This window comes from Pseudoalteromonas sp. SG41-2 (assembly GCF_014164535.1).
GTDB lineage: Bacteria > Pseudomonadota > Gammaproteobacteria > Enterobacterales > Alteromonadaceae > Pseudoalteromonas > Pseudoalteromonas rhizosphaerae.
This window is the reverse complement of the sequence record NZ_JACJFK010000030.1, coordinates 1-54,920: the sequence shown is the minus strand read 5'-3', so window position 1 is coordinate 54,920 and position 54,920 is coordinate 1. Positions and strand designations below refer to the sequence as shown.

The window sequence follows — 54,920 nt, the reverse complement described above, 5'->3', positions numbered from 1 at the left end:
CTAGCTAAATCAGACAGTAAACAGTTAAAGCAAGAAATAAAACAGCTGCAAAAAGAGCTTAATCGTAAAGATAAAGCCTTAGCTGAAACAGCGGCATTACTTGTTCTCAAAAAAAAAGCGGATGCCATTTGGGGTTTCAACGAGGACGATTAACGACGTCGACTGAGCGACATGAATTGATAAAGCTCATTACAGAAGCGCAGGATTCAGGGGCAAGGCAGAAGCCAGTGTGCGAATTACTTGGGCTAACGGCAAGAACGGTTCAGCGCTGGATGGCCGAAGATAAGATGGTAGACAAGCGAACTTGTACGGCAAAGCGGCCGCCCAATCAACTCACTGAGTTAGAGCGACAGCGTATTATCAAAACAGTCAATTCAGCTGAGTATGGGCATTTACCGCCGAGCAAAATAGTGCCCAAGTTGCTTGATAAAGGGGTATGGATAGCATCCGAGAGTTCGTTTTATCGGGTTATGAAACGTCACCACCTATTAACGCATAGAGAAAAAGTGAAGCCAAACAGGCAGGTAAAAAAACCAAAAGCACTCACAGCAACCAGTGTGAACGAAATTTACACATGGGATATTACATATTTGCCAACAACGGTTAAGGGCGAATTTTTATACTTGTATTTAGTGATGGATATTTTTAGTCGAAAAATTGTGGGATGGCAGGTTCACGATACACAGTTAAGTGCGCTAGCGGCTGATTTGATGACGGATATTTGCAGTCGAGAGCAAATAAAGCCAGAGCAAGTCACGTTACATTCGGATAATGGCAGCCCAATGAAAGGCGCTACATTATTGGCTACCTTGCAAGAATTAGGCATTGTACCGTCGTTTAGTCGCCCGTCAGTGAGTAATGATAATCCCTATTCGGAGTCATTATTTAAAACGTTAAAATATCGCTCAGACTACCCAGAAAAGCCATTTGCAGAAATAAGCACAGCAAGAAAATGGGTGGCAGGGTTTGTAGATTGGTACAATAACGAGCATTTGCACAGCGGTATAAAATTTGTCACGCCAAATCAGCGTCACTTAGGTTTAGATAAAGAAATATTAGCCAAGCGCCAGCAGGTAAACGATGCGGCTAGATTGAATAACCCTGGTCGTTGGTCAGGAAAATCACGCGATTGGTCAATAATTAAGGAAGTAAATTTAAATCCTGAGAAAAAAGAAGAAATGCGGGCGGCATAAAATTTAACTTGAGGCGACAACTAACTTGAAAAACTCCGGTAGTAATAACGAATTTCCTCTCTGTCAGCGTCGTTTTTAGCCATACCAGCCATAAGGTCAAGCGACCAGCGATCATTAAGTTGAATATCGCCAGATAATACATACTGGTCAAATATCGAATCGGACACCTGGTATCGGCTTTCGTACCATGAGGTGACATTTTCAAAACTGCCAGCAACAAGGACTTTACCCGACTCATCGACCGTAAACGAAACGGGGCTTTGACCTTGGAAATCACCCGGAGCACCACGATTAACTAGCCACTCCATAGAGTTGTAGTTTCTGCGATCATTTTCTAACTCAGAATGCAATATATCCAATGTGAATAACATGTCGTCATTAGGCTTATATTGCAAAGAACCGGTAACCCCAATACGTTTTTGCTCATTCCCGAAAAATCAGCCCGCGGTAACCGAGGTACCCATAAACAGGATATAGCTTCTTCAGCACCACAGTAATTACTAGGCGTTCCGTTGATGGTCGTCAGCCCAGAAGTGTCACCCCATGTGCCATTACCAATTCGATTTGTTGGCTCCCAGCGCATGCTGCCAAAGCCTTCTTGACGTACACTTCTATCTGATACTGCAACCGAAAAAAGTGTACCAAAGGTATTATCAGCAAATGTATTACTGGCTAAGAAAGCAAACCTAGGGTCAACTTCACTGGTTAAATCATTATAGCCACCTTTAAGTGACAGGGTCGAATTGAAGCCGGGGTTATAAAAAGGGCGTGCAGAGTACATATCGACTGTACCAGCAATACCACCTTCTTCAATCGAGGCTGTTTGCGTTTTTTGAATATCTATACGGTTGAAAAGCTCTGATGCAAATACATGGAAGTCAAAGGCTCGACTATTGTTAACAGTTACGCCGCCAGAATCGAGACCATCACTTCCTGCGGGTACTTCCATACCGTTAAGCGTAGTTCGGGTAAAACCCGGGCTAAAACCTCGTAGAACAATATTGCGACCTTCACCACCTTCGCGCGATATTGCCACTCCAGGAACTCGCTGAATGGCTTCTGCCACATTCAAGTCTGGAAACTTACCAATATCTTCAGCCATAATTGACTCACGAGTATTAGCTGCATCTCGTTTGGCTTCTAAGGCTTTAATTAAAGAACCACGAAAGCCTTTTACTTCAATGACCTCAACATCCTCAGATGCTGCTGGTTGAGATTCTTGAGCGTTACTAAAGAATGAACTTACGGTAAGGGCGGCAAGCACGTTAGTAGCAATTAAGCTTTTTATAAATGTGTGTGTGAGTTTCATTATTGCTCCCTTGGAACAAAGAAAGATTAAATTGCGCACTATTTGATAAAGTAGCGCGTTAAATAAAAAGTAGAGATGCTGTTAATTTGTTTACATAAGTTACCACTAATAAAATTTATTTTAATTAGGTTGCCACCGGTGGTAGTTTGGGTCAAGTGGTTTGTTAATATAATGTATCTTTAGATCTGCGAGCTTTACTTTTGTAAAAAATAACACGCTGATTTTTTTAGGGAATGATATTTAAATAAATTTGCCACCGGTAGCATAGTTTGTTAGAAATAAGTATTGAAGAAGATTTTTTGGATAAATACCAGTCCAATTAGTTGGAATTGCGCTACATGCTAACTTCGCTCACAGAAAATCAGCTATGTTGCAAACTGTGACTGCTATGTAGAAGTTATGGCTACAGGTGTTCAGTCATTGTCCCCATAAGATGAGAGCGATTGTGATATCAATAATAAAAGGGTGGTTACGACAGTGATTACACTAAACAAAAGAACAAGTCCTTTAGTGCTTTTAATTACATTGCTGCTTGTATTATTTGGGACGCGAGCGGTAGTGGCTCAAGAGTACGCCACAAACATGGTAGTCTCCAAAGATGGTACGGGCGATTTTACTTCCATTCAGGCAGCAATCAATGCAAGTAAAACTTACCCTTGGCATCACATAAGTATTTTCGTTAAAAATGGCGTTTATGCAGAAAAGGTAGAAGTTTACTCATGGAATACACGAATAAAACTAATAGGTGAAAGTAAAGAAAATACAATTATTACCTATGGCGACCATTTTAATAAGATAAATTTAGGTCGAAATAGTACCTTTCACACATATACATTAATGGTGCGAGGGAATGACTTTAGCGCCCAAAATTTGACTATTATTAATAGTGCAGGCTCGGTTGGGCAGGCTGTTGCTTTGCATATCGAGGCTGATCGAGTAAGCATAAATAACGTAGCTATCAAAGGCCATCAAGATTCCTTGTACCTAGCTGGCGAAGGGTTTCGCTCGTATTTCAAAGATTGTTATATCGAAGGCACCACAGACTTTATTTTTGGTGAAGGCACAGCAATGTTCGAAGACTGTGAAGTTAAGTCACTCAGTAACTCTTATATTACAGCGGCTTCTACCCCTAAAAATCAGGCATTTGGATTTGTGTTTAATCGTGTAAAGCTAACTGCCAGTGCTGCTGTTGATAAAGTTTATCTTGGCCGTCCTTGGAGACACCACGCTAAAACTGTGTTCATTAACTCTGATTTAGGTCAGCATATTGCTCCTGAAGGTTGGCAAAATTGGGGGGATGTTAGTAAAAAAGAAACCGTTTTTTATGCTGAGTTTAATAACTCAGGGCAGGGGGCCAATAGTAGTAAGCGAGTGGCTTGGGCGCATCAACTGAGTCAAGTCGAAGCGCAAGACTACACCATTAAAAACGTGATGCGTGGCTGGCAGCCAAATATAGTTAGTAAACAATGATCTTACTTACTCGCCACAGGCCTACTTTAAACATGCTATTTTTACTATGTAAGGAAAACTTCACATGCAGTTACATGGTCGGTTAAAAACAGTAAACGGTACTTTTCTGGGCTTATTATTTTTCTTTGGACTTACGTGTCAAAGCTTATCTGCGAATGAACTCGTATCACCACGAGTTGATGCAATTGTTGATAAAAACAATGAACACGCTTTTGCCACCATTGCACAAGCTATTGAGCAAGCACCTAATAATTTATCTCAGCCCTATATCATTAAAATAGCCCCAGGTGACTATTATGAAAAACTCGTTATTAACAAACCTTTTATTACGTTATCAGGTGTAGGGGCTGATACTACTCGATTATATTTTGATGATTATTCAGGCAAAGTAACAGAAAATGGTGGTAATCTAGGAACATCAAATTCAGCCACGTTAACTATTAAATCGCCTAATTTTAGTGTTGAAAACTTGCATATTGAAAATAGCTTTGATTTTCCATATTACGATGCAATGAGTAAAGATGATCCGAAACGCGTATCAGGTTTACAAGCCGTGGCCGTATTGACCGACTATGGTAGTGATAAAGCATTGTTTAATCATGTAAAAATCAGTGGATATCAAGATACTCTTTACACGAAAGCAGGGAGATCTTTATTTCTCAATAATACTATAAGTGGTCATGTTGACTTTATTTTTGGGGGCGGAGCCGCCGTTTTTTATAAGTCGAACATAGTGACCCGCAATAGACCTAACAAACAGTTACCCATAGGTTTTATTACTGCACCAAGTACTAATATTGAGCAAGCATTTGGTCTGGTTTTTATTGATTGTGCACTTAGCGCAGAGGAAGGAGTGCAAGACAATAGTATGGGGTTAGGAAGACCTTGGCATCCAACTACTACTTTCCCTGATGGAAGGTATGCAGATCCTAATGCAATAGGACAAACAGTATTTATAGATACTTGGATGGGAGCGCATATTCAACAACAAGCGTGGCACCCAATGGGGGGGACGGCCAGAACCGGCGGTAAAAAGGTGTTTCGAGCAGAAGATGCTCGCTTTTTTGAGTACAATTCTTCCGGTCCGGGGGCGTTTGTAACAACGAATAGAAGACAGCTAAATGACAGTAAAGCAGCATCTTTTACTTGGGAAAATATCTTGGGTGAATGGTATCAATCTCCACGTATTCAACAAGCAATACAGCTGGTATTTACGCGTGAGGTGGTCAATTCACTCAGTGGTGAAATGGCTGAGTACACCATTGAAAGTGAGTATCGAAAAAACAAGAAACAGTTTCCTTTTATTAGTCCGATCAACAAACCGGAAAATATCGAGCAAACAGCACAGTCCATCAGCGAACATTACAACTTAGCTTACAAAACGGTGGATGGCTCAACGCTGCACCTTGACTTATTTTATCCTAATAAAGCAGAGCAGGCGAAACCGTTGGTCGTAATGATCCATGGCGGCGGATGGAGGACTGGTAACAAGTCTCATCAAACGCCAACGGCACGCTGGTTAGCTGGCCAAGGTTTTGTGGCGGTAAGTGTCGAATATAGAACCTCTAAAACGGCGCTCTATCCAGCTGCAATGGCAGATATCAACGATGCGATTAAGTGGCTAAAACAACATCATAAATTATATATGATAGATACCAAAAAAATCGCGGTGTTAGGGGCGTCTTCTGGTGCTCATATGGCCACGTTATTCGGGGCTATGAGTACCAATCACGATACAAAATCGCCTTACGAAGCAGTGCAAGCAATCGTGAACATTGACGGCGTGGCTGATTTAACCTCAACAGCGGTTAGGATGTTTGAAGATAAACCTGGAAAGATTTCTTATGCAGCGCTTTGGTTAGGTGGGCGTTATGCACAAGAGCCAAAACGTTGGCATGCGGTTTCGCCGGTAGAATATTTAAGTAAACATACTCCAGCAACGTTATTTATTAACTCTTCCCATGACCGTTTTCATGTTGGCAGAGATGCTTTTGTAGCGCAGCTAATTAAAAACAACGTCCATCAACAAGTGTATACCATACCCGATACACCGCACACCTTTTGGTTGTTTCATCCTTGGGTAGACGAAATGCGCAGCGTACTTGCGTCGTTTCTCAATAAGGTTTTGGTAGAGGAAAACCCTAGCTAACGCCTCTATTGAGGCATTTAGTAATAGAGAAGTTTTTGACAGAGTTGTTGAAATATATACTTAAGAGTGAGCCGTTAAAGCAAATACAGTAAGATGTAACTTAAGTGAAGCTTGTTTAATACAGACAATAAAACTGGCAATATTTCATCGGCTAAGGTTGAAAAAACGTAGTATTCTTCATCCAAATAAAAGCCGTGCTTGATTTAACAAGCACGGCTTTTATTTTTTGACCGCTGACTGATATTAGTGAAGAATACGTGCTCTGATCGTGCCTTCTACTGCACTTAGTTCTTTTAGTGCTATTTCAGAGTGGTCGGTATCTACGTCTATTACTACATAACCAATCGCTTCGTCTGTTTGCAAGTATTGCGCGGCGATGTTGATGCCGTGCTGGGCAAACGCTTGGTTAATTTGGGTTAACACACCTGGGCGGTTGTGGTGTACGTGTAATAAACGGCTACGGTTAGCAAGCTCTGGCAGTGATACTTCAGGGAAATTAACAGCAGTAATAGTTGAGCCGTTATCTGAGTATTTTGCTAGTTTACCCGCTACTTCAATACCAATGTTTTCTTGCGCTTCTTGAGTTGAACCACCAATGTGTGGTGTTAAAATTACGTTGTCGAATTCGCGTAGTGGCGATACAAATTCTTCATCGTTTGATTTTGGCTCAACTGGGAATACGTCGATGGCAGCGCCGCTGATTTTTTTATCACGAAGTGCTTCTGCTAGGGCGTCAATATCAACTACAGTGCCGCGTGAGGCGTTGATCAAAATTGAACCTTGCTTCATCACTGAAATTTCCGCGCTACCAATCAGGTTTTTAGTCTGCGGTGTTTCAGGTACGTGTAAGCTAATAACATCAGCGCGTTGCAGTAGCTGCGTTAGGTTATGTACTTGTGTGGCATTACCTAGGGTTAGCTTGTCTTCAATATCGTAAAACTCAACGTTCATACCGATATTTTCAGCCATGATACCTAGCTGCGTACCAATGTGGCCATAACCAATAATACCTAGAGTTTTACCACGGGCTTCAAATGAGCCATTGGCGGTTTTTAACCAGCCGCCACGGTGAGCAATGGCATTACGCTCTGGAATACCACGGAACAATAGTAAAATTTCACCAAGTACTAACTCAGCAACAGAGCGGGTATTAGAAAACGGTGCGTTGAATACTGCAATACCGCGCTTGCGTGCGGCACTTAAATCAACTTGGTTAGTGCCGATACAAAAACAACCAACGGCAACCAGTTTTTCTGCCGCTTCAAGTACAGCTTCAGAAATATGAGTACGAGAACGAAGGCCTACAAAATGCACATCTTTAATGCGCTCAATTAGTTCGTCCTCAGGCAATGAGGTTTTTACATAATCGATATTGCTGTAGCCGTTACGTTTTAGCGTTTCTACAGCGCTTTGATGTACACCTTCAAGCAAAAGAATTTTAATTTTGTCTTTTGCTAACGATACCTTACTCATATCCTCATCCTATTTATCTAATTTGCGGCCCATTTTTGGTACCGATAATCACTTTATCTGCGCCACGGTGGGCAAATAAGCCGTTGGTTACTACGCCAACAATTTGGTTAATTGTCAGCTCTAAATCTTTTGCTTGGCTGATCGACAAGTTATGTACGTCTAAAATAACGTTACCATTATCTGTTACCACGCCATGGCGATAAACTGGATCGCCGCCTAGTTTAAGCAATTCACGAGCAACATAACTGCGTGCCATTGGAATAACTTCTACCGGCAGTGGAAATTCACCCAAGGTGTCCACTATTTTTGTTTCATCAACAATACATACAAATTGTTTTGCTACAGCTGCGACTATTTTTTCGCGGGTTAGTGCTGCGCCACCGCCTTTGATCATTTCGTTCAGCGCATTTATTTCATCTGCGCCATCAACGTACACGTCAAGGGCATCAACATCATTGAGTTCAAATACTTCAAGACCGAGTGCTTTTAGTTTTTCGGTTGAAGCGTCAGAACTTGATACCACACCGCGTATGGTGTCTTTTACTGAGCCTAATGCATCAATAAAATGGTTTACAGTTGAGCCTGTGCCAACACCCACAATGGTGTCTTTTTTTACAAATTCGAGTGCAGCCCAAGCAGCTGCTTTTTTTAATTCATCTTGTGTCATGATTATGTGCTCAATAGGTGAGAGGGATTGCCATTAGTATATAAATAAATTGCTTACCAATGGTAGATTTTCTGTGGTGTGATTATGTAATTTAATGGTACATCCCACGATTCAACCGGTAAACTTGGAACATGTTGGCATTGATGTGCAAGGCCAATCAGTTGTGGTTTATGCCAGTTTTCTTTTTCGTAGCGCGCCAAAGTTTTATCATAAAAGCCACCCCCCATCCCTAACCGGTTACCGTTATCATCAAATGCAACTAATGGCATTAGCAGATAATCAAGCTCAGCAAGTGGGCATATCTGACTACAATTTAACTTAGGCTCCAAGATACCATAGCGATTTGCCCTCATGGGTGAATTTTCTTCATAGCGCTGAAAGTATAAAGTAGTGCCGTTAAATGGGTGAATAACGGGTAGGTAAAGGGTGTGGTTTTTAGTCCAAAGGTCTTTTATTAACAATGAGGTATCTAGCTCTGCGTCATTGCTAAAATAAATGCCAATATGGGCGTTTTTAATAGTTTTTTGCTGTTTTAAGTGTTGAGTAAAATTCACTTTAAGCGATTCTGCGGCAATTTCTTGCTCAAATTTTGACAGTGAATTACGTGCTTTACGGATTTTTTGGCGGATCAGTGCTCTTTTTTCGCTCATATTTATTTTTGCTTTATCTGTTAATTATCCATAAAACTGAATAAATCAGGGAATGCAAACGACAATCCCAGTACTACAAGCAAGACAACAACCATAGCTATAAGTGAATACAGCAGCATGTTACTGCGTTTTTTGATCGGCGTTGTCAGCTCTTCATCTAGCAATAGGTCGTCAGTTTGCCACTCGTCGCCTTCATCAGGATCTGGTTGTTGGGTGGTGGCTGGTAAGCGTTGCTCTAGATCGTCGAGCTTTTCTTCGATGCGAATTAAACTACTGGTGATGTAATCAAGGGCGTTAAAAATACGCTCATCTCGCTGGCTGGTTGCATCGCTGCTACTTACCGCTGGTGCATTGTTTATTGGTTGCAGTTTACTTTTGATGCCTACGCTGGCAAGTAGCTTTGCTTGCTTGAGCGCTTTTTCTTTTTCACAAGGGGCAAATAGGGGGTTGTTTTCAAAAAATGCAGCTACTTTACTTTCAGGGGCTTTGAGCTTTACAGCCAGTTGTTTAATCGCATTCGATCGCTCAATATCTTGAGCTAGACCTGCATACATAACACGGAAGTTTTCAGTCATCTGTGTTTTCCAAAAACGTAAAATCAATAGTTTGAGTATATCCGAATTATCGATAAACAAAAGCCCGTAAAAACGGGCTTTTTTAATCCTGTGGTTTTAAGCGCTGTTTAATACTTCGCAGCTTCACCTTCTTTTGGTAGTGACTGTAAAATAAAATCACGTAAATCGTTATTTGATGTTTCTAAATCTGCATGGCGTAAATACATCATGTGGCCACTGCGGTAGCCTTTAAAGCTTAGGCGATCACGCATTTTACTACTTGGATCTAGTTGCCATAAAGTGTATTTAGCATCAAAGTAGTTAGTGGCACCATCATAGTAGCCTGATTGGATCATCACATTGAGGTATGGGTTTTGCGCCATTGCTAAACGCAGATTTTCACCGGTATTATTATTGCTGCGATCCCACGGGTGTACATTACCAAACAGGTTATATTTTACGTCAGTTTTATAGTTAAGCTCTTCACGCAAGTAGTGATTAATGGCTGGTGTAAATGAATGCAACCATGATGTTAGCTCAGCCCAGTAGTCTGGAGATTCGCCAGCGTCACGCTTGTCCATGCCTAAATAGCGCGAATCTAAACGGCCTAACGTTTGACCGCGCTCACGTAGTAGTTCTTTCCAAAAGAAGTTGGTAGGAATATCAAGGTTGTTTTGCGCAACAAACTTTTCAGATACACCGGCATACAGTGCCATTTGTTTAATGATAGCGCGTTTTTCTTGATCATTAATAAAGCCACCTTTAGCAAGTGCAGGAATTAGCTTGTTAACGGTAAAGTCTTCAACTTCTGGCAGTAATTCATCTAAATCTTTAGCTTGCAATGCTGGGCTTAAAGCTTTGTGATACCAAGCCGTTGCAGCAAAGTAAGGTAGACGGTTAGCCGCTTTTATTGGACCGTCGCGTTTAATACCAATGTCTGTTGGTGAAACCAGCACAACACCATTGATATACATCCATTGACTGTTTTGTAATTCATGGGCAAGGCCTGATACGCGGGTTGTGCCGTAGCTCTCACCAATTAAAAATTTAGGTGAGCGCCAGCGCTCTGTGCGATTTACAAAGGTGTTTAACCATTCTGCTAGGTATTTAATGTCGGCATTGACACCAAAAAACATGCTTTTTTGCGCCTCTTTACTTGGTAATTCACCTTTATCGTTTTCAAGAATACGCGAGTAGCCAGTGTTTACTGGGTTAACGTAAACGATATCAGCAACATCAAGCACTGAGTATGGGTTATCTTTGACGCCATACGGTTGAATAGGGTAGCCTTCGTCATCAATTTTTAATACCCGTGGTCCAGTATAGGCTAAGTGCATCCATACTGATGCAGAACCAGGTCCGCCATTAAATGAAATTAATAATGGGCGTTTAGTGCGATCGTCAACTTTATCGCGTTCATAATAAGTGTATTGCAATGTTGCAACGGCATCGCCTTTGTCATCCCATACCGGTTGTGTGCCTGTGGTTGCGGTATATGAAAAACGCTCGCCATTGATGCGCGCTTTATGTTCGGTGACAACTTTACTATCGACATCGATACGACGTTGATTTTCTGCATAACTGGCTGTGCTTACACTCAAAGTAAGTATGGCCACAGAGACACTAATGATACTGATAAGCTTCATGGTGGATCCTTTAAACAATAGTTAACCTATTAAAGATAATTTTTTTGTAAATAACAAAGGGAATGAGACTAGACGACGATATTAATCGGTGAGCATTAGACATAAATATTATCAGTAACGTAAATACTCTATTTTATGCGTATATATTCAGCAATATATTTTGCTCAAGCTGATAATAAAGTATATTACTGCTTATTATGACTTTTAGTTTTTACTCGTAAAAAGTTTACCCTCGCAATGTCCACCTGAAGTGTAGAGAAGATATATGCAAAGAGTTTTAGTTGTTGAAGATAGTAAAGTGGTCCAGCAGGTTTTGCGGCACTTATCAGCTCATTATCTTGATGTTGCTGTCGATTTTGCTTGGTCACTTGCAGAGACCAAAGAGTTCATTGCAAAACATCAGTATACGCTTGCTTTGGTCGATTTAACCCTGCCTGATGCGATGAATGGCGAAGTTGTTAAATATACTTTAGACCAAATGATCCCTACCGTAGTACTAACATCTACCATTGATGAATATAAACGCCAGCAAATATTAGAGCTTGGGGTAGTCGATTATGTAATAAAAGATAATCGTGATTCTTATCATTATGCGGTTAAATTAGTCGCTCAGCTATTACGTAACCAAGGTTGCAAAGCCTTAATTGCTGATGATTCTCGTTTAAGCCGTTCATTAATGAAACAAATGCTCGAAAAACAGCTATTTGATGTACAAGATGCGCATGATGGTGAGCAAGCTTTAAAAATACTGAAAAATGATCCAGAGATTAAATTATTACTAACTGATTATGCGATGCCGACAATGGATGGTTTTGAGCTTGTTAAAGCGGTGCGAAATTTTCGTGGTCGTGATGATTTAGCGATTATTGGCTTATCAGGTGCGGGTAAGCATGGTTTATCAGCACGGTTTATTAAATTCGGCGCGAATGATTTTTTAACCAAACCCTTTATGAATGAAGAGTTTCATTGTCGTGTATTACAGACTATGGAGCAGCTGTCACTGATCGCAGATATTAAAGAAAGTGCCTTTCGCGATGATTTAACCAACCTTTATAATCGCCGTTATTTTTATCAATTTGCTGAAAAACGGCTAAAAGAAACCTCGCGTAACAATAGTTTAGCATTACTTGATATTGATTTTTTCAAAGCAATCAATGATAAATTTGGCCATGAAGCTGGAGATCAGGCATTAAAGCAAGTGGCGTCTTTATTACGTAGTTCGTTTAAAGATTTTACCGTTGCACGCGTGGGGGGGGAAGAGTTTGCCATTGTATTAACTGATGTAGATTTAGATCAAGCTTACCAGTTACTTGAAGCGTTTAGAGTGCGGTTGTCTGAGTATGATTTTGTGATCAATGGTGATGCATTTACAATTACGGTGAGTATTGGTTTAACAAAATTTCAAAATGTTACGTTAACAAGTGCCATGCGCTTAGCTGATAAAGCTTTGTATCAAGCTAAAGAACAAAGTAGAGACTGTGTCGTCAGACAAAACTAGATTGCTGCACCAGTACAGTTAAGATGTTAAAAAAATGCACCTATATGGTGCATTTTTTATGCGGGTAATTTGTTTTTATTATGTAATTTGTTGTTTTTAAAACGTTAAAAATAGTGGCACAAAGGTTGGATTGTCTTAGCAAACAGGATAACAATAAGCGTCCGAAGGGGGCCACTATGAAAATGATTAGTGCAATAATAAAGCCATTCAAATTAGATGATGTGCGAGAAGCGCTAGCTGATTTAGGCATTGAGGGGATGACGGTTGTTGACGTCAAAGGTTTTGGTCGTCAACGCGGTCATACAGAGTTGTACCGTGGAGCTGAATATCAAGTTGATTTTATTCCTAAAATTAAACTGGAAATTGCTACTCGTACCGAAAATTGTCAACGGGTCGTTGAGACCATTACCAAAATTGCAGCAACAGGCAAAATTGGCGACGGCAAAATTTTCGTTTACGACTTAGATCAAATTGTCCGTATCCGTACGGGTGAATTAGATGAAGAAGCAATTTAAGGGGGCTTTATGGAAAACACGATCGTAGAACTCAAGTTTTCGTTAGATACATTTTATTTTTTAATGTCGGGTATTTTAGTAATGTGGATGGCAGCAGGTTTTGCCATGCTCGAAGCGGGCTTAGTGCGTTCAAAAAATACCACTGAAATTTTAACTAAGAACGTGGCGCTCTATGCCATCGCATGTACCATGTTCTTACTAGTTGGCTACAACATTATGTATGTAGACAACGCTGAAGGTGGCTTAATTCCATCTCTAGGTGGGCTTATTGGCACCCAAGCCGCTGATGCTAATCATTCTTTAGAATCTGACTTTTTCTTTCAAGTCGTATTTGTTGCAACCGCTATGTCGATTGTATCGGGTGCGGTTGCTGAACGCATGAAGTTGTGGGCTTTTCTAGCCTTTGCGGTAGTGTTAACTGGTTTTATCTACCCAGTTGAAGGTTACTGGACATGGGGTGGCGGTTTCTTATCTGAAATGGGTTTTGTTGATTTTGCAGGCTCAGCCATTGTTCACGGCACAGGTGCTGCTGCAGCACTTGCCGGTGTATTAATGCTCGGCGCTCGCAAAGGTAAATATGGTAAAAATGGTGAAATTTATCCAATTCCAGGCTCTAACTTACCATTGGCTACATTAGGTACATTTATTTTATGGATGGGTTGGTTTGGCTTTAATGGTGGTTCACAACTACTTATCTCTGATGCTGAAAACGCGACTGCAGTTGGTAAAATATTATTAAATACTAACGCTGCTGCGGCAACCGGTGCCATTGCTTCACTGTTTGTTTGTAAAGTGTTATGGGGTAAAGCAGATTTAACTATGGTACTTAATGGTGCGCTTGCTGGCTTGGTTGTTATCACCGCAGATCCATTATCACCGTCGCCTTTACTTGCTTGTTTACTGGGTATTTTAGGTGGTTCATTAGTGGTGTTCAGCATTGTAGCACTAGACAAAGTTAAAATTGATGACCCTGTAGGTGCTATCTCAGTGCACGGTGTGTGCGGTATCTTGGGTATTATCTTAGTGCCAGTATCAAATACTGATGCAACCCTAGTTAACCAGTTAATTGGCTTAGTATGTATCTTAGGTTTTGTATTTATTGCTTCACTTATTGTGTGGACAATACTGAAGAAAACCATGGGGATCCGGGTAACAGAGGAAGAAGAATTAAACGGTATGGATCAACACGATTGTGGCATTGATGCTTACCCTGAGTTTGTTTCGGTACGCAGTAACTAAGTAAAAGTAAAAAGTTTTAAAATCATTGTGTGTTCAAAGCAAAGCCCTAATTTAGATTAGGGCTTTTTTTGTATATACGCAGAGGCTAAATTTTTTTAATTAAAGTTTATTAAAACAGCAAAAATCACAATAAGTAACTATGCTTAAAAATTAGTCCAACTACAAATAAGGTTAAGCATGGATAACAAACTATTACTGATTATTTTGTCTATATTTTTACCACCTGTTGCTGTGTTTTTGAAAGCGGGTGTGGGTAAAGATTTGATTATTAATATTGTCTTGTGCTTTATATTTTTTATACCGGCAATGATCCACTCATTGTGGTTGTGTACACGCTAAAATGAAGCCACCGCAACTGAGGTTAAAAAATTTAATGCCCAAAGTTCGGGGCAAGTAGTTTCAGTCAAGGTTAATTTTGCAGGTGTTAGGCTATATGCTAAGCTCGCACCTGTAAATTAAACTCTGGAAATAAATAGCAACGTCAATGGCTGATAAAAAAGACTCCCGCTCCACTAAAACTCCATCAAAACGCCCGGCAAAGAAAGCACCAAGCACAGCGTCTAAGTCGGTGAAAAAAACTTCGACTAAAAATACGTCTGCAGCGAATATAAAAAAACGTGGAATTGGTCGCAAAGTCTGGTCTATTTTTTGGAAACTAAGCTTAGCTGGCATTGTTGCGATGGGCTTATATTTAATTTATCTGGACGCCAAAATTACGCGTCAATTTGAAGGCAATAAATGGCAATTACCAGCACAAGTTTATGCACGAGCAATGGGTTTTTACCCAGGACAATTCTTATCTAGCCAAGAAGTGGTGTGGGAGCTTGATAGGCTAAACTATTCATCGGTCAATCAGTTAAGTCGAACTGGTCAGTATGTAAAAGCGGGCGATAGTATTAAAATCTTCCGTCGTGAATTTGAATTTTATGATGGCTTAGAGCAAGCACAGGTTATTGAGTTACGCTTTGCAGGACAAAAACTCGCGAGTATTAAAGATAAGTTTGGCAGGCGTTTAAACAATGCTCGATTAGAGCCAGTACAAATTGCGCGCATAGGCAATGATTCAAAACAAGATCGAGAGTTTGTGCCGTTGGATAAATTTCCGCCGATGCTTACCGATACTTTGCTAGTGGTTGAAGATCAGAACTTTTATCAGCACCACGGTGTATCCGTGTTTTCGATTATGCGGGCTTTATACAGCAATATTAAAGCAGGGCGTACAGTTCAAGGCGGTAGTACGTTAACCCAGCAGCTGGCAAAAAATATTTATTTAACCCGTGATCGTACGCTGGTCCGTAAATTTAACGAAGCGTTGATCGCGTTAATTTTAGATTATCGCTATTCAAAAGATCAAATTTTAGAAGCTTATCTAAACGAAGTATACCTTGGTCAATCGTATAACCAAGGTGTGCATGGCATGGGCTTAGCTTCTGAGTTTTACTTCTCTAAGCCTGTTGATGAGCTTGAATTCGATCAAATTGCACTACTCGTTGCGATGGTGAAAGGCCCTTCATATTATAATCCACGCCGTTATCCTGAACGCACTATGGAACGTCGTGATTTAGTGCTACGTTTGATGGTTGATAATAAATTAATTGATACCCGCGAATACCGTGCTGCATTAAAGCGGCCAATTGATATTGCACCTATGAAAGACAGCTTGCCTAAATCGTATCCTGGTTATTTAGAGCTGGTGGATCGTGAGCTGAAAAAATTACTACCGGACCAAGAAGTACTCGATGCGGGCGTGCGTGTATTCACTTATTTTGATCTCCAAAAACAAGCGGCAATGGAAGAGGCAATTGAAAAAAGCCTACCTTACCTTGAAAAACGCGCCACGACAGAGCAGCTTGAAGCGGCGATGATCTCAGTGAATGTAGAGAAAGGCGGTATATCTGCTTTAGTTGCGGGACGCGATCCGCGCTTTTTAGGTTTTAACCGCGTACTTGATACTAAGCGCAACATAGGCTCGTTAGTTAAACCGGCTGTGTATTTGACAGCTTTGGGTTTACCGCATTATAACTTAGCTACTTTGTTAGATGACTCGCCAGTACAAGTGACTAATGAGCAAGGCAAAGTATGGCAACCAGAGAATTTTGATCATCAATATCGCGGTATGCTGCCACTATATAAAGCGTTTAGTCAAAGTATCAATATTCCTGCGGTCAACTTGGGACTTGATGTCGGGGTTGATAAAGTCGCGAATACACTTAATAAACTCGGCGCTAAAGAGCAAATATCACATTATCCATCATTACTGCTTGGTGCCGTTGAAATGTCGAGCTTTGAAGTCGCACAGCTTTATACCACGTTGGCGGCTGATGGCGAATACCGTCAATTAACATCTATTTCGGCATTAACCGACTCTGTTGGGCGGGTGCTTTATCAGCACCAAGTTAGTTCTGAACCGCGTTTTGATAAAGCCGCTGTTTATATGACTAAATACGCGATGAAGCGAGTCACTAAAGATGGCACTGCTAAACGTTTAAATGCCCATTTCCCATCAATTCAGCTGGCTGGTAAAACGGGCACCAGTAATGATCTACGTGATAGTTGGTATGCAGGGTTTGATCAAAATACAGTAACCGTTGCTTGGCTTGGTCGTGATGATAATAAAAGTACAGGCTTAACGGGCAGTGTTGGTGCATTAGAAACGTATATTCGTTATCTTAAGCCGCTCAACCCTGAGGCAATAGCAGATACTCGTCCGCCTTCAATTCGCTGGGCTTTTATTAATGAATTAACGGGTAAGCAAGCGCCACCGGGCTGCGGTAAAGTAATTCAACTGCCACTTAGAGCCAGTGAATTTGAGCCAAGGCCAAGCTGTAACTAAGCTGCTCTTGATTACGATATTTAGGTTGTTTTAAATACATAACAAAGCAGGTGTTAAAACTAATTTGATTCTACTAGCACTGCAAAATTGAGTATTGACTAGTTTACGCTTTAAAGATATGTTCCTTAAACCTACACCGTGTAGGAATAAAACTTTTAGGGAAAAAAGATGAAAACGAGTATTTTACTTATCTTAGTAGCGTTAATTGCAGCTTGTGGTAGCACACCAAATAAGGCAGATAGCCAAAGTGCGAAAGAGCAAGAAATAGCAAGTACGAACAGTTACAAGTGTGATATGGAAGCTATCGCAGGTTCAAAGCTTAAAAGAAAACGCTGCACTACTGCAGCGCAACGAAAAAGAGAAAAAGAGCGAGCAGATGAACTTTTAAGAACGTCTGCTGCATCAGCAACGGGAATGAAGCAGCAATAACTTTCGCAGCTATTATCTTGCTATGATTTTAAATAGTTCATTGTTTTGGTGAATGTTTCTGACATTTCTTGGAGCTGTTTGACATTAATTAATATTGATTGCGCTGAGTTTTATGCTTGTTCTGCAAAGAGATTTACTTCTTTTAAATCACTTTTCGCTTCAAGTATAGATCCAGACTGTTACTTTAAAAGCTATGCAATACTTGTCTTTGGTTTGTAATATTTCTCATATGTTACTCTGCACTTTTTAAGATAGTATTTATTTCATGGGGTATGCCATTTTTAAACACTTGATCGCATATTATGAACTTAGGTCAAGCTGTCAGTAAAGTAATTACTGGAGCAGGTGTTTATTTTAGACATAAAAAAAGCCCTTGCGGGCTTTTCTATGTTTAATAGTTTAAAGCTTAGCAAAAGCTCTTTTTGCTGCTGCAATTGTATCGGCAATTTCTTGCTCAGAGTGTTCAGAGCAAACAAAACCAGCTTCAAATGCTGATGGTGCTAAATACACGCCTTCTTCAAGCATCAAGTGAAAGAACTTTTTAAAGCGTTCTAAATCGCACTGAGTTGCTTGTTGGTAAGTGGTTACTTTCTCTTGTTCAGTAAAGAAGAAACCATACATACCACCGGCATAGTTAGTTGTTAGGGCGATGCCTGCAGCTTTTGCTGCGGCTTCAAAACCTTCACAGATTGCTTTACTTTTTGCTTCAAGATCAGCATGTAGTCCTTCAACGCACAGTAACTCAAGCGATTTTAGACCCGCAGCCATAGCAATTGGGTTACCTGATAAAGTGCCTGCTTGGTAAACTGGGCCAACAGGAGCGATGTAATCCATGATCTCAGTTTTACCGCCGAACGCGCCTACTGGCATGCCGCCGCCAATCACTTTACCTAAACAGGTTAAGTCTGGAATGATGTTGTAATAGGCTTGTGCACCACCTAGGGCTACGCGAAAGCCGGTCATTACTTCATCAAAAATAAGCACTGATTTATATTCATCACATACTGCACGCAGGCCTTCTAAAAAGCCCGGTACTGGTGGAATACAGTTCATGTTACCAGCAACTGGCTCTACGATAATACAGGCGATTTCGTCAGCGTATTTGGCAAAAATAGCTTTTACTTCATCAAGGTTATTAAACGAAACAGTTAATGTATGCTTGGCAAAATCTTCAGGGATACCTGGCGAGTTTGGTACGCCCATAGTCAATGCGCCAGAGCCAGCTTTCACTAATAATGAATCAGCATGTCCGTGGTAACAGCCTTCAAACTTTAAAATTTTATCGCGGCCAGTAAAGCCGCGAGCAAGGCGAATTGCACTCATGGTCGCTTCTGTGCCAGAACTTACCATACGAACTTTTTCGATTGATGGTACTAGCTCTTTTACTTTTTCAGCCATTAGAATTTCAGCTTCTGTTGGCGCACCGTAACTTAGGCCATTTTCTACCGCATCAAGCACTGCTTGTTTGATAGCTGGGTGATTATGACCCATGATCATCGGGCCCCATGAGCCAACATAATCAATATAACGGTTGCCGTCAGCATCAAATGTAAATGGGCCTTGGGCTTTGGTAATAAATAGCGGTGTGCCGCCAACGCCATTAAATGCACGTACTGGAGAGTTAACGCCACCGGGAATCGATTGTTGTGCGCGGGCAAATAAATCTTGGCTAATTGTCATAAAAAATCCTATTAGTTGTCACGTTAAAATTAACTATCGCGTTTACGGCTAAACCAAGGCACAGCAACTTCGTATTGCTCTACTTTATCGGCAACATCGAGTGTCAATGCAAACAGCGCCATGCGAATTAACACGCCATTTTGTACTTGGCGGAAAATAGCTAAATTGTCATTAAGGTTTAAATCGTTATCAAGCTCATTGGCTTCTATACGACTATCGCGTGGTAATGGGTGCATTAACACGGAGTTTGGTTTGCAGTGGGTGTTATAAATTGATTGGCTAATTCTAAAACCACCACGGTATTTATTGGCTTCTTCTTGCGATGGGAAGCGTTCTTCTTGGATACGGGTTTGATAGACGATATCGGCGGCTAAGTTACCTTCCATTTTATCGACGATTTCAATTTTATGGCCCGCATTATCGACGGCATCAAGAATATAGCTAGGCATTTGTAAGCCATCAGGTGCCACCATCGAAAATTTTATATCTTTATAATGACATAATAATTTTGATAATGAATGCACGGTACGACCGTATTTTAAATCACCAACAAGGGCGATATGCATACCATCTATTTTTTGATCGAAGCGATGTAGTTCACGCTCAATTGTCAATAAATCAAGTAATGCTTGAGTTGGGTGCTCGTTAGGGCCATCGCCACCATTGATCACCGGCACTGAGCAGCCAGTAGCAAATTCAGCCACTGAGCCTGCATCAGGATGGCGCATAGCGACCGCATCGGCGTAAGCTGAAATAACGCGCGCGGTATCGTATAAAGACTCGCCTTTGGCTAATGCAGAGCTTTGCATCCCCGTTGTTTCACGAACCAAACCACCTAATAAATTAAAGGCTGTACCAAAGCTTACGCGGGTACGGGTACTTGGCTCAAAGAATAAGTTTGCTAAGATTGCGCCTTCTAATACATTGGTGCGTTTTTGCTTTTTAGCATACGGCTCCATTTTTTTGGCTACTGCAAAAATACGTTCAATACAGTCGCGATCGAGCTGATTGACAGAAAGAATATTTTCACCTTGGAAACTTAACATGGGGGCTGTTCCTATCACATTCAAAAGGGGCGCGATTAACCATCTTCGATGGGCACGCAATCGCGCAATATTATACCCAAACCACCTCAAGAAGCGAGTTTCTGCATCTTGAAGTGGTTTGGTTATATAGCAAATTTTACAAGCTGGGTTTAGTTATAGCTAAAAATACGATGACTAATAGCACTAATACCGGTAGTTCGTTAAAAATACGATAAAAGCGGTGGCTGCGAGTATTACGGTCGTGTTTAAAATCCGCCAGTAATTTAAAACAATAGCCATGGTAAATGTATAGCACGATCACTAATACTAATTTGTAGTGCATCCACATGCTGTATTTAAACCAGTCGCGGCCATATTCAACAATTGTCAGCACGCCAAACACCGCCGTTAGTACTGCAAATGGCGTCACAAAATACAGTAACCGTCGCTCCATCACTTTGAGCATGGAGTTACAGGACTTTTCTTCGCTCATAGCGTGATAAACAAAGAGGCGGGGTAAGTAAAATATGCCAGCAAACCAGGCAATCATAAAAAATACATGTAAGGCTTTGTAGATCAGTAGCGCGCTCATAATGTTCTCTTATTGTTAGTTACAGTAAGCTATTACGTATGGTAAGAATGTGGCGGATCTGATCCCAGCGCATTATTCCCATAATTTGTTGATTATCGAGTAAGTTATAAATATACACAGCTCCGCTGCGCTTATCTTTTAATACATCAAACACATCGGCCAAAGTAGCTTGACTGCTGATCCCTTGCAAGCTGATGTAGTTGATCGAAATATTTTGATCTGACATTAAACTTAAATCATATTCTGCAAGGCGATAACCATTTTCAGGATCATAAACAATTAACGGGGTTTGGCTATCAACAGCATTTAAGGTGCTTTCTATTTGTTCTTTATCATCTGAATAGAGTAGTTTGAAGTTTTCATCCATCTCGTCCATTACCCCGACTTTTTGCAGTGCTTCGGTGGCAGGGGAGACATGATAGGCTAAACCTTGAAAGTCGAGCTGCTGTAAAAATATCGACCGATTGCCAAATACTTGTAATGCGGTGACGTATGCCGCTGAGATAACTAACATGGCCGGCACGATTATTTCAGGACTTGAGGTTAACTCCATTACCGTCGTTAAAGCAGCCAGTGGAGCATGTAAGGTGGCGGCTAATAAGCCTGCCATGCCTAAGACGCTATAAGTACCAGAGATATCAACGCCGGGACTAATAAATTGTGCAAAAAAGGCCATTAAAGTGCCCATCAGTACGCCTAAACCAATCACTGGGCCAATGATCCCGCCGGGAATACCCAAGCCAATTGCAAATAATGTCGCCAGTAATTTAGCAATTAAAATAGTGGTTAATAGTTGCACATCATCAGGGCTTTCTACGGCCAAAGTTATTGCACTCATACCAGAACCCATCGCTTGTGGCACCATATAAGCAATGCCGCCAGCAATCAGACCTGCCAGCAATAAACGTGGAAACATACTCAAAGGTTTGAAGGTACGAATGATCAACATTAGATTTTGGTTAAAAGCATAAGCAACCGCGCCCAAAGCCATACCAAACAGGATTAAAAATGGATAGTGCCAGCCACTTAATGCCGTCACTGTGATCAGTGCTAATTCTGATGCGTCACCAAATACAAACTGCGTCGCCAGTGCACCAGTGACTGCAGCGAGCATTATTGGCACAAATATATGTACTTTGTATTCCCTAAGCACCACTTCCATCACAAAAATAACAGCTGCAAGTGGTGTATTAAATGATGCGGCAATACCAGCTGCAACTCCACAACCGCTGAGTGTCCGCATGGCGTTATGAGGCAAATGTAATTTATCGGCCAGCAAACTTGCACCGGTTGCGCCCATATGTACAGATGGCCCTTCACGGCCAACCGAGAAACCACTGATCAATGCCAGTGCACCACCGACAAATTGATTTACCGTGTTGTATAACGGCATTTGCCCGTAATGGCGTTTAATACGGTGAATAACAAAGGGAATACCTAATCGATAATGTTTAAAACCAGTCAAAGCAGCAAATAGCGCAATTAAAAAGGCAGCAATAATAGGCATTAAAACCCGCTCAAGAGGCGGTAAGGTAGTAAAATCGTCAGGATTTTCAAGGAATAAACCTTGGAAAAATAGAATAGTTAAGCGAAATAGAATGATCAAAAACGCCGCAATGAGTCCGGCACTTACGCCGAGTAAGCACAATTGCACCGATGTTTTTGGCTTTGCCAAGCGACGCCTAAGCGTTTCAAGCCACATGCATATTTCCTCGCCACCTATTTCAGCGGGCAGTTTATCAAAATAGTTAATGGAAGTCCTTGAGATTTTTACTGGTATTTCACTTAAAGCAAATTGATATTTAGTAAGGCTTTGGGTAAGTTGCAAGCTCATAGAAACGGATATTCAATTTTGGAAGGGTTTTATGCACCTACTATTAAGTATTATAACTACATTTGCATTAATGGCTTGGCCTTTAATGGTGATGATGTCACCGATGATGCTTGCAGCTCCTGGAGCTGTGGATAATAAAGCGGCAGTTTTGAGTGTAATGTTATTTTTGCTTTTCCCAGTAGGCATCTTCATTTTATTTGGGTTGTTTGGTATTAATTATTTAGGCATTAACAGTTTTTTATTAGCTAAAATAAGTGCCGTCGTTGTTTGCATTGTTTTTGTAGTTTTTGGGTATTCAAGTTTGTTTATTAACATGATTAAAGGGGTGCCAAATAGTGGCTATGCTGTTGTTAATAATACAGTGTATTTTAGTGGTACAGTGATTTCAGGTGCAGACCCTGATAGCTTCATTACTTATGATAGCAAAGACTATGAAAATGAACATTCAACGTCACTATATGCCAGCGACAATCATAGTTTTTATTATTTTGGGAAGCGGGTTTCTGATGTTGACCCTCGTAATATTAAAGGGCAATTAATCAGTCACAAATTATATTGGCTTAATGACACTCAAGTGGTCTTGAGAAATCAAATTATAGAAGCTGCAAATCCCCGAACATTTTCAAATTTTGATGATGACTTCCCACAATGGAATTATTCAGAAACAGAAGGGAAATATACAGTTTACTATGATGATGAAATATTGAAAGCTGTTGATTTCGACTCTTTTACACCGTTATTTAGCGGTTATGCCAAAGATAAAAACCACATTTTTTATGGCGAAAATATTATTGTACCGGAGGCCGACTTGCAGACGTTTGAAATACTCACTACAAGCTATGAGTTCGCTCGCGATAAAAGTAATATTTATTATTTATCTGGAAATGAAACCAGCGCAATAAACGGGCTTGATCCTGACTCTTTCGAGGGAATTGAGCGAAATTATATTAAGGATAAAAGTGGTGTATATCATTATAGCCAGTCTGATGGTGTTCAGCGCATCCATGATGCAGATGTCGAGAGCTTTGCAGTAACTGATTATGATGAAAGTACAAATTCAGATGCGCTAGATAAAAAGCACTATTACATGCGAGGTGAAATTGTCAGCTCTAGAAGTGACTTTTGATCAAGCTTATTGAAGATGGATCGGTTTTCCTGATGACAACCTAGTTATAGAAGAAATTAGTAGTTGTTTACTATACTTGATTAAAACACTCGGGTATTAGATAATCAAAGCAATGTAGGTATAGAGGGTTATGGTATGTCAGAAGAATTACCCATTAAGTTCAGCGATGCAGCTGCTGTTCGTGTTAAACAGTTAATCGACGAAGAAGAAAATCCAGATCTAAAACTGCGTGTTTATGTAACAGGCGGAGGTTGTTCAGGTTTCCAATATGGTTTTACTTTTGATGAAAAAGCAAACCCAGGCGATTTAGAAATTGTAAAAAATGGCGTAACCTTAGTGGTTGACCCAATGAGTATTCAATATTTAGTTGATGGTGAGGTGGATTACACCGAAGGACTTGAAGGCGCACGCTTTTTTGTTTCCAATCCCAATGCAACTACCACCTGCGGGTGTGGCGCTAGTTTCAGCGTTTAAAGCAATTGATTAAAGCCGCAGCTAGCGGCTTTTTTATTACCTAAAAAATCTTCTTATCTAAAATTACTGCGTAGCTATTATTTCATTAACTGATGCTGTTGTTGCTGATCTGAGCTTTGTAACCTTGCTGACTTTAGCGCTTATTTTTTGTTTATAGATGCTAAGTGAACGTCAAATTGGCTTACTTTAGCTTAAGTCACTCATTTATGTAGGGTGAGTGACTTGGAGCATTAGAATAAAAAAACCTAACACTATTGCAGAAAACGCTAAAATATATATAAAGCCTTTCTTACCTTTTTTGATCGGTACGCCATTTGATTTAAGAAAAAAGTACCAAACTAAGCAGAGGATAATGGGTAGTAAAAACAATAATCTGAACATAAACGCTTGCTCCTAACAATAAAGGGACAGTTAATAATGTAACTATTTAATTTATAAGTCAAAAATAATTAATCATAAAAAAGGTTTATTTAAATTAATTATTTGTTACATTAAAAAGGAACTAATTATAGAACGTGCGTTTTGTTGTGACTTTAACAATAAAGCTGCTCATCTATAATAGCTGATTCCTTAAATGGGTACTCGGCTGAAATTAGTTATTTCACATGAGTCTGAATAGTATATAATGTATCCAAGAGCGAGACGGGCAAATTTCACTCTTAATTAATTAACTTTAAATCATCTAGTAGGAGATGTTTTTTATGATGGGTAAAACAGTTTCTTCTGAAGAAAACTCAAAACTAACCAAGTGGCTTAAAACTAAGCGTCACGAGAAAGGTCACACAATGCGAAGCCTTGCTCAAGTACTTGGTACACCACATTCATTTATTGGCAAAATTGAAAACCAAGAGCGCCGTTTAGACGTAATTGAATTTTTACGTTATTGTGATGCATTAGAAGTCGACCCGTATGAAGGTTTAGGCTTATTAAAAGAAGACTAATATTTAGTTTCTTTTTGTAAGCGCAGGGAAGCGCTCTCATTGATGTGAAATGATTTCTTTCCCTTATTAATTCCTACCGTGATAACTATTTTCTAATTCATACAATTTATGCCGAATAAGATATAAGAATATCAGTGATGGTATTACCATCAGGGCAGTCAAAATAAAAAATAACGACCAATTTCCACCTAACCAATCATCAATCACCACACCGCTATAACTTGAAAGTAAGGTTCGTCCTAAATTCCCCAATGACGCTAATAAAGCATAATGTGTTGCGCTAAAAGCGCGATCACATAGCATAGATATAAATGCTACCATAGCAACTAATGACCATGCTTGAGTAAAGCCATCTACGACAATTGCCATTGCGTACAAGTGTTCTTGCGGGCCTGCGAGAGCGATCCAAGAAAACATTAAGTTAGAAGCAGCCATTGCCACACCGCTAATAAACAAACCTTTAACGATGCCGTACTTGTGATTAAAAATACTGCCTAAAAATGCGAACACAATGGTGATAAGCCCCGTGCCGAGCTTTGAATAGTTTGCTATTTGAGTGTTCGAAAAGCCGACTTCTTTATAAAACACAATCGACATACGGGCCAGAAATGCTTCACCAATTTTAAATAAAAAGATAAAAGCGAGCAGCGCAAGTGCAGTCTTCACGCCATTACGAGCGAAGAATGTTTTAAAAGGATCAAGTACAGTAACAGCCAACCATGCTGCAACTTTAGTTAATTGTGTTTGCTTACCAAGCGCCAGCTTTTGCCGATAAATACGTTCTAGTTCTGCATGTACAACTTCGCGGTTAGATTCAGGTTCTTTTGCCCAAAATACACAACTCATAAGTAATAACATCACAATAGCTAAAAAGTAATACACTTGTGGCCAGTCAATACTTGGCATATCTGCCATATAAAACGGAATAGCACCTAGCAGAGCATAACCGCTCCACCAACCAGAAGTAGCCATCGCTGCTGCGGCGGTTGCTTTATGGCTTTCGTTTTCACTGAGGGTATCGATACGAAAAGCATCAATAGCAATATCTTGAGTCGCTGAGGCGATAGCAATTAATAAGCATAACGCAGCTGCGATGGCTAAATGCGCGGTGATATCTAATCCTGCCAGTAAAATAACTCCGAGCAAAATAAAGCATTGGCAAAATAGTATCCAACTACGGCGCTGGCCTAGCCAGTTATACAGCAACGGCAGCTGTATTCTATCGACTAAGGGTGACCATAAAAAATTAATGCTGTAAGCACCAAATACAATGCCAAATAAGCCAATCATGCTGCGACTGAGGCCTTCATCTTTTAGCCACGCAGACATCACGGAGCCTATGAGGACCCAAGGAAAACCGCTGCTCATACCAAAAATAAACACATTTATAAGTCGTTTATCTTTAAAGTACGAAAAATATTCTGATACCGACAAGCTTTTAGTCATAACGCCTTCATTGGCAATAGCGGTTTGGCCGCTATTTTTATTGTTATAGTGGGGTTGGCTCTAATACAGTTATATTTAAAATAACAACCGGGGTTTTTGGTACAAAGTCATAACCAATTTTTTCATTAAATCCCGTTTCAACTTGCATGATTTTATCAAGCGTTTCGTAGCCTTCCATTACCATACCGAACACGGCAAAGCCCCAGTCTTTACCAGGGTTTAGGTGGTCGTTATTGTCCATGTTAAAGAAAAACTGACGAGTACCAGAATGAGGTTGACGATCTTGATAGGCCATGGCAATACTGTACATATCGTTTTTTGAACCGTTACCGCTTTCATTAAAGATTGGATCGCCTTCATAAACGCCGTCGTAATTTCTATCGTAACCACCACCTTGAATGACAAAGTCTCGGTCGTTTTCTACATCACGTTCAACACGATGAAATACGGTGCCTTTATAGCTGCCATCCATCACGTAAGTTAAAAAATTATTGACGGTGATAGGGGCTTTTGAGCGATCCATCTCGACTATAATTTTCCCCATTGTGGTGGTTATTTCAACTCGTGGGAACATATTGTTTTTTTGCACAAAGCGTCCTTCGGTCGCTGCCATTACGGTTTGGCTAAGTTGCACTAATATAAATAATAAAAATAGACGTTTCATGGTTAACCTTCTAAAAATGCGAGTAATTCAGGATCTGATACCATGCGGGTAATTAACTGCTCAGTCAACTTATTGAGTTGTCCTTCAATTTTTGCTCTATCGTGACCTAGTGGTCCTTCAAGGCTTGCATTACCACGGTAAATTTTACTGAAGTTACTATCGCTGCGAATAACACGCACACCTAATTCAATCTTTGCATTGCTGGTATGCGACATCATTTTTTCAGTTACTACGGCTTGCAGTGTATGAATATCAACTTCAAAACGAGTAGTCGCAAGATTTGAAATGCTTGCACCGTTTCGGCTAAGAGCGCTATCAAGGGCACTTTTAATTGATTCAGTAAGGCCTTGGCTGGCAATTGTTTGGGTTTTGTCTGAGGTTATTAATTTTAATGTTGCTGGGTCACCTCTAAGATCAATAACACTGGTACTTAAACTTTGATTAATTGAGCTTAATTTGCCACCTTGATAGAGCGGATTTAAGATCAATTGATTAGGCTGACTACTGCAAGCCGACAGTGATAATAAAGCACAACAAGGTAAAACATATTTCATCATAGCTATAGCATTCCATTATTTTTAGTGGCACTTAATACTACAAACTTTTTATTTGAACCAAGTAATTCACAATTGCCAAACATACGTTTTAGTTTGTCATGGTAGTCCAGGTGGCGGTTACCAATAATACGTAATTCTCCGCCATTTTTTAATGTGTCTTTGGCTTGTTTAAACATTTGCCATGCAATGTGATCTGTCACGGCTTGTGCTTGGTGAAAAGGCGGATTACATAACACTACATCGACACTTTCACGTTCAAAGCCCGTTAAGCAATCATTTTCAATAAAGCGGCATTGCTCAAACTTATCTTCCATATTGAGCTCTACAGTTAATCGTGCTGATTCAACCGCCATATATGATTCGTCCACAAAGGTAACTTCAGCGTTAGGGCAGCGTGCGAGTGTCATCAAACCCACCACACCATTACCGCAACCTAGATCAATAATACTTTTTGCTTTATTGGTTTGTGGTAAAAAGTCAAAAAAGAACCGTGCACCAATGTCCAGAGAATCCCGCGAGAACACATTGGCGTGATTACTAATGGTAAAATCAGTGCCTTCAAGAGGCCAATTAACAGGAAAATCAGCAGCTTTATAACCACCTTCCGCTTGGCTAATAATTAGGCGAGATTTTTTCACTGCTAAACTAGTTTTAGTTTCACCAATAAATTGCTCGAATGCTTTAATTGTTGAATTATGTACATCTTTGGTTTTTGCTGCGCCAATAACCGGAGTGCCAGGTGCAAGTACTTCGCTGAGCTCAGATAATTGATATTGCAAGAAGCCCAATGTGCGTGGCACTTTTAAGATAACTAAATCAACGTGTTCAGGCAAAGCCGATAAGCTATCTAGCTGGCTAAATGCGGTGGTTGGTATTTTATTTTCTGCTAAGTTGTAAGCCGCCGCTTGGTGGCTAATATAAGAATCGTTTACTGAACAAACCGTTAATTGTTGTTTACTAAAATAACAAGACAAGGCTCCAAAACTATCATTTAAAATCAGCAAAGAGCGACAATCAGGATAATGTTCAGTAACATAGTCAATTAGGTACTCGTCTGCTGAATCCCAAGCTTGTAAGCTACGGTTTTTTTGATCCAATGGAAAACGTTCAAGAGTAAATGTTTTATCGCCGAACTGTGCTTGCGTGGTCATAATAGTTAGTGATCAGTAATCAAATGATAGGTAAATTCTAACATGCAACGGCAAAAGGCCAACCCCCATATGTTACCAAATGGCTTTTACTACCAAGCAAAAGCGTTAAGTGCGCAAAAAAGTCTCGATTTATTCTACTATTTACGCGACTTACTGACTTGGCAGCAACCAAAAACGACCGTGTTTGGGAAAACGAATCCCATTCCACGTATGCAATGTTTTATTGCTGATGCTGGTGTGCGTTACGGTTATTCTGGTTCGACATTAAATGTTGAACCATGGCCAGATGTATTAGATGCCATGCGACTACGATTAAATAAACAATTTGATGTTGGATTTAATGCCTTATTGGTTAACTTATACCGTGATGGGAATGATTGCATGGGCTGGCACGCCGATGATGAAGCAGAACTTGGCCATGAGCCTATTATTGTATCGATTTCATTAGGGGCTGAACGAGTATTTAAAATAAAACATAAAGTAACCAAGGAAGTCACTTCGCTTACGTTACACAGCGGGAGTTGCTTGGTTATGAATGGACTTAGCCAGCAACAATATCTACATGCGCTTCCTAAACAAACACGTTTGGCACACCCTCGAATCAACTTAACTTTTCGAACAATTTTTCAAAAATGAATATTTGTTGGCCTTTATAGTAGTGGCCTTGATATAGTAAGCACATAAATAACCAGTAAAATATGAGTGTTTTATGTCAATGCAACAACAGATTGAAAGCAAGTTAGCTGATGCGATTGCGTGTAAGCACCTTAATGTGGTGAACGAAAGCCATATGCATAGTCGTGGTAGCGATTCACACTTTAAAGTGATTGTAGTAAGTGAAGAGTTTAGCGGTAAACGTTTATTGCAACGCCATCGTCAAATTAATGAAGTGCTAAAAGATGAGTTAGCGAATCATATTCATGCATTGGCTATCCATACTTTTACTCCTGATGAATTTACAGAGCAAAGTGGTCAGGTTGCTGACTCACCGACTTGTTTAGGTGGCTCTAAATTAGATTAACGGCAAGGTCTGAGAGTACACAAAACTCATCAGACCTGTATTTTTACAATTAGCCTTTAAACTAGCGCTAATTTTTATTGAGATAAATATAGGATGATCAATGGTCATTAAGCCTAAAATTCGCGGTTTCATTTGTACTAACGCCCACCCAGTAGGTTGTGCAGAGCACGTACAAGAACAAATTAACTATGTAAAACAACAAGGCGCATTAAAAAATGCCCCTAAAAATGTATTAGTTATCGGTGCTTCAACTGGCTATGGCCTTGCATCTCGTATTACTGCTGCATTTGGTGGCGGTGCTAAAACTTTAGGTGTTTTCTTCGAAAAAGAAGGTACTGAGCGTAAAACCGGTTCTGCAGGTTGGTATAATACTGCTGCATTTCAAGCGGCCGCAGACGCTGAAGGTTTATGGTCAAAAAATATTAATGGCGATGCGTTCTCTAACGAAATCAAACAAAAAGCGATTGATACAATTAAAGCGGATCTAGGCAAAGTAGACCTAGTTATATATAGCCTTGCATCGCCGCGTCGAACTGATCCAAATACCGGCGAAGTTTACTCATCAACGCTTAAGCCAATTGGTAACTCAGTTACGACTAAAAACTTAAACACCTCAAAACGTGAAATTGATGCTATTACCGTAGAAGCTGCAAACCAAGATGATATTGATAACACTATTAAAGTGATGGGCGGCGAAGACTGGGAAATGTGGATTGATGCATTAAAAGAGGCTGATGTACTAGCTGATAACTTTAAAACCAGTGCTTATACTTATATCGGTAAAGAACTAACATGGCCAATTTACGGTCACGCGACTATTGGTAAAGCGAAAGAAGATTTAGATCGCGCAACCGTAGCAATCAAAGAATCAACTAAAGCATTAAACGGTGAAGCTTATGTATCATCATTAAATGCAGTGGTCACCCAAGCAAGTTCTGCAATTCCTATTATGCCGCTTTATATTTCAGCGCTATTTAAAGTAATGAAAGCGGATGGGACCTATGAAGGCACGATCGAGCAAATTCACGCGTTATTTACTGAGAACCTTTATGGAGACTCACCACGCTTTGATGACGGCGGTCATTTATTCCAAAACTACAAAGAGCTGGAAGATGATGTACAAGCGCGTATTCAAACTGTGTGGGACAGCGTAACCACAGAAACAATAGACGAATTAACTGATTACGTGGGTTACCACAATGAGTTTTTACGTTTATTTGGGTTTGGTATTGATGCTGTTGATTATGAACAAGATGTCGATCCAGTTGCCGCTATAGCTAACATGATTGATTAATTCAGCCATGTTTATTTGAAAAGTCGCTATGGCGACTTTTTTTATTGATAAATTTTACTTTATCGTTATTTAGCGGATTAATTTCCATCCCACCTCGCAAGCAATAGCACTTTGGTCTATATTGAATTTTATTCAAATGCGGCTAATAGGTTAAATAACTGCTCCTGTCGTATAAATTTCATAATTACACTCGCATAGTGACCCTGATTGATGTTAAAATTCGGGCAATATATGTGAGGAATTTTACTGCGTTGCTTGTTTTGTAATTTAAACAGGCGGTTCTTCGTTATCTTGAATTTGGCTTAGGGTTATCAAGAAAAGCGACGTGGTCGGTACGATTTTTCAGTTTCTTTCCGTTAATGTAGTGCAAGTGCGTATGATCAACATAAAAAAAGGTCTGGACTTACCCATAGAGGGCGCGCCTCAGCAAGTTATTCATGATGGTTCTACCGTCAAACGTGTAGCTGTGCTAGGTGAAGAGTTTATTGGTATGCGTCCAACCATGCATGTTCGTGTGGATGACCAAGTTAAAAAAGGCCAGGTACTTTTTGAAGACAAAAAGAACCCAGGTGTATTATTTACTGCTCCAGCTGCTGGTACAGTAAAAGAAATTAATCGTGGTGCAAAACGTGTGCTGCAATCTGTCGTTATTGAAATAAACGGCAGTGAGCAAATCACCTTTGACGCTTTCTCGACTGAGCAACTTTCGAGTCTCGATCGTGAAAAAGCCAAAGAAGTACTAATCCAGTCAGGTCAATGGACAGCATTACGTGCTCGCCCATTCAGCAAAGTAGCGGCTGTGGATGCAAATCCTAGTTCGATCTTTGTGACGGCTATCGACACTAACCCTCTTGCTGCAGATCCTGCAGTGATTATTGCTGAAAATGTACAAGCATTTGAAGCAGGTTTAGCTGTAGTATCACGTCTGACCGATGGTAAGGTATTTGTTTGTAAACAAGCAGGTAGCCAAGTACCTAGCTCATCAATTCCTCAAGTAGAAGTACATGAGTTTGGTGGCGTACATCCGGCTGGCCTTGTTGGCACACATATCCATCACTTAGATCCAGTATCGGTAAGCAAGCAAGTTTGGCATATCGGTTACCAAGACGTTATTGCCTTTGGTCACTTATTCCTAACTGGTGAAATTAGCACAGACCGTGTGATTTCTCTTGCTGGTCCGCGTGTTAAAAACCCACGTTTAGTGAAAACTCAACTGGGTGCTGCTTTAGATGATTTAGTTGCAGGCGAATTAGAAGACGGCGATAACCGTGTTATCTCTGGCTCTGTTTTAGCGGGCGCTACTTCACAAGGTCCTCAAGCATTCTTAGGTCGTTACCACATTCAAGTATCGGTATTACTTGAAGGTCGCGAAAAAGAGTTGTTTGGTTGGATTGCTCCAGGCACAGATAAATTCTCTGTAACACGTACTTTCTTATCACACCTAACACCGAGTCGTTTATTTAAAATGACAACGTCAACAGGTGGTTCAAAACGTGCCATGGTACCACTTGGTAGCTATGAGCGTGTTATGCCTTTAGATATTTTGCCAACGCCTTTATTACGTGACTTAATTGCCCGTGATTTGGATAGTGCAATTTCATTAGGGGCGCTTGAACTTGATGAAGAAGATTTAGCGTTATGTACCTTCGTTTGTCCAGGCAAATACGAGTATGGTTCAATCCTACGCGATTGCTTGACTACGATCGAGAAGGAAGGCTAGAGAGATGGGTTTAAAGAAATTTCTAGAAGATATCGAGCCGCATTTTGAAGCCGGTGGTAAACATGAAAAGTTTTATGCGCTGTATGAAGCAGCTGCAACTATTTTTTATACCCCTGGTCACGTAAATAAAGGCGCGACACACGTTCGTGATAACATCGACCTAAAACGCATGATGATTTTAGTGTGGATGGCGACGTTCCCTGCAATGTTTTTTGGTATGTTCAATATCGGTCATCAGGCCGCTGGTGCATTAGCACAAGGTTTTGAACTAGCAAATTCTTGGCAAGTTGGCCTGTTCCAGATATTTGGTGGTGAATTAACTGCTGAATCCGGCTGGGGCGCTAAAATGTTTTATGGCGCATGTTTCTTCCTACCTATTTACGCAGTTACATTTGCTGTAGGTGGTTTCTGGGAAGTTATATTTGCTTCAGTGCGTAAGCATGAAATTAACGAAGGTTTCTTCGTAACGTCTGTGTTATTCGCGCTTATCCTACCTGCAACCATTCCTTTATGGCAAGTTGCACTAGGTATTACATTCGGTGTAGTAATCGCTAAAGAAATCTTTGGTGGTACTGGTCGTAATTTCTTAAACCCTGCATTAGCGGGTCGTGCGTTTTTATTCTTCGCATACCCTGCACAAATTTCAGGTGACACAGTATGGACCGCAGTAGATTCATTCTCTGGTGCAACTATGCTAGGTCAAGCGTTTGTTGGTTCACTTGATTACAGCAACATGGCTCTTTGGTGGGATGCGTTTTATGGTTTCATTCAAGGTTCAGTAGGTGAGACATCTACACTTGCATTGCTAGTTGGTGGCTTATTCCTCATTTACGTACGTATTGCTTCATGGCGCATCGTGCTAGGTGTATTCTTGGGTATGGTGGCAACTGCATTCTTATTAAATGCAATTGGCTCAGATACTAACCCAGTATTTGCAATGCCTTGGCATTGGCACTTTGTACTTGGTGGTTTTGCTTTTGGTATGTTCTTTATGGCGACAGACCCTGTGTCTGCAGCATTTACTGACAAAGCAAAGTTCGCATATGGCGCACTAATTGGTGTGATGGTAGTAATGATCCGTGTAATTAACCCTGCATTCCCTGAGGGTATGATGCTAGCAATCTTATTTGCTAACTTATTTGCACCATTGTTCGATCACTTCGTAGTGCAAGCTAATATCAAGCGGAGGTTGGCACGTAATGTCTAGTAATAACGAATCAATCGGCAAAACGCTAAGCGTTGTTGTAGCACTATGTTTAGTGTGTGCAATCATCGTATCGTTTGCTTCAGTTCAGCTTCGCCCTTTACAGCAAGCTAACAAAACGCAAGATATTCAAAAAAATATCTTGGCAGCTGCGGGCATTGATGTGTCTGGTTCTGTATCAGAAACTTTTAAAGCTAAGATCGAAACTCGCCTAGTTAATATGGAAACAGGTGAGTCTCAAACTGGCGAAGCAGTTCAGGCTAAAATCGACGCTTTCGATTTTGAAAAAAGCAAGTTTGATCAAAAAATTAGCTTTGCATTAAAAGCAGAGGGCATTAAGGATATCGCTGGTATTCAGCGTATGACTCATGAGTCTCCTGCATATATCTCGAAAAAAGCAGACGGTTCTACAGATGCTATCATTTTACCAATCCAAGGTTATGGCCTTTGGGGTATTATGTATGGTTTCTTAGCGCTTGAAAGCGATGGCGAGACAATTAAAGATATTAACTTTTATAAGCACGGTGAAACACCAGGTCTAGGTGGGGAAATTCAAAATCCACAATGGACTGCTAAATGGGGTGGCAAAGAGCTACCTATTGATGTAGTAAAAAGCGGCGCTAAAAATGATCATCAAATTGATGGTTTATCTGGTGCAACTTTAACTTCAAATGGTGTTGATCACACAGTTGACTTTTGGACTGGCGAAAACGGCTTTGGTCCTTTCCTTGCGAGAGTACGTGAAGGAGCGTTGAAATAATGGCTGATACTAAAGAAATGAAGTCGGTCCTATTTGGTCCGGTACTGGCAAACAACCCAATCGCATTACAAGTACTTGGTATTTGTTCTGCGCTTGCGGTAACGTCGAGCTTAAAAAATGCTTTAATCATGTCAATCGCATTGACCTTGGTAACAGCGTTCTCAAGCTTCTTTATCTCAATTATTCGTAACCAGATCCCGTCATCTGTACGTATTATCGTGCAAATGACCATTATTGCATCATTGGTAATCGTTGTTGACCAAGTATTACAAGCCTTCTCTTATGCTACGGCGAAAGAGTTGTCTGTATTCGTTGGTCTAATCATTACTAACTGTATCGTAATGGGTCGTGCAGAAGCATACGCAATGAAGTCGCCGCCAGTAATGTCGTTCCTTGATGGTATCGGTAATGGCTTAGGTTACTCAGTAGTGTTACTGACTGTTGGCTTTATTCGTGAACTATTTGGTAAAGGGTCATTATTTGGTGTTGAAATCATCCCTCTTGTACAAGATGGTGGTTGGTATCAACCTATGGGTCTATTGATTTTACCGCCTAGTGCATTCTTCATCATTGGTTTATTCATTTGGGTACTTCGTACTTATAAGAAAGACCAAGTAGAAGCGAAAGGGTAAGGGGCAGACTGTGGAACATTATATTAGTTTATTCGTAAAAGCAGTTTTCATTGAAAACTTAGCTTTGGCCTTCTTCCTAGGTATGTGTACTTTCCTTGCAGTATCAAAGAAAGTTACAACGTCTATCGGTCTAGGTGTGGCAGTTATCGTGGTATTGGGTATCTCAGTACCAGTTAACAACTTGGTTTATCATGCGGTTCTTGCACCTGGTGCACTTGAGTGGCTTGGTTATCCTGACGCGGATCTTAGCTTTTTACGTTTCTTGACGTTTATCGGTGTTATTGCGGCACTTGTACAAATTCTTGAAATGGCATTAGATAAGTTCTTCCCAGCACTTTATAACGCGTTAGGTATCTTCCTACCATTGATCACAGTTAACTGTGCAATCTTTGGTGCGGTATCTTTCATGGTTGAACGTAACTATAACTTCACTGAATCAGTGGTTTATGGTATCGGTTCTGGTGTGGGTTGGGCGCTAGCAATTACTTTGCTTGCTGGTATCCGTGAGAAAATGAAATATTCAGACGTGCCAGACGGCTTACGTGGTTTAGGTATTACCTTTATCACTGTTGGCTTGATGGGTCTTGGCTTTATGTCATTCTCTGGCATTTCACTTTAATAGGTAGCGAGGATAAATCATGAGTTATGAGATTTTCTTAGGCGTTGGTGTTTTCATCGCTATCGTTGTACTGCTAGTTTTAGTCATCATTGGTGCTAAATCTCAGTTAGTTGCAAGCGGTGACATCATCATTGGCGTAAATGGCGATCCAGACAAAGCCATTACAACATCTGCTGGTACCAAGCTTTTAGGCGCGTTATCTGAGTCAGGTATTTTCGTATCATCTGCATGTGGTGGCGGTGGCTCTTGTGGTCAGTGTCGTGTACACATTCATTCTGGTGGCGGCGATATCTTACCAACTGAACTTGATCACATCTCTAAAGGTGAAGCCCGTGAAGGCTGTCGTTTAGCGTGTCAGGTAAATGTTAAAAATGACATGGAAATTGAACTTGAAGAGTCAATTTTCGGTGTTAAAAAATGGGATTGTGAAGTTATCTCTAACGATAACAAAGCAACCTTCATTAAAGAACTTAAACTACAGATCCCTGATGGCGAGTCAGTACCGTTTCGTGCCGGTGGTTATATTCAGATTGAAGCCCCTGCGCATCACGTTAAATATGCTGATTTCGATGTACCAGAAGAGTATCGTGGCGATTGGAACCATTTTGGTTTCTTCAAGCTGGAGTCAAAAGTAGACGAAGAAACAATTCGTGCTTACTCAATGGCTAACTACCCAGAAGAAGAAGGCATCATCATGCTTAACGTGCGTATAGCTGCGCCGCCGCCAAGAGATTTAAGCTTACCTTGTGGTAAAATGTCATCGTACATTTGGTCACTTAAAGAAGGTGATAAAGTAACTATCTCTGGTCCATTTGGTGAGTTCTTTGCAAAAGATACTGATGCTGAAATGGTATTTGTAGGTGGTGGTGCTGGTATGGCACCTATGCGTTCACACATCTTTGACCAACTTAAGCGTTTGAACTCTAAGCGTAAGATGAGTTTCTGGTATGGTGCACGTTCTAAGCGTGAAATGTTCTATGTTGAAGATTTTGACGGCCTAGCGGCTGAAAATGATAACTTCGTATGGCATACCGCGCTTTCAGATCCACAACCAGAAGATAACTGGGAAGGCTATACTGGCTTTATCCATAACGTGTTATTTGAGAACTATCTTAAAGATCACGAAGCGCCAGAAGATTGTGAGTTCTACATGTGTGGTCCTCCAATGATGAACGCCGCTGTTATCACTATGTTGAAAGACTTAGGTGTTGAAGACGAAAATATCTTACTAGATGATTTCGGTGGCTAACACCCGTATCAAAACAGTTTAATTTTGGTTAGAATATCAGCCTCGTAGCAATATATGTTACGGGGCTTTTTTATTTCCATTACTTAAGTAGGCTGCTATGAATAGAGTTTTTCACCGACAAGGCATGATTGCCATCTTTTTTCTTACCCTCACTTTACTCATTAGTGGCTGTGGCCAAAATGATGAGCCCCAAGAGTTATACCTTGAAGGTAAAACTATGGGTACTACTTACCATATTAAGGTCTTCGCCAAGCAACAAAAGCTGGATTCATTAAATTTATTACCAGAAGTAACTCTGTTGCTAAAAGATATAAATCAATCAATGTCGACTTATATTGATGATTCTGAAATCAACACTTTTAATCGTCTTCCCGCAGGTCAAGTTATGCCTATTAGCCGTGATTTTAGAGCAGTTGTAAGCGAGTCCATCCGCTTAGGAGAGTCTACTAAGACTCTTGATGTGACCATGGGACCACTGATTGATTTATGGGGTTTTGGTCCTGATAAAAAACCAACAAAACGTCCAACAGATGAAGAGCTCGCAGCCATGGTTGCACAAATTGGGGTTGATAAACTAATACTGACTGAGCAAGGCCTAGCGAAAACAGTAGCGGGTTTAGAATTATCATTTTCTTCTACTGCAAAGGGGTATGGGATAGATAAAGTAGCTGAATTATTAGAAAGCCATGACTTAACTGATTATATGGTTGAGATTGGTGGTGAGTTACGTGTATCAGGTAAAAAACCGAATGATCAAGATTGGCGTATCGCTATTGAGCAACCGGATGCTGAGCCTGGTGTGCGTAAAGTGCACCGTGTATTAGCGCCGGGTAATAACGGCATTGCGACATCGGGTGATTATCGCATTTACTATGAGATGGATGGTATTACCTATAGCCATTTAATTGATCCAGCAACCGGTATGCCAAGTCGTCATGATCTAGTATCGGTTACTGTATTGCATCCATCAGCGATGACAGCTGACGGCCTTGCAACAGCACTGACTGTGATGGGGATGGATAAAGCCAAAGCCTATGCTGAAAAAAATGATTTACCGGTTTATCTGATCGGCAAATCAAAAGATGGCTTAGTGACTTATTCGAGCCCTGCATTTAAACCCTATTTGTAGCGCGGTTTAAATCAGTTTATAATAGCAACAGCTTGGTGATTATCATCAAGCATTATTTTATTGCTGATCAATAGGGGCTAAGCAATGTCACTTTTTCTTCTTACGTTTGGTTTACTGCTTTTAATTGTCGCAGCGATGGCTGTGGGCATGATAGTGCAAAAGAAATCTATGGCCAGCAGCTGTGGTGGTTTAGGCTCTGTAGGCATTGATAAAGCTTGTGATTGTGATGACCCATGCGACAAACGCAAAAAGCGTATGGCAAAAGAGCAAGTTTGGAAAGAAAACCAAATATTATAAGCTCTTGATAGCTATCAAATATACATTAAAAAGCGCCTCTTTAATAACAGGCGCTTTTTTAATGCCCACTTACGGCTAAAATGTGTCAAGTAATCGACCACTGCGACAATATGTCACACCCAGTGAAGCTCGTATGGACTGTATAATATGATGTATTCCTAATCGTTTATTCACTGCAGGCATTGATTATCAATTAACAACTTAATTAACAACGCAATTAAACTTGGCTGCGAAACTGCGTGCGCTTTCTGATTACGAATTAGCACTAAGTAATAGCCAAGGACGATATGGTGACTTTACACAACTTAGGCTTAAAGCAACTTATGACGTTAATTCGGCACTGATGTTAAGCACGCAAGTTGATAATTTAACTGATGAGTATTATGAATATGTATAGTGGGATGACTCGTAAACTCTGCATAGCCCAGCACAAGGTCGTGCTATATCTGTTGCAATTAAGTTTAAGTATTAATGAGTAAGCAGTTACTCGCGTGGCGCAAGTTGGCAAGGCGACTCCATCTATGGTTGGGGTTAAGCCTTGGCATGTTTTTTGTGATCCTTTGCTTGTCAGGAGCTGCACTTGTTTATTATCCGCAAATAGATGCCTGGTTGCATCCGGAATTAGCAAATGCAGCGCAGCAACCGTGTGATTACAACACTGCATTAAAAACATTACGCATGCAGTATCCAGATAAGCTGGGACCGTGGCGGTTTGAAGTGACCCCTGAACAACAATTCATTCCGGCGCGCTATTATAACCCTCAAGAGACTCAAGGGCAGGATTTTGCACCTATGATGGTGTGGTTGTCATCTGATGGCAGCACCTTGCTCAGACAGTCATTTTGGGGCGATTACCTAGTAACTTGGCTGTATAACTTGCACTTTACTTTACTACTTGGCAGTACAGGGACAATTATTGTCGGTTACCTTGGAATTGGCAGCGCGCTCTTATTACTCACAGGTTTAGTTGCGTGGTGGCCTAAGTCAGGTTTTTGGTTGAGGCAATTGCGTTTTAAGCGCCGCGCTGCTTTATTAGGACACATGTACGATTGGCATAAAACAATCGGTTTAGTGATGTTGTTACCCTTGTTTATTCTTACTAGTACCGGTGCGATGCTAGCCTTGCCCAAAGAGACCAATGGCTTGCTTGGCTGGGCACTGGGTGAAGTCGAAAGTGCCGCAAGACCAGCACCACAGTTAACTTTTTCAAACCCGCAAATTAGTGTTACTCAGGCTGTGAAAATAGCACAAACACAACTGCCTAAAGCGCGACTTGCATGGATAGAAACTCCCAGCGTAAACCAAGGCTATTATCGACTGCGCATGCAGGTAAGTGATGATAAATCGACACGTTTTCCAAACAGTTATATTGATATTAATCCGCGCTCAGGTGAGGTAGTGAAGGTCTTCGATCTTAGGCAGCAAGGAACAAGTAACCAAATCAAAAACTGGCTACATCCACTGCATAATGGCAGTGTAGGTGGGCTAAGCCTTAAAGTGCTATGGATCATCGCCTCGTTGGCAAGTTTAGGGTTGGCTTGGCTAGGTTGGTATCGTTATTATCTACGTAAAAATATAGCCAAAAAAGATCGCAAAAAATAACAAGCCCTGAGAACAGGGCTAACGTACTTAAATTTAAAGTTTTATAAGTTGACTACCTAATACGGCGTATTCGATGTGTTTATCGTTGCGTAGTAAAAAGTGTGCTTTAGCTCCACGCTTTGGTATTGCACTGTGCTTATTACATGATGATATGGGCCAATCACTGTTGTTGGTTAGTTTTGCTAAATCCCCATTAAAACAGCTATAACCTTGTTTAAGCAGTGCTTTATATTGTTTGTTGGTGAGAGTTTTCATTTCACTGACGATGAAGCCTTTGCCGCTATCATACGATAATTTGCTGGCGTCAAGCTGAGTAAAACCTTGACGAATACTGCTAATATCCCCCAGCTCTTTAATATGGCCCTGTTGGTTTTTGTTATTTATTGATATATCAATATGGTAGCCGCCTTTTTCAGTATTTATTTTTACATCATCGATCAGTAAATCAACCCATGCATCTTTAGCATTAAATGGAATTGCTTGGTAAGTGGCGATTTCTTGTTGTTGCCAGTTACCAGATACCAATTCGTCAATCATTTGAACGTACAACATACGATTCATTTTGCGTGCTACTTGACGGTTGGGATCTGCGGGGTAGGCACCTGATTCTATTAAAATTGTACTGATCCCCATTTCTGAAAATGTATCACCAAAACTACGATAAGAGTAACTGTCGTTATATTTAGCTAAATGCCCCGGTATTGTTTGTTCTACGAGTTTACTTAGTTGTGCAATGAGCTTCATAGCATTACTACGGCTGTTGTTGATTTCACGTTGCGTATTATACGCTGGGGCTAATACTGAGATAGTTGCAGGCAGACCTTGTTCTCCTGCGCCATAATAAGCGTTTTGATCGTGCAGATTGAAGCCAAATTCGGGCTTAAATACCTTAGCTGCAGCCATTAACAACTGACCCTCAGGTGTTCGTAGTGCTTTAGCATCGCGGTTTAAATCTATTCCTTGCGCATTAAAACGGGTTTGCAGCTGTGCGCCATCGGGATTGACCATAGGAATGATCATCAGTGATAGTTTTTTTTGCCAATTTTCTCGCCATGCATCATTTTTTGTTTCGATTGCATAGCTTAAAAAATCCGTTAATGCGGCACTTGCCGTATTTTCATCACCATGCATTTGGCTCCACATCATAACTTTGATTGGCCCCGAGCCAATATAAAATGCATCAATTGATTTACCTAAGAATGATTGACCTAAATTTTTTCGCTCTATGCTGGGGTGAGCAGCTAACGTATCTAGTAAAGGAGCAAGATCAGCGTGTGTAATCGCTGCTTTGTTTAATCCTTTAATTTGGTGCATTGCGATTGGTGCGGCAGTTAAGCTAAATGAGTAACTAAGTAAGCTAACTAGTATGGTTTTGCGAATCATATTAATATCCTGTTATTCTTATTTTGCAATTTTTTAAGAATATAATATTAATATGGATCGGTCCAAAATTATCTTCACTTTAAGTGAAATCATTTCTCATAACTGTGATGCTTTACGGGCTTTATTTTCAATTGATTGTTTATTATAAAATAATATCTTTTGATAAAGTTTTTTGTGAACATTTAAGTTGATTTTATGGCTAAAATTTAGACTAAAGTCTATGGGTTAATTTTTTTCATCTATCAGATTTATTTTTATCAGTTGTAAGCTTTGAGCTATTACACTAAATTTAGTTTCAAGGAAGCGAAATGAACAAGCCGCTTACAAAGAATCTTTATAATTGTGTGTGAAGATGTTGTCAAAGGCGGTTCAAGTTTAGTACAAACTGGGCTTGAACTGTTTTTATTTTACTGCCACATGATTAGACTAACTGAAAGTTTGTCACTGAATTACAGTGTTTATGAACAACGCTAAAACTGAATCTTTATAATTGTGTGTGAAGATGTTGTCAAAAAGACAGTTCAAGTTTAGTTAACCTGAGCTTGAACTGCTTTTATTTACTGCCACGCGATTAAATGAACTTATTGTTCATCAGTGAATCTACAATACGTATTGAAAAATATTAGAACCGAATCTTTATAATTGTGTGTGAAGATGTTGTCAAAAAGACGACTCAAGTTAGGGGATAACTTGGCTTGAGTTGCTTTTTATTTTAACCGACATGCAGTTAGATGGCGAAGCAGCCAATACTAAATTCAATAGCGAATACGCTATTAAACGAATCTTTATAATTGTGTGTGAAGATGTTGTCAAAAAGACGACTCAAGTTAGGGGATAACTTAGCTTGAGTTGCTTTTTATTTTCTAAAAGCCGCCAATTATCATTTAAGTTATTTTTAAAGCGCCAGTATGGCGCTTTTTTTATAGCTGTAATTCAACATATTAATAAAAAGTTAGCCCGCTATGTTGTTTTATACTTGTAGCTTGTGTTGACTTTGTTATAATCCTCCCGAAATTTCAGTAATTACTGAAACTTTATTGATGAAGATCATAACAACGAAGTGGAAAATAGCGTAAAGCCAGTCGCTTTACTTCGTAATATATAACCAATAAGGCCATATACGTTTGAATTCGCAAAATTGTCCGCCAGCAAAAACGCACTCTACGCTTAGTAGATGGCAGTTGCGTGCGCGTGCACTTTTTGCCGGACGAGAGCTATTTTCTGTATTAGTTATTTTATTAATTAATTCAGCCATGCTGGTAAATGGTAGTATTGAAGATGCGACAGAGCTAAAAAGCTTATTAACTGAAGGGGCTGTATATGAGTCATCTTTAATTAATGTATTGGGCTTTTTGGCATATCCAGTTGTGTCGTGCCAGTTACTCATTGGTTTATGTTGGTTGATTTTTCACTTTTTCCCAGCGCGTCGTGCTGGGGTTATTTTACGCAAAGCAGCCTTTGCTTTTCGTCAAACAAAAACATCTTTAGTAGTACACAGCGCTCATGGTTGTCGTGCTCCACCTCTTGTTAATGGTTGAACGCTACTCGTTATAGATAGTTTGGCTTTTTAACTAATCTGCTGATTCTGTCCGCTGTAATAACGCTTAGCCGCAGTGTACCTGCGATTCAACCAACACCCTCAAATTCCTTTATTGCTTTTTTGATGCTTAGTATTTTTTATGGCGCTAAAAAGTTACCTGAGGAATATTCAAACCGTTGTTTTTACGCTTTTATTTAGAGTTGTAGGGGCAGCACATATCAAATTTTAGGTTGTAGGATAGTCCTTTGTTAATTCGAAACCTCTGTAATATTGCTCTGGGCACAACTGTGCTCGCACTGACTGGCTGTAAAGGCGGGGTGCTTGATCCAAAAGGGCAAGTTGGGATAGATGAAAAAAATCTGATCATCATTGCCACTGTGCTGATGTTAATTGTGGTTATTCCTGTGATTGTGATGACCTTGTACTTTGCGTGGAAATATCGTGATGGCCAAGAGCAGCAAATTTATGCGCCAAAATGGGCACACTCAGGAAAAATTGAAGCCGCAGTCTGGGCCATTCCTATTGTGATAGTGATTGTACTGGGTGTCATTACTTGGCAATCAACGCAACAGCTTGACCCTTATAAACCGCTTGAAGGTAAAGGCAAACACTTAACAGTTGAAGTGGTATCACTGAATTGGAAATGGCTGTTTATTTATCCTGAGCAAGGTATTGCTACGGTTAATGAATTGGTATTTCCAGCCAATGTACCAGTGGAATATAAAATCACCTCAGAAAGTACCATGAACTCATTTTTCATCCCACAACTAGGTAGTCAAATCTACTCGATGGCGGGCATGGAAACTAAGTTGCATTTAATTGCTAATGAACCGGGTACGTTTAAAGGCTTTTCTGCTAACTACAGCGGTGCAGGTTTTACTGGTATGAAATTTAATGCCATAGCTACGCCAACGCAAGCTGACTTTGATACGTGGGTAAACAAGGTGAAAAGCCAAGCTAATACGCTCACTAAAGCGAATTATGATGCACTGGCATTACCGAGTGAAAACAACCCAGTGACTTATTTTGCTGATGTTGATGATGGCTTGTTCCACACCATCATTATGAAATATATGCAAGCACATGGTGATATGAACAAGATGCACAGTGCAATGCCTGAGCACAGCGGTCATGAAAATCACACAATGCACAGCGAGGGCGAGGAATAATTATGTCGTTATTTGGAAAATTATCGTTAGATGCCATTCCGTTCCATGAACCTATTTTGATGGTGACAATGGCGGTAGTAGTGATTGCAGGGGCATTGATTGCAGCTTTAGTCACAAAATATAAAAAATGGGGGGTGTTATGGCACGACTGGATCACCTCAATCGATCATAAACGCTTAGGCGTGATGTACATTATCCTTGCCTTGATCATGCTGTTTCGTGGTTTCTCTGATGCCATTATGATGCGGGCACAATTGGCGCTTGCTACAGGTGGTGCTACAGGCTATTTACCGCCAGAGCATTATGACCAAATATTCACCGCGCATGGGGTGATCATGATCATCTTTATGGCGATGCCATTTATGATTGGTCTGATGAACATTGTATTGCCACTGCAAATTGGTGCGCGCGATGTAGCATTTCCGTTTTTAAATAATTTAAGTTTTTGGCTTACTGCCGGTGGTGCAATATTAATTAATATTTCATTGTTCTGTGGTGAATTTGCAAAAACTGGTTGGGTGGCTTATCCGCCGCTATCGGAGATGTCTTTTAGCCCTGGAGTCGGGGTCGATTATTATATTTGGGCACTGCAAATATCAGGTATTGGTACACTATTAACGGCAGTAAACTTTTTAGTAACAGTGTTTAAAATGCGTGCCCCTGGTATGCGTTTAATGCAAATGCCAATTTTTACCTGGACATGTACATGGGCAAATATCTTAATTGCTGCGTCATTCCCAATCTTAACTGCGGTGTTGACTATGTTAACGCTAGACCGTTATTTAGATTTCCACTTCTTTACTAATGAAGCTGGCGGTAACGCCATGATGTACATCAACCTGTTCTGGGCTTGGGGTCATCCTGAAGTGTATATTTTGATTTTACCTGCGTTTGGTATTTTCTCAGAAATTATTTCCACTTTTACCGGTAAACGTTTATTTGGTTATAAATCTATGGTTTATGCCAGCGGTGCAATTTCTATCTTAGGTTTTATTGTTTGGTTACACCATTTCTTCACTATGGGGTCCAGTGCTAATGTTAATGCCTTCTTTGGCGTAATGACCATGGTCATTGCGGTGCCCACCGGTGTGAAACTGTTCAACTGGCTATTTACTATTTATCGTGGTCGTTTACGCATTACAGTTCCTGTGCTTTGGACACTTGGCTTTATGGTGACCTTTACCATCGGCGGGATGACAGGGGTACTACTAGCAATCCCAGGTGCTGATTATGTATTACACAACAGCCTATTCCTGATTGCACATTTTCATAACACCATCATCGGTGGTGCGGTATTTGGATACTTGGCTGGTTTTGCATTTTGGTTCCCTAAAGCAATGGGCTTTAAACTTCATGAAGGTTGGGGCAAGGCGTCTTTCTGGTGTTGGTTAATTGGTTTCTTTGTTGCATTTATGCCGTTATACGTACTTGGTTTCTTAGGTATGACACGTCGCTTAAACCACACCAATAACCCAGATTGGAATATCTGGTTGTACATTGCCTTTGTCGGTGCGGTGATCATTATGTTTGGTATTTTGTTCCAAGTTGTACAGCTTATTGTGAGCTTTAAAAATCGCGAAGCATTAAAAGATACAACCGGCGATCCGTGGAATGGACACACACTTGAGTGGTCAACATCGTCACCACCACAGTATTACAACTTTGCTACTATCCCACATGTGCATGACATTGATACTTGGACTGATATGAAAGAAAAAGGCCAAGCGTATCAACAACAAGCAAGCTATGCACCTATTCATATGCCAAAAAATACTTCGGCAGGGGTGATGATGAGTGCGTGTTTTACCACATTCTGTTTTGCCATGATTTGGCATATTTGGTGGTTGGCAATTGTCGGTGTTATTGCTGGCATCACGGTATTCTTTAAGCGCTGTTACACCAGTGATGTTGATTACTACGTGCAACCAGAAGAAATTCTTGAAATTGAAAGTGCACATAATAAAAGTGCAACAACATTTAACCAAGGTAAGGAGTTCAGCGCATGAGTGCTACCTCTGCAGATATAAATATCATCAATCATGATGCCCATGCTCACGAGCATCATGATACTGGTGGCGATACGGTATTTGGTTTTTGGCTTTACTTAATGACCGACTGCTTATTGTTTGCCTCATTTTTTGCAACCTACGCTGTGCTTTATATGAATACAGCGGGTGGCGTATCTGGCAAAGATATTTTTGAACTGGACTTTGTAGCGGTTGAAACTGCTGCGTTACTACTAAGTAGTATCACTTTTGGTTTTGCGATGATCTCAGCTCATGCGCAAAAGAAGGCCGCTACATTAACGTGGCTGGCAATTACTTTTGCTTTTGGTGCTGTGTTTATCGGTATGGAAATTTACGAATTTCATCATTTAATTGCCCATGGTAATGGCCCGCAGCGCAGCGCATTTTTAACCTCGTTCTTCTCTTTAGTAGGCTTACACGGTATGCACGTAACTGCTGGTCTAATTTGGATGGCGACTATGATGTTCGAAGTGTCACGTCGTGGTTTAAACCCAGCAACCGTTACACGTTTAAGTTGCTTAAGTTTGTTTTGGCACTTTTTAGATGTGGTATGGATCTGCGTATTTACCGTTGTTTACTTAATGGGAGTGATGTAATGAGCCACAGTGAATCACATGTATTTAATGAGCTACATACACAAAGCCATAGTGATGCTTCACATGGCAGTGTTAAAGACTATTTAATAGGTTTTGTTTTATCAATCATTCTAACGGCCATTCCATTTTGGGCGGTGATGAGCGGTACATTGTCAAAACCAACCACATTTGCCTGTGTTGTCGTAATGGCCATTGTGCAAATTTGGGTGCATTTAAAATACTTCTTGCACCTGAACTTTACCACCGAAGACGGTAAAGCCAGTTCGTTATCGTTTATCTTCAGTGCGCTGATCATCGTCATGGTGGTTGGCCTGTCTGTATGGATCATCTACGAATCGAACGCCATGATGATGTACTAGCCCCAGCTAGTACGTTTTCGTAAAGCAAAGAATAGGGGAACTGCAGATGTTTCGTCGTTATTTAAAGGTCACTAAGCCCGGTATTATCATGGGTAATTTGATCTCGGTTGCGGGTGGGTTTTTACTCGCCTCGCGTGGTGATATTGATGGCTGGCTAATGCTTGCTACATTAGCTGGCTTATCGCTGGTGGTAGCCTCAGGTTGCGTGATCAATAATGTGATCGACCGTGATATTGATATTCGCATGGCGCGCACGCGAACACGGGTAACCGTTACCGGTGAAATGTCTGCAACCACGGCTTTGCTGCATGGCACAGTACTTGGCTTACTAGGCTTTGCTTTACTAATGGTTTTTACTAACTGGATTGCGGTATTTTTTGCTGTGTTTGGTTATGTCATATACGTGGGTGTTTACAGCTTATATATGAAGCGTCGCTCAGTGTATGGCACGTTTATCGGTAGTTTATCAGGAGCAGTACCACCAGTGGTAGGGTACTGCGCTGTTTCAGCACAGTTTGATGTTGGCGCGTTGATCTTATTAGTAATGTTTAGTTTGTGGCAGATGCCGCACTCTTATGCGATTGCTATTTTTCGTTATAAAGACTATCAAGCTGCGCGTATTCCGGTATTACCGGTAGCGCAAGGTATTGATAAAGCTAAACATCATATTGTGTTGTATATCGCGGTATATGCGTTAGTGGTAATGTTATTAACCATTGGCGGTTATACCGGTATGGCTTTTTTAGCTGTTGCTTGCACTACTAGTTTTTGGTGGTTATTAATGGCGCTGCGAGGTTATCGTCGTAATATTGATATTAGTGGTTGGGCACGCCAAGTATTTGCGTTTTCAATTGTGAATATCACTGCACTGAGTATCGCCATGGCAGTTGATTACCAAAGTCTTACACCACAATTACTTGCTATATACCCAAACAGCCTCTAGATGCAGAATTCAGCGTTTCACAGGTGCTAAATATCAAGGCGTTACTTTGCAAGAATGGCAGACCCTTTTAAGAAGTAACAACGATGAGAGTAAGTGCCTGTGAAACGCCCAACGGGTTGGTTTAAAAGCGATTTATACTGCGTTATTGATTTTAACAATAGAACCACTATTACTTGCAATCAATGCCTTGCCTAAATCGCTTTTTAATTCCAACTGAAACTCGCACCTTGAGGTGGTTTGGGTATAAATTAACCGAGTTTATTTCAAAGTTAACCAAAGGCTCTGAGATCTCCGAGGAGCCTTTTTTCATTTTTATAGCACCGCTAATTGATTAACTCAGCAATACTGAGTTTCCCCGCTAACATTAAACTTTGCTTTATGGCTGCACGTATTTCAGCTGGCTTGTTTTGACTAAGTTTAAAATTGCCCTGCCAATGAATGGTAATAAATTCAATAAAACTTAATTGTTGATACATTGCCTTGCGCTGCTGTACGGGTACCTCATTAATTTGCCATTTATCTGTAGCGTGCTCAGTAAAGTGTTGCTCAAAGTGATCGGTTAGTCGTTGCATGATCTGTTCTTTGTGCTGTTGGTCTTTAACAATACGCACTTTAGCTGTCACATAAACACTCGAATAAAGCCAACTAGGTAGGGTTTTATTGTGTGCGTAAGCGGGCGATAAATAGCAATCATCGCCACTAAATAATAGCTTCACTGATTGACCATCAAATGATGACAGGGGGTTATATTTGGCCACATGGCCGATAAAAACTTCGCGAGCTGGGTCATATAATAATGGCACGCGGCATATATCATTGAGTTGGTTTTGTGTATTAGGCATTAAAATGGTCGCCAGTGGATAGTTATTTACTAACTGTTGTAATTGCTTACTATCATGTTGTTGAAAATGGGCCGCTGGGTACATTATAGTTTTCCTTCTAACTGAGATTTTATTGTCGGCCATTGCTCGTCTATAATACTGAACTGAGCGGTGTTTCGGTATGAGCCATCGGCAAGTAACCTGTCTTTATAACTAATGCCTTCAAAGCGGGCGCCAAGGCGTGTTATAGCATTACGCGATTTTTGGTTTTGTTCATGGGTATTAAAAATAATACGCACTAGGCCTAATTCTTCGAACGCATATTGCAGTAGCAAGTATTTAGCGTGGGTATTTACAAAACTACGTTGCCACTTTTTAGCAATAAATGTGTGGCCAATCTCGGCGCTGTAATTTTGTTTATCTAACCTAAATAAACGTGTAGTACCAAGCACCTGCTTACTTACTTTATCAACTATGGCGTAGACTATTTGTTGTTCGGCATTAAACTGCGCTGTATTGATAAACCAATCATCGAGAATTGCACGGGTTTGGGTGTAATTCATTAAAACCCAACGCCATATTTGTGGATCTTGGCCTGCTTGATGCAGCTGCTCTAGATGGCTTTGTGTCAGTGGCTCTAGAGCCAACTTATTGGTTTGATGAATGTGTTTTGTAAACATGATAAAGCCTATACTTTGCTATTTATGAATAACAAAGGTACGCTGCTTTGGTTAGTAATAAACAATCAGTTTTAGCTTTTTAACTAGACCAGTTTAGAGTGTTTTTGGAGTCGTAATGCAGCCGTTAGTTATTGAATTTGATGAGTCAGAGCCTGCCAAATATTTGCAACTAGCCAGCGCGATACGCAGTGCCATAATGCAAGGCAAGCTTGCGCCAGGGGTAAAACTCAGCTCGGCGCGTGTCATGGCAAACACTTATCAGCTCAATCGCCATACAGTGATGAATGCATTGCAATTATTAGTAGCGGAAGGCTGGCTTGAATCTCGGCAGCGCTCAGGTTATCGGATCACCAAGTCATTGCCCATTCAAAGTAGTGTTAGTACCTCAAGTACTCCAATACTGAAAGCAAAACCTTATCAATTTGCTAAAACATTGGCTGTGCCCGCTGCTGGAATGGATTTAACTGCGTATAAATATAACTTTGCTGGTGGCTTGCCTGATCTTGCCAGTTTCCCACAAAAAGAATTTAAACGCTCCGTCAGCCATGTGTGTAATCACTTAGATATCAATCAACTGCATTATGGGCAGGTCAGTGGTAACGAGCAATTAAAAGCTCATATTTGTGATTACTTATACAAAGCGCGTAATTTAAACGTAAGCGACGTATTGATCTGCAATGGCTCGCAAGAAGCACTGTTCTTAATCGCAAAAGCGTTTATAAAAAAAGATGATTTTGTCGCAGTCGAAACGTTAGGTTATCCGCCAGCAAGGCAAGCATTTGCTGCTTGTGGCGCGCAATTAGTTGATATAAAACAAGACGATGAAGGCTTATGTGTTGATGATTTAAAAGCCCAGCTAGAATGTTATCCAATTAAAATGCTGTACTTAACGCCGCTGCACCAATATCCAACTACCGTGACCTTATCGCCAACGCGGCGCTTGCAAATTTATCAACTGTGTTATGCCCATAACGTTATGATCATCGAAGATGACTACGACCATGAATTTCATTATCGCTGTCAGCCATTACAACCCATGGCCGCCGATGACCCTGCGGGCATTGTTATTTATCTATCGACGTTTTCAAAGATTATGTTTTCAGCCGCACGTATCGGTTATATCTGCGCAGCGCCTGAAGTATTAGCGCAATTAACTGCGTGGAAGCAGCTGATTAACCATAAGAACGATGTGATCATGCAATTAGCTGTGGCGCACTGGATGAAAGAAGGTGGCTTTGAACGCCATTTAAAGCGTATGACCAAACTGTATAAACAGCGCTATGAAGCGATGGATGCCTATTTAATAGAGCTACAAGCACTTGGGCATCCTATAGAATATAAAAAGCCCGACGGCGGCATGGCGATGTGGGTCAACTTTAATAAAGACACTCAGCACTTAAAAGCGCAGTTAGCAAAGCAAGGTATATATTTACAAACCCAAGCCGAGTTTTACTTTACCAACTCAGTACGTAGCTTAAAACCCATAAACTATAGCTATGCTCGGCTTGGTTTTGCAGGACAATCGAGTGAGAACATGCAGCAAGGTTTACAGCTTGTAATGCAGGAGTTGTATGCCAGTGTACGAAAATAATATAGTAGAAAGTTAATCATAGATAACTTTATTGCTATTACTTTTGTTATGGCTTTAGTTATTAATTTTTCATAATCTGGATCTATATATAACTTTAAATATTTTATTAATCAGTCGGTTAATCATATAAGAATATGATTGAAAACTGAGCTAACATGTAGTGGGAGTAGGGGCTATGGACAACAAGTAAGACAGCTTACAGTTGAGTTGCATAAATTGAATTGGGGGGGACTTAAATTTACAATGAGATTTAGTGTTCAAATTGAGTACTTGCTTGATGCTATTTTAAGGAACCAGTTCATCTTAGCAACATCAATTATTTCAGTGGATTTAAACCAATTCAAATAAACTAATGAATAAACCTGCTTTATCGGGAATAAAAAATTAAGGGGGATGATTATAATAGCTTTAACGTGGTTTTTTCTTATAATCCAATTAGTGGTTTTATTGATGACGCTAAAGAGTCATTTTTATATTTATCTTCTACTTTTCATTATAAATACACTTTTTTTATTTTTTTATAGAAAACGTAAGTATGAAGATGACGTATTTTTGCCACTTAGAATTGCTTTTTATTTAGGTTTATCACTTTTAGTATTTGCAATTGCATTTAGAATTTTAATTTTTTTAGAAATTGTTGATTAGAAGAAAAATAAATCGTGTCAGGTCTTTCTTTTTGCCTGTCAACTTATTTGAACTTGAATTAGAGTAAATACCTGTACGTAGCGGTAGTTGGCGCACCTTTAGCTAAAACTTCCGTGGAAACATGACGTGAGGTGACGGCTTCACCAGCGCGAGCTATAACGCTATGGGTAAACCCACGTAAATATTAAAAGATGTGCAAACCCTCAACTTTACTTGTGGCCCGCAACATCAGCGTTTTATGTAAGTGAACGCCAATGACACCACGTATTACAGCGACAAACTTTACGAAGAAGAAATTGACTGCACAAAAACCACGAACAAATAGGGTTCAGATCACTTGCTTCATAATAGCTTGTCATAATTCCTCAGTGACGGTTTTTCGATGCTGGCATATAAGTAGTGTTATGAAGCAATAAAACTGAATCTGTAATTTCAAAGAGTATAGGTCGAGTGTAAAAAATGATTAATGTAATTTTTGTAATGATGGCAGCAATTACCTCAAATGAAGTCTTTATTAATAAAGCGCTGAATGGTTGTCCAAAAAAAGAAAATTTGATTGAACATGTTTATAAGTCAGAAACTATTTTCAACGATGCAACGCAGCTGTATGTTTTTTATCCTAAAGAATTTTCAGGCTTGAAGATTGAAAGTGTAATGTTTTTACTTAATAAAAAAGATAGTCGATTATCTTTATACTCTAAAATTGAAGAGTATAAAGAAAATAATAAATTCGTTGTCTCTGCAATTTGGTTTGATTCTAATTTATATTCTGAATTAATAGCTAATTTTTAATATCGTTCAAATGAAAGTGGTAATGGAGAAGTGTGCGTGCTTTCGGTAGATATTCCGTTTGAGAAGTTAGTTAAGAATTGGAGTGGGGGAAATTAGATTTTCATATTAATTTAAAATGGTAATTATATTATTTAGCTCGGTTTATAATAACGCTTTAAATGATAATTTGAGACAAGCTGGATGGTTTGGTTAAGTGAGTAGCTTAATCGGGTGGGAGTGTAACTTTAACGACAGATAGCTATTATGGGAAATCAAAAATATATGGCTGTCCCTTTTCTTCTGAACTAAGCCAAATTGAAGGACAAGTACAAAAAGTACAAGTAGCCCATACAGATATGCTTGGCTCTACGGTGCTTATTACAGATCAACAAGGTAAAGGCATTGGCCAATACATTTATGATCCGTGGGGCAAGCAGCAACAAGTTTATACAAGCCAAGCGCTCACCAGCAATGCGATGTTATTGTCGCAAATGCGCAGCTTCACCGGCCACGAACAAATGGATGAGCTGGAAGTCATCCACATGAATGGCCGTATTTATGATGCCAATATAGGTCGTTTTTTACAAGCGGATCCATTTGTCCAGTTCCCTAATTTAACGCAAAGTCTTAACCGCTATCGTTACGTGTTAAATAACCCGCTGACCTATAACGACCCCAGCGGTTATTTCTTGAAAAAGCTAATGAAAATAACGGGGCTTACATCAATACTCAAAGCCATTGCCAGTATTCTGATACTTGATGCGGCAGTAAGTATAGCAATAGGGATTTGGGCACCTTATGCATTACCGTTATATCAAGGCTTAAAAACCTATGCAGTCACAGGTAGTTTTGGTGCAGCTATAAAGTCTTATGTAATTGCTAGTTTAACCATGGCTGTTTCAGGGGAAATTGGTGCTAAATTAGACTTTGATGTTGGTGGGTGGACTGCTGTTCAAAATGTGGCATCGCATGCGATGGTAGGTGGCGTTTCTGCTGTCTTGCAAGGTGGTAAATTTGGTCATGGCTTTGTCAGTTATTTAGTCACCGCCAGTATGAAAGGATTTATGAATCCGAAAACCACTGAATTTGGTAATGCATATAGCCGTACCGCGATTGCAGGGTTTGTGGGCGGCACCGTGTCTAAACTTACGGGTGGAAAGTTTGCCAATGGCGCCGTCACCTCCGCAATGCAATGGTGGTATAATGCGGAAAAAGGGGGGCTAGTTGAAAAAGCAAAAGAAAATGATCGTGCTTTGAGAGAGCATCTAGCGGCACTTGACCAGTCAGATATAATCGATAGAGCTAGGGTTGCTGCACTTGCAAAAGCAACCGGCTTAATCAAAGGGAATGGAGCTCAGATTATTAGAGATTCTAAAAAGGCATCGTTGTATAGGAGAGCAATGTTTGATGGCCTTAATAGTGCCGCAGTGGAGGAGGCTATGCCATATGCGATGACTATAATTGAAGGTGGTATCACCCTAACTGGGGATCCATTAGGTACTATCGCAACCTCAGTCGGGCCTTCCGCGCCCCAAGCTGGGTGGTATGGTCAAGCTAGCGGCATAATGGGAGTTTGGAGCGCAACTTTAACGGCGGATCAGTATTATGAGAAATCGCAATCGTTCATGCATTCAATAAATGAAATTGAAAAGTCTTATATAAGGGACGTTGCACCAAAATGCGGGGATACAATGAGATGTTGGTAAGATTATTGATATTACTAATGATAAGTATTTCATCAGTGGCTTTTTCA

The 54,920-nt window shown here is 40.3% G+C and carries 51 protein-coding genes and 1 pseudogene; 34 read left to right on the top strand and 18 right to left on the bottom strand.

Translation table 11 applies throughout. The features are described from left to right. A pseudogene (locus H5186_RS19460) lies at positions 1-1,193 on the top strand (IS3 family transposase); the annotation flags it as partial. A 20-nt stretch (positions 1,194-1,213) separates the two neighbouring features. On the opposite strand, the gene H5186_RS23145 reads toward H5186_RS19460, so the two are convergent. Both H5186_RS23145 and H5186_RS19455 read right to left on the bottom strand, forming a co-directional pair. Further along, positions 1,214-1,564 (bottom strand): hypothetical protein, encoded by a 351-nt coding sequence (locus H5186_RS23145; protein ID WP_259400380.1) that lies wholly within the window; start codon positions 1,562-1,564, stop codon positions 1,214-1,216. Beyond that, positions 1,528-2,502, bottom strand: a complete 975-nt coding sequence (locus H5186_RS19455; RefSeq protein WP_259400379.1) for a TonB-dependent receptor plug domain-containing protein — start codon at positions 2,500-2,502, stop codon at positions 1,528-1,530. Before H5186_RS19455 ends, H5186_RS23145 begins: the two co-directional genes overlap by 37 nt. A 582-nt stretch (positions 2,503-3,084) precedes the next feature. On the opposite strand from H5186_RS19455, the gene H5186_RS19450 reads away from it, so the two are divergent. Both H5186_RS19450 and H5186_RS19445 read left to right on the top strand, forming a co-directional pair. Beyond that, the gene (locus tag H5186_RS19450) at positions 3,085-3,972 is read left to right on the top strand and encodes a pectinesterase family protein (protein WP_182785268.1); all 888 of its coding nucleotides are present in this window, start codon (positions 3,085-3,087) and stop codon (positions 3,970-3,972) included. A gap of 64 nt (positions 3,973-4,036) precedes the next feature. Then, positions 4,037-6,121: a pectinesterase family protein gene (locus H5186_RS19445; protein ID WP_182794818.1), complete on the top strand. Its 2,085-nt coding sequence runs from the start codon at positions 4,037-4,039 to the stop codon at positions 6,119-6,121. 243 nt (positions 6,122-6,364) lie between these two features. Here H5186_RS19445 and serA read toward each other — a convergent pair whose 3' ends face one another. The 5 genes from serA to H5186_RS19420 form a co-directional block, all read right to left on the bottom strand. Beyond that, a complete protein-coding gene (serA, locus tag H5186_RS19440; protein ID WP_145241268.1) occupies positions 6,365-7,594 on the bottom strand; it encodes a phosphoglycerate dehydrogenase in 1,230 nt (409 codons plus the stop codon). A 13-nt stretch (positions 7,595-7,607) separates the two neighbouring features. After that, the gene (rpiA, locus tag H5186_RS19435) at positions 7,608-8,261 is read right to left on the bottom strand and encodes a ribose-5-phosphate isomerase RpiA (RefSeq protein ID WP_145241270.1); all 654 of its coding nucleotides are present in this window, start codon (positions 8,259-8,261) and stop codon (positions 7,608-7,610) included. 53 nt (positions 8,262-8,314) lie between these two features. Continuing rightward, positions 8,315-8,911: a 5-formyltetrahydrofolate cyclo-ligase gene (locus H5186_RS19430; protein ID WP_182719125.1), complete on the bottom strand. Its 597-nt coding sequence runs from the start codon at positions 8,909-8,911 to the stop codon at positions 8,315-8,317. A 20-nt stretch (positions 8,912-8,931) separates the two neighbouring features. Then, entirely contained in the window at positions 8,932-9,486 is a 555-nt protein-coding gene (locus H5186_RS19425) for a hypothetical protein (protein ID WP_182740357.1), read from the bottom strand. A 107-nt stretch (positions 9,487-9,593) separates the two neighbouring features. Beyond that, positions 9,594-11,111 (bottom strand): S10 family peptidase, encoded by a 1,518-nt coding sequence (locus H5186_RS19420; RefSeq protein ID WP_149982056.1) that lies wholly within the window; start codon positions 11,109-11,111, stop codon positions 9,594-9,596. Positions 11,112-11,376: 265 nt separating this feature from the next. On the opposite strand from H5186_RS19420, the gene H5186_RS19415 reads away from it, so the two are divergent. The 6 genes from H5186_RS19415 (at position 11,377) to H5186_RS19390 (ending at position 17,625) form a co-directional block, all read left to right on the top strand. Further along, on the top strand, positions 11,377-12,609 hold the full coding sequence (locus H5186_RS19415) for a diguanylate cyclase (protein WP_149982055.1): 1,233 nt from the start codon (positions 11,377-11,379) through the stop codon (positions 12,607-12,609). A 176-nt stretch (positions 12,610-12,785) separates the two neighbouring features. Continuing rightward, positions 12,786-13,124 carry a P-II family nitrogen regulator gene (locus H5186_RS19410; protein ID WP_149982054.1) on the top strand — a complete coding sequence of 113 codons (339 nt, stop codon included), beginning with the start codon at positions 12,786-12,788 and terminating at the stop codon, positions 13,122-13,124. Positions 13,125-13,133: 9 nt separating this feature from the next. Further along, positions 13,134-14,363 (top strand): ammonium transporter, encoded by a 1,230-nt coding sequence (locus H5186_RS19405; protein WP_182719122.1) that lies wholly within the window; start codon positions 13,134-13,136, stop codon positions 14,361-14,363. Between the two features lie 177 nt (positions 14,364-14,540). Then, the gene (locus H5186_RS19400; RefSeq protein ID WP_145241282.1) at positions 14,541-14,702 is read left to right on the top strand and encodes a YqaE/Pmp3 family membrane protein; all 162 of its coding nucleotides are present in this window, start codon (positions 14,541-14,543) and stop codon (positions 14,700-14,702) included. A 145-nt stretch (positions 14,703-14,847) separates the two neighbouring features. Further along, complete coding sequence (mrcB, locus tag H5186_RS19395; protein WP_182719121.1) at positions 14,848-17,196, top strand: penicillin-binding protein 1B; 2,349 nt, start codon at positions 14,848-14,850, stop codon at positions 17,194-17,196. Positions 17,197-17,364: 168 nt separating this feature from the next. Further along, entirely contained in the window at positions 17,365-17,625 is a 261-nt protein-coding gene (locus tag H5186_RS19390) for a hypothetical protein (protein ID WP_182719120.1), read from the top strand. A gap of 399 nt (positions 17,626-18,024) precedes the next feature. On the opposite strand, the gene hemL is transcribed toward H5186_RS19390, so the two are convergent. From hemL to H5186_RS19370, 4 genes are all read right to left on the bottom strand, one after another. Then, entirely contained in the window at positions 18,025-19,305 is a 1,281-nt protein-coding gene (gene hemL, locus H5186_RS19385) for a glutamate-1-semialdehyde 2,1-aminomutase (protein WP_149982051.1), read from the bottom strand. A gap of 29 nt (positions 19,306-19,334) precedes the next feature. Next, the gene (locus H5186_RS19380; RefSeq protein WP_145241288.1) at positions 19,335-20,351 is read right to left on the bottom strand and encodes an aspartate carbamoyltransferase; all 1,017 of its coding nucleotides are present in this window, start codon (positions 20,349-20,351) and stop codon (positions 19,335-19,337) included. Between the two features lie 136 nt (positions 20,352-20,487). After that, positions 20,488-20,922 carry a CopD family protein gene (locus H5186_RS19375; RefSeq protein WP_145241290.1) on the bottom strand — a complete coding sequence of 145 codons (435 nt, stop codon included), beginning with the start codon at positions 20,920-20,922 and terminating at the stop codon, positions 20,488-20,490. A gap of 19 nt (positions 20,923-20,941) precedes the next feature. After that, positions 20,942-22,624: a chloride channel protein gene (locus H5186_RS19370; RefSeq protein ID WP_145241292.1), complete on the bottom strand. Its 1,683-nt coding sequence runs from the start codon at positions 22,622-22,624 to the stop codon at positions 20,942-20,944. A gap of 163 nt (positions 22,625-22,787) precedes the next feature. Here H5186_RS19370 and H5186_RS19365 point away from each other — a divergent pair, with 163 nt between their 5' ends. From H5186_RS19365 to H5186_RS19355, 3 genes are all read left to right on the top strand, one after another. Continuing rightward, positions 22,788-23,882: a DKNYY domain-containing protein gene (locus tag H5186_RS19365; RefSeq protein ID WP_182794817.1), complete on the top strand. Its 1,095-nt coding sequence runs from the start codon at positions 22,788-22,790 to the stop codon at positions 23,880-23,882. A 135-nt stretch (positions 23,883-24,017) separates the two neighbouring features. Beyond that, positions 24,018-24,356, top strand: a complete 339-nt coding sequence (gene erpA, locus H5186_RS19360; RefSeq protein ID WP_058560150.1) for an iron-sulfur cluster insertion protein ErpA — start codon at positions 24,018-24,020, stop codon at positions 24,354-24,356. A gap of 701 nt (positions 24,357-25,057) precedes the next feature. Continuing rightward, positions 25,058-25,297, top strand: coding sequence for a helix-turn-helix domain-containing protein (locus H5186_RS19355; protein ID WP_016708680.1), 240 nt, complete (start codon positions 25,058-25,060; stop codon positions 25,295-25,297). 66 nt (positions 25,298-25,363) lie between these two features. Here H5186_RS19355 and H5186_RS19350 read toward each other — a convergent pair whose 3' ends face one another. Genes H5186_RS19350 through H5186_RS19335 form a run of 4 tightly spaced genes read right to left on the bottom strand, consistent with a single transcriptional unit; the run spans position 25,364 to position 29,115 of the window. Beyond that, a complete protein-coding gene (locus H5186_RS19350) occupies positions 25,364-26,743 on the bottom strand; it encodes an AmpG family muropeptide MFS transporter (RefSeq protein WP_182768067.1) in 1,380 nt (459 codons plus the stop codon). 43 nt (positions 26,744-26,786) lie between these two features. After that, positions 26,787-27,407: a peptidylprolyl isomerase gene (locus H5186_RS19345; protein WP_182719117.1), complete on the bottom strand. Its 621-nt coding sequence runs from the start codon at positions 27,405-27,407 to the stop codon at positions 26,787-26,789. Between the two features lie 2 nt (positions 27,408-27,409). Then, positions 27,410-27,964 (bottom strand): YajG family lipoprotein, encoded by a 555-nt coding sequence (locus H5186_RS19340; protein WP_182731490.1) that lies wholly within the window; start codon positions 27,962-27,964, stop codon positions 27,410-27,412. A gap of 2 nt (positions 27,965-27,966) precedes the next feature. Next, positions 27,967-29,115 (bottom strand): methyltransferase, encoded by a 1,149-nt coding sequence (locus tag H5186_RS19335; RefSeq protein WP_145241311.1) that lies wholly within the window; start codon positions 29,113-29,115, stop codon positions 27,967-27,969. Positions 29,116-29,157: 42 nt separating this feature from the next. Between H5186_RS19335 and H5186_RS19330 the strand changes: the two genes are divergently transcribed. The 13 genes from H5186_RS19330 to H5186_RS19270 all read left to right on the top strand — a co-directional run bounded on the left by H5186_RS19330 (position 29,158) and on the right by H5186_RS19270 (position 40,642). Further along, positions 29,158-29,751, top strand: coding sequence for an alpha-ketoglutarate-dependent dioxygenase AlkB (locus tag H5186_RS19330; protein ID WP_182794816.1), 594 nt, complete (start codon positions 29,158-29,160; stop codon positions 29,749-29,751). A gap of 73 nt (positions 29,752-29,824) precedes the next feature. Continuing rightward, positions 29,825-30,136 carry a BolA family transcriptional regulator gene (locus H5186_RS19325; protein WP_145241315.1) on the top strand — a complete coding sequence of 104 codons (312 nt, stop codon included), beginning with the start codon at positions 29,825-29,827 and terminating at the stop codon, positions 30,134-30,136. Positions 30,137-30,236: 100 nt separating this feature from the next. Next, positions 30,237-31,430 (top strand): enoyl-ACP reductase FabV, encoded by a 1,194-nt coding sequence (gene fabV, locus H5186_RS19320; protein ID WP_182740360.1) that lies wholly within the window; start codon positions 30,237-30,239, stop codon positions 31,428-31,430. A 376-nt stretch (positions 31,431-31,806) separates the two neighbouring features. Next, on the top strand, positions 31,807-33,150 hold the full coding sequence (locus H5186_RS19315) for a Na(+)-translocating NADH-quinone reductase subunit A (RefSeq protein ID WP_145241319.1): 1,344 nt from the start codon (positions 31,807-31,809) through the stop codon (positions 33,148-33,150). A 4-nt stretch (positions 33,151-33,154) separates the two neighbouring features. Then, a complete protein-coding gene (locus tag H5186_RS19310; RefSeq protein WP_182740361.1) occupies positions 33,155-34,357 on the top strand; it encodes an NADH:ubiquinone reductase (Na(+)-transporting) subunit B in 1,203 nt (400 codons plus the stop codon). Further along, the gene (locus tag H5186_RS19305; RefSeq protein WP_145241323.1) at positions 34,350-35,114 is read left to right on the top strand and encodes a Na(+)-translocating NADH-quinone reductase subunit C; all 765 of its coding nucleotides are present in this window, start codon (positions 34,350-34,352) and stop codon (positions 35,112-35,114) included. Before H5186_RS19310 ends, H5186_RS19305 begins: the two co-directional genes overlap by 8 nt. After that, positions 35,114-35,746, top strand: coding sequence for an NADH:ubiquinone reductase (Na(+)-transporting) subunit D (locus tag H5186_RS19300; RefSeq protein WP_145241325.1), 633 nt, complete (start codon positions 35,114-35,116; stop codon positions 35,744-35,746). Before H5186_RS19305 ends, H5186_RS19300 begins: the two co-directional genes overlap by 1 nt. Before the next feature lie 10 nt (positions 35,747-35,756). Beyond that, the gene (nqrE, locus tag H5186_RS19295) at positions 35,757-36,365 is read left to right on the top strand and encodes an NADH:ubiquinone reductase (Na(+)-transporting) subunit E (protein ID WP_145241327.1); all 609 of its coding nucleotides are present in this window, start codon (positions 35,757-35,759) and stop codon (positions 36,363-36,365) included. 19 nt (positions 36,366-36,384) lie between these two features. Beyond that, entirely contained in the window at positions 36,385-37,614 is a 1,230-nt protein-coding gene (gene nqrF, locus H5186_RS19290) for an NADH:ubiquinone reductase (Na(+)-transporting) subunit F (protein ID WP_145241329.1), read from the top strand. Positions 37,615-37,711: 97 nt separating this feature from the next. Continuing rightward, the gene (locus H5186_RS19285; protein ID WP_149982043.1) at positions 37,712-38,743 is read left to right on the top strand and encodes an FAD:protein FMN transferase; all 1,032 of its coding nucleotides are present in this window, start codon (positions 37,712-37,714) and stop codon (positions 38,741-38,743) included. Between the two features lie 84 nt (positions 38,744-38,827). Then, the gene (gene nqrM, locus H5186_RS19280; protein ID WP_149982042.1) at positions 38,828-39,040 is read left to right on the top strand and encodes a (Na+)-NQR maturation NqrM; all 213 of its coding nucleotides are present in this window, start codon (positions 38,828-38,830) and stop codon (positions 39,038-39,040) included. Between the two features lie 223 nt (positions 39,041-39,263). After that, a complete protein-coding gene (locus H5186_RS19275; RefSeq protein ID WP_182794815.1) occupies positions 39,264-39,437 on the top strand; it encodes a TonB-dependent receptor in 174 nt (57 codons plus the stop codon). A 74-nt stretch (positions 39,438-39,511) separates the two neighbouring features. Then, positions 39,512-40,642, top strand: a complete 1,131-nt coding sequence (locus H5186_RS19270) for a PepSY domain-containing protein (RefSeq protein ID WP_182794814.1) — start codon at positions 39,512-39,514, stop codon at positions 40,640-40,642. A gap of 33 nt (positions 40,643-40,675) precedes the next feature. Here H5186_RS19270 and H5186_RS19265 read toward each other — a convergent pair whose 3' ends face one another. After that, positions 40,676-42,025, bottom strand: a complete 1,350-nt coding sequence (locus tag H5186_RS19265) for a M14 metallopeptidase family protein (protein ID WP_182794813.1) — start codon at positions 42,023-42,025, stop codon at positions 40,676-40,678. 1,124 nt (positions 42,026-43,149) lie between these two features. Here H5186_RS19265 and H5186_RS19260 point away from each other — a divergent pair. From H5186_RS19260 to cyoE, 6 genes are all read left to right on the top strand, one after another. After that, the gene (locus tag H5186_RS19260) at positions 43,150-43,563 is read left to right on the top strand and encodes a hypothetical protein (protein ID WP_145241341.1); all 414 of its coding nucleotides are present in this window, start codon (positions 43,150-43,152) and stop codon (positions 43,561-43,563) included. A 247-nt stretch (positions 43,564-43,810) separates the two neighbouring features. Beyond that, a complete protein-coding gene (cyoA, locus tag H5186_RS19255) occupies positions 43,811-44,734 on the top strand; it encodes a ubiquinol oxidase subunit II (RefSeq protein WP_145241343.1) in 924 nt (307 codons plus the stop codon). A gap of 2 nt (positions 44,735-44,736) precedes the next feature. After that, positions 44,737-46,740, top strand: coding sequence for a cytochrome o ubiquinol oxidase subunit I (gene cyoB / locus H5186_RS19250; protein WP_149982038.1), 2,004 nt, complete (start codon positions 44,737-44,739; stop codon positions 46,738-46,740). Further along, a complete protein-coding gene (gene cyoC / locus H5186_RS19245) occupies positions 46,737-47,357 on the top strand; it encodes a cytochrome o ubiquinol oxidase subunit III (protein WP_145241348.1) in 621 nt (206 codons plus the stop codon). The genes cyoB and cyoC overlap by 4 nt, the downstream gene beginning before the upstream one ends. Further along, on the top strand, positions 47,357-47,716 hold the full coding sequence (gene cyoD / locus H5186_RS19240; protein ID WP_145241350.1) for a cytochrome o ubiquinol oxidase subunit IV: 360 nt from the start codon (positions 47,357-47,359) through the stop codon (positions 47,714-47,716). Before cyoC ends, cyoD begins: the two co-directional genes overlap by 1 nt. Before the next feature lie 46 nt (positions 47,717-47,762). After that, a complete protein-coding gene (gene cyoE, locus H5186_RS19235) occupies positions 47,763-48,659 on the top strand; it encodes a heme o synthase (RefSeq protein WP_182794812.1) in 897 nt (298 codons plus the stop codon). Positions 48,660-48,982: 323 nt separating this feature from the next. Here cyoE and H5186_RS19230 read toward each other — a convergent pair whose 3' ends face one another. After that, positions 48,983-49,585 carry an FMN-binding negative transcriptional regulator gene (locus H5186_RS19230; protein ID WP_182719155.1) on the bottom strand — a complete coding sequence of 201 codons (603 nt, stop codon included), beginning with the start codon at positions 49,583-49,585 and terminating at the stop codon, positions 48,983-48,985. Further along, on the bottom strand, positions 49,585-50,160 hold the full coding sequence (locus H5186_RS19225; RefSeq protein ID WP_182794811.1) for a GNAT family N-acetyltransferase: 576 nt from the start codon (positions 50,158-50,160) through the stop codon (positions 49,585-49,587). Before H5186_RS19225 ends, H5186_RS19230 begins: the two co-directional genes overlap by 1 nt. 115 nt (positions 50,161-50,275) lie before the next feature. Here H5186_RS19225 and H5186_RS19220 point away from each other — a divergent pair, with 115 nt between their 5' ends. The 3 genes from H5186_RS19220 to H5186_RS19210 all read left to right on the top strand — a co-directional run bounded on the left by H5186_RS19220 (position 50,276) and on the right by H5186_RS19210 (position 54,873). Next, entirely contained in the window at positions 50,276-51,751 is a 1,476-nt protein-coding gene (locus H5186_RS19220; protein WP_182794810.1) for a PLP-dependent aminotransferase family protein, read from the top strand. Positions 51,752-52,855: 1,104 nt separating this feature from the next. Beyond that, positions 52,856-53,188 (top strand): hypothetical protein, encoded by a 333-nt coding sequence (locus tag H5186_RS19215; RefSeq protein ID WP_182794809.1) that lies wholly within the window; start codon positions 52,856-52,858, stop codon positions 53,186-53,188. A 335-nt stretch (positions 53,189-53,523) separates the two neighbouring features. Next, complete coding sequence (locus H5186_RS19210) at positions 53,524-54,873, top strand: RHS repeat domain-containing protein (RefSeq protein ID WP_182794808.1); 1,350 nt, start codon at positions 53,524-53,526, stop codon at positions 54,871-54,873. The last annotated feature ends 47 nt before the right edge of the window (positions 54,874-54,920 follow it).

Bases quoted from the DNA above. Each gene is read 5' to 3' on its own strand.
- H5186_RS23145 (WP_259400380.1), bottom strand. From the start codon at position 1,564: ATGTTATTCACATTGGATATATTGCATTCTGAGTTAGAAAATGATCGC.
- H5186_RS19455 (WP_259400379.1), bottom strand. From the start codon at position 2,502: ATGAAACTCACACACACATTTATAAAAAGCTTAATTGCTACTAACGTG.
- H5186_RS19450 (WP_182785268.1), top strand. From the start codon at position 3,085: ATGGTAGTCTCCAAAGATGGTACGGGCGATTTTACTTCCATTCAGGCA.
- H5186_RS19445 (WP_182794818.1), top strand. From the start codon at position 4,037: ATGCAGTTACATGGTCGGTTAAAAACAGTAAACGGTACTTTTCTGGGC.
- serA (WP_145241268.1), bottom strand. From the start codon at position 7,594: ATGAGTAAGGTATCGTTAGCAAAAGACAAAATTAAAATTCTTTTGCTT.
- rpiA (WP_145241270.1), bottom strand. From the start codon at position 8,261: ATGACACAAGATGAATTAAAAAAAGCAGCTGCTTGGGCTGCACTCGAA.
- H5186_RS19430 (WP_182719125.1), bottom strand. From the start codon at position 8,911: ATGAGCGAAAAAAGAGCACTGATCCGCCAAAAAATCCGTAAAGCACGT.
- H5186_RS19425 (WP_182740357.1), bottom strand. From the start codon at position 9,486: ATGACTGAAAACTTCCGTGTTATGTATGCAGGTCTAGCTCAAGATATT.
- H5186_RS19420 (WP_149982056.1), bottom strand. From the start codon at position 11,111: ATGAAGCTTATCAGTATCATTAGTGTCTCTGTGGCCATACTTACTTTG.
- H5186_RS19415 (WP_149982055.1), top strand. From the start codon at position 11,377: ATGCAAAGAGTTTTAGTTGTTGAAGATAGTAAAGTGGTCCAGCAGGTT.
- H5186_RS19410 (WP_149982054.1), top strand. From the start codon at position 12,786: ATGAAAATGATTAGTGCAATAATAAAGCCATTCAAATTAGATGATGTG.
- H5186_RS19405 (WP_182719122.1), top strand. From the start codon at position 13,134: ATGGAAAACACGATCGTAGAACTCAAGTTTTCGTTAGATACATTTTAT.
- H5186_RS19400 (WP_145241282.1), top strand. From the start codon at position 14,541: ATGGATAACAAACTATTACTGATTATTTTGTCTATATTTTTACCACCT.
- mrcB (WP_182719121.1), top strand. From the start codon at position 14,848: ATGGCTGATAAAAAAGACTCCCGCTCCACTAAAACTCCATCAAAACGC.
- H5186_RS19390 (WP_182719120.1), top strand. From the start codon at position 17,365: ATGAAAACGAGTATTTTACTTATCTTAGTAGCGTTAATTGCAGCTTGT.
- hemL (WP_149982051.1), bottom strand. From the start codon at position 19,305: ATGACAATTAGCCAAGATTTATTTGCCCGCGCACAACAATCGATTCCC.
- H5186_RS19380 (WP_145241288.1), bottom strand. From the start codon at position 20,351: ATGTTAAGTTTCCAAGGTGAAAATATTCTTTCTGTCAATCAGCTCGAT.
- H5186_RS19375 (WP_145241290.1), bottom strand. From the start codon at position 20,922: ATGAGCGCGCTACTGATCTACAAAGCCTTACATGTATTTTTTATGATT.
- H5186_RS19370 (WP_145241292.1), bottom strand. From the start codon at position 22,624: ATGTGGCTTGAAACGCTTAGGCGTCGCTTGGCAAAGCCAAAAACATCG.
- H5186_RS19365 (WP_182794817.1), top strand. From the start codon at position 22,788: ATGCACCTACTATTAAGTATTATAACTACATTTGCATTAATGGCTTGG.
- erpA (WP_058560150.1), top strand. From the start codon at position 24,018: ATGTCAGAAGAATTACCCATTAAGTTCAGCGATGCAGCTGCTGTTCGT.
- H5186_RS19355 (WP_016708680.1), top strand. From the start codon at position 25,058: ATGATGGGTAAAACAGTTTCTTCTGAAGAAAACTCAAAACTAACCAAG.
- H5186_RS19350 (WP_182768067.1), bottom strand. From the start codon at position 26,743: ATGACTAAAAGCTTGTCGGTATCAGAATATTTTTCGTACTTTAAAGAT.
- H5186_RS19345 (WP_182719117.1), bottom strand. From the start codon at position 27,407: ATGAAACGTCTATTTTTATTATTTATATTAGTGCAACTTAGCCAAACC.
- H5186_RS19340 (WP_182731490.1), bottom strand. From the start codon at position 27,964: ATGATGAAATATGTTTTACCTTGTTGTGCTTTATTATCACTGTCGGCT.
- H5186_RS19335 (WP_145241311.1), bottom strand. From the start codon at position 29,115: ATGACCACGCAAGCACAGTTCGGCGATAAAACATTTACTCTTGAACGT.
- H5186_RS19330 (WP_182794816.1), top strand. From the start codon at position 29,158: ATGCAACGGCAAAAGGCCAACCCCCATATGTTACCAAATGGCTTTTAC.
- H5186_RS19325 (WP_145241315.1), top strand. From the start codon at position 29,825: ATGTCAATGCAACAACAGATTGAAAGCAAGTTAGCTGATGCGATTGCG.
- fabV (WP_182740360.1), top strand. From the start codon at position 30,237: ATGGTCATTAAGCCTAAAATTCGCGGTTTCATTTGTACTAACGCCCAC.
- H5186_RS19315 (WP_145241319.1), top strand. From the start codon at position 31,807: ATGATCAACATAAAAAAAGGTCTGGACTTACCCATAGAGGGCGCGCCT.
- H5186_RS19310 (WP_182740361.1), top strand. From the start codon at position 33,155: ATGGGTTTAAAGAAATTTCTAGAAGATATCGAGCCGCATTTTGAAGCC.
- H5186_RS19305 (WP_145241323.1), top strand. From the start codon at position 34,350: ATGTCTAGTAATAACGAATCAATCGGCAAAACGCTAAGCGTTGTTGTA.
- H5186_RS19300 (WP_145241325.1), top strand. From the start codon at position 35,114: ATGGCTGATACTAAAGAAATGAAGTCGGTCCTATTTGGTCCGGTACTG.
- nqrF (WP_145241329.1), top strand. From the start codon at position 36,385: ATGAGTTATGAGATTTTCTTAGGCGTTGGTGTTTTCATCGCTATCGTT.
- H5186_RS19285 (WP_149982043.1), top strand. From the start codon at position 37,712: ATGAATAGAGTTTTTCACCGACAAGGCATGATTGCCATCTTTTTTCTT.
- nqrM (WP_149982042.1), top strand. From the start codon at position 38,828: ATGTCACTTTTTCTTCTTACGTTTGGTTTACTGCTTTTAATTGTCGCA.
- H5186_RS19270 (WP_182794814.1), top strand. From the start codon at position 39,512: ATGAGTAAGCAGTTACTCGCGTGGCGCAAGTTGGCAAGGCGACTCCAT.
- H5186_RS19265 (WP_182794813.1), bottom strand. From the start codon at position 42,025: ATGATTCGCAAAACCATACTAGTTAGCTTACTTAGTTACTCATTTAGC.
- cyoB (WP_149982038.1), top strand. From the start codon at position 44,737: ATGTCGTTATTTGGAAAATTATCGTTAGATGCCATTCCGTTCCATGAA.
- cyoC (WP_145241348.1), top strand. From the start codon at position 46,737: ATGAGTGCTACCTCTGCAGATATAAATATCATCAATCATGATGCCCAT.
- cyoD (WP_145241350.1), top strand. From the start codon at position 47,357: ATGAGCCACAGTGAATCACATGTATTTAATGAGCTACATACACAAAGC.
- cyoE (WP_182794812.1), top strand. From the start codon at position 47,763: ATGTTTCGTCGTTATTTAAAGGTCACTAAGCCCGGTATTATCATGGGT.
- H5186_RS19230 (WP_182719155.1), bottom strand. From the start codon at position 49,585: ATGTACCCAGCGGCCCATTTTCAACAACATGATAGTAAGCAATTACAA.
- H5186_RS19225 (WP_182794811.1), bottom strand. From the start codon at position 50,160: ATGTTTACAAAACACATTCATCAAACCAATAAGTTGGCTCTAGAGCCA.
- H5186_RS19220 (WP_182794810.1), top strand. From the start codon at position 50,276: ATGCAGCCGTTAGTTATTGAATTTGATGAGTCAGAGCCTGCCAAATAT.
- H5186_RS19215 (WP_182794809.1), top strand. From the start codon at position 52,856: ATGATTAATGTAATTTTTGTAATGATGGCAGCAATTACCTCAAATGAA.
- H5186_RS19210 (WP_182794808.1), top strand. From the start codon at position 53,524: ATGCTTGGCTCTACGGTGCTTATTACAGATCAACAAGGTAAAGGCATT.